This is a genomic window from Rhodococcus sp. UFZ-B548 (assembly GCF_903819475.1).
Lineage (GTDB): Bacteria > Actinomycetota > Actinomycetes > Mycobacteriales > Mycobacteriaceae > Rhodococcus_F > Rhodococcus_F erythropolis.
In genome coordinates this window covers 1-57,671 of the sequence record NZ_CAIJDS010000022.1, presented here as the reverse complement: position 1 = coordinate 57,671, position 57,671 = coordinate 1, and the positions used below count along the sequence as shown (strand labels likewise).

Annotated in this window: 45 protein-coding genes (1 of these 45 running past the window's edge); 25 read left to right on the top strand and 20 right to left on the bottom strand. The window is 63.4% G+C overall.

From position 1 onward, the window contains the following. Positions 1–675 carry the 5' portion of an ABC transporter ATP-binding protein gene (locus H7C86_RS19460; protein WP_182262100.1) on the bottom strand. 327 nt of this gene lie to the left of the window's left edge, so only the first 675 of its 1,002 coding nucleotides appear in the window; the start codon lies at positions 673–675; the stop codon falls past the left edge of the window. Positions 676–743: 68 nt separating this feature from the next. Further along, positions 744–1,493, bottom strand: a complete 750-nt coding sequence (locus H7C86_RS19455) for a hypothetical protein (protein ID WP_029538444.1) — start codon at positions 1,491–1,493, stop codon at positions 744–746. Between the two features lie 154 nt (positions 1,494–1,647). Between H7C86_RS19455 and H7C86_RS19450 the strand changes: the two genes are divergently transcribed. Next, the gene (locus H7C86_RS19450) at positions 1,648–2,058 is read left to right on the top strand and encodes a VOC family protein (RefSeq protein WP_019749325.1); all 411 of its coding nucleotides are present in this window, start codon (positions 1,648–1,650) and stop codon (positions 2,056–2,058) included. A gap of 10 nt (positions 2,059–2,068) precedes the next feature. Here the strand turns inward: H7C86_RS19450 and H7C86_RS19445 are convergent, their stop codons facing one another. Both H7C86_RS19445 and H7C86_RS19440 read right to left on the bottom strand, forming a co-directional pair. Further along, positions 2,069–3,103 carry a glutathione S-transferase family protein gene (locus H7C86_RS19445; protein WP_020970189.1) on the bottom strand — a complete coding sequence of 345 codons (1,035 nt, stop codon included), beginning with the start codon at positions 3,101–3,103 and terminating at the stop codon, positions 2,069–2,071. Positions 3,104–3,138: 35 nt separating this feature from the next. Beyond that, positions 3,139–3,828, bottom strand: coding sequence for a GNAT family N-acetyltransferase (locus tag H7C86_RS19440; RefSeq protein ID WP_182262089.1), 690 nt, complete (start codon positions 3,826–3,828; stop codon positions 3,139–3,141). Between the two features lie 144 nt (positions 3,829–3,972). Between H7C86_RS19440 and H7C86_RS19435 the strand changes: the two genes are divergently transcribed. Together H7C86_RS19435 and H7C86_RS19430 are read left to right on the top strand one after the other, a co-directional pair. Beyond that, positions 3,973–4,596, top strand: a complete 624-nt coding sequence (locus tag H7C86_RS19435; protein WP_019749322.1) for a PadR family transcriptional regulator — start codon at positions 3,973–3,975, stop codon at positions 4,594–4,596. Between the two features lie 2 nt (positions 4,597–4,598). After that, positions 4,599–6,083, top strand: coding sequence for a DHA2 family efflux MFS transporter permease subunit (locus H7C86_RS19430; RefSeq protein ID WP_019749321.1), 1,485 nt, complete (start codon positions 4,599–4,601; stop codon positions 6,081–6,083). On the opposite strand, the gene H7C86_RS19425 is transcribed toward H7C86_RS19430, so the two are convergent. Continuing rightward, positions 6,043–7,443, bottom strand: coding sequence for an FAD-binding oxidoreductase (locus tag H7C86_RS19425; RefSeq protein ID WP_182262088.1), 1,401 nt, complete (start codon positions 7,441–7,443; stop codon positions 6,043–6,045). The genes H7C86_RS19430 and H7C86_RS19425 overlap by 41 nt on opposite strands. Between H7C86_RS19425 and H7C86_RS19420 the strand changes: the two genes are divergently transcribed. The 4 genes from H7C86_RS19420 (at position 7,442) to H7C86_RS19405 (ending at position 11,299) form a co-directional block, all read left to right on the top strand. Then, positions 7,442–8,242: an enoyl-CoA hydratase/isomerase family protein gene (locus tag H7C86_RS19420; protein ID WP_182262087.1), complete on the top strand. Its 801-nt coding sequence runs from the start codon at positions 7,442–7,444 to the stop codon at positions 8,240–8,242. The two genes, H7C86_RS19425 and H7C86_RS19420, sit on opposite strands and share 2 nt — an antisense overlap. A 93-nt stretch (positions 8,243–8,335) precedes the next feature. Then, positions 8,336–9,529 (top strand): class I adenylate-forming enzyme family protein, encoded by a 1,194-nt coding sequence (locus H7C86_RS19415; protein WP_182262086.1) that lies wholly within the window; start codon positions 8,336–8,338, stop codon positions 9,527–9,529. A 35-nt stretch (positions 9,530–9,564) separates the two neighbouring features. Beyond that, entirely contained in the window at positions 9,565–10,326 is a 762-nt protein-coding gene (locus tag H7C86_RS19410; RefSeq protein WP_019749317.1) for a crotonase/enoyl-CoA hydratase family protein, read from the top strand. A gap of 7 nt (positions 10,327–10,333) precedes the next feature. Then, a complete protein-coding gene (locus H7C86_RS19405) occupies positions 10,334–11,299 on the top strand; it encodes an adenosine deaminase (RefSeq protein ID WP_019749316.1) in 966 nt (321 codons plus the stop codon). Positions 11,300–11,302: 3 nt separating this feature from the next. Here H7C86_RS19405 and H7C86_RS19400 read toward each other — a convergent pair whose 3' ends face one another. Next, complete coding sequence (locus tag H7C86_RS19400; protein ID WP_019749315.1) at positions 11,303–12,616, bottom strand: D-arabinono-1,4-lactone oxidase; 1,314 nt, start codon at positions 12,614–12,616, stop codon at positions 11,303–11,305. Positions 12,617–12,694: 78 nt separating this feature from the next. Here H7C86_RS19400 and H7C86_RS19395 point away from each other — a divergent pair, with 78 nt between their 5' ends. Next, positions 12,695–13,342 carry a TetR/AcrR family transcriptional regulator gene (locus tag H7C86_RS19395; RefSeq protein WP_020908434.1) on the top strand — a complete coding sequence of 216 codons (648 nt, stop codon included), beginning with the start codon at positions 12,695–12,697 and terminating at the stop codon, positions 13,340–13,342. A 70-nt stretch (positions 13,343–13,412) separates the two neighbouring features. Beyond that, positions 13,413–14,588: an amino acid deaminase/aldolase gene (locus tag H7C86_RS19390; protein WP_097387141.1), complete on the top strand. Its 1,176-nt coding sequence runs from the start codon at positions 13,413–13,415 to the stop codon at positions 14,586–14,588. Positions 14,589–14,668: 80 nt separating this feature from the next. Here the strand turns inward: H7C86_RS19390 and H7C86_RS19385 are convergent, their stop codons facing one another. Further along, complete coding sequence (locus H7C86_RS19385) at positions 14,669–18,112, bottom strand: bifunctional RecB family nuclease/DEAD/DEAH box helicase (RefSeq protein WP_182262085.1); 3,444 nt, start codon at positions 18,110–18,112, stop codon at positions 14,669–14,671. An 83-nt stretch (positions 18,113–18,195) separates the two neighbouring features. Here H7C86_RS19385 and H7C86_RS19380 point away from each other — a divergent pair, with 83 nt between their 5' ends. Continuing rightward, the gene (locus H7C86_RS19380) at positions 18,196–18,837 is read left to right on the top strand and encodes an alpha/beta hydrolase (protein WP_021344970.1); all 642 of its coding nucleotides are present in this window, start codon (positions 18,196–18,198) and stop codon (positions 18,835–18,837) included. A 5-nt stretch (positions 18,838–18,842) separates the two neighbouring features. Here the strand turns inward: H7C86_RS19380 and H7C86_RS19375 are convergent, their stop codons facing one another. Next, positions 18,843–19,460 carry a cysteine hydrolase family protein gene (locus H7C86_RS19375; RefSeq protein ID WP_020908430.1) on the bottom strand — a complete coding sequence of 206 codons (618 nt, stop codon included), beginning with the start codon at positions 19,458–19,460 and terminating at the stop codon, positions 18,843–18,845. A 92-nt stretch (positions 19,461–19,552) separates the two neighbouring features. Here H7C86_RS19375 and H7C86_RS19370 point away from each other — a divergent pair, with 92 nt between their 5' ends. The 3 genes from H7C86_RS19370 (at position 19,553) to H7C86_RS19360 (ending at position 22,695) form a co-directional block, all read left to right on the top strand. Beyond that, entirely contained in the window at positions 19,553–20,254 is a 702-nt protein-coding gene (locus H7C86_RS19370; protein WP_021334305.1) for a FadR/GntR family transcriptional regulator, read from the top strand. Further along, positions 20,251–21,621 (top strand): FAD-binding oxidoreductase, encoded by a 1,371-nt coding sequence (locus H7C86_RS19365; protein WP_182262084.1) that lies wholly within the window; start codon positions 20,251–20,253, stop codon positions 21,619–21,621. Before H7C86_RS19370 ends, H7C86_RS19365 begins: the two co-directional genes overlap by 4 nt. A gap of 87 nt (positions 21,622–21,708) precedes the next feature. Further along, positions 21,709–22,695 (top strand): NAD-dependent epimerase/dehydratase family protein, encoded by a 987-nt coding sequence (locus H7C86_RS19360; protein ID WP_041816081.1) that lies wholly within the window; start codon positions 21,709–21,711, stop codon positions 22,693–22,695. Positions 22,696–22,751: 56 nt separating this feature from the next. Here the strand turns inward: H7C86_RS19360 and H7C86_RS19355 are convergent, their stop codons facing one another. From H7C86_RS19355 to H7C86_RS19340, 4 genes are all read right to left on the bottom strand, one after another. Next, positions 22,752–24,539, bottom strand: a complete 1,788-nt coding sequence (locus tag H7C86_RS19355) for a long-chain fatty acid--CoA ligase (RefSeq protein WP_019749307.1) — start codon at positions 24,537–24,539, stop codon at positions 22,752–22,754. A 139-nt stretch (positions 24,540–24,678) separates the two neighbouring features. Then, positions 24,679–25,377: a hypothetical protein gene (locus H7C86_RS19350; protein ID WP_019749306.1), complete on the bottom strand. Its 699-nt coding sequence runs from the start codon at positions 25,375–25,377 to the stop codon at positions 24,679–24,681. A 126-nt stretch (positions 25,378–25,503) separates the two neighbouring features. Continuing rightward, positions 25,504–26,130 carry a phosphoribosyltransferase gene (locus H7C86_RS19345; protein WP_024487772.1) on the bottom strand — a complete coding sequence of 209 codons (627 nt, stop codon included), beginning with the start codon at positions 26,128–26,130 and terminating at the stop codon, positions 25,504–25,506. A 55-nt stretch (positions 26,131–26,185) separates the two neighbouring features. Next, a complete protein-coding gene (locus H7C86_RS19340; RefSeq protein ID WP_182262083.1) occupies positions 26,186–27,013 on the bottom strand; it encodes a carbon-nitrogen hydrolase family protein in 828 nt (275 codons plus the stop codon). Between the two features lie 102 nt (positions 27,014–27,115). Between H7C86_RS19340 and H7C86_RS19335 the strand changes: the two genes are divergently transcribed. Further along, on the top strand, positions 27,116–28,891 hold the full coding sequence (locus tag H7C86_RS19335; protein ID WP_003945121.1) for a DEAD/DEAH box helicase: 1,776 nt from the start codon (positions 27,116–27,118) through the stop codon (positions 28,889–28,891). A gap of 101 nt (positions 28,892–28,992) precedes the next feature. Here H7C86_RS19335 and H7C86_RS19330 read toward each other — a convergent pair whose 3' ends face one another. The 4 genes from H7C86_RS19330 to H7C86_RS19315 form a co-directional block, all read right to left on the bottom strand. Continuing rightward, entirely contained in the window at positions 28,993–30,891 is a 1,899-nt protein-coding gene (locus tag H7C86_RS19330) for an ABC transporter ATP-binding protein (protein WP_113683127.1), read from the bottom strand. A 92-nt stretch (positions 30,892–30,983) separates the two neighbouring features. Further along, positions 30,984–31,574 carry a hypothetical protein gene (locus tag H7C86_RS19325; RefSeq protein WP_019749302.1) on the bottom strand — a complete coding sequence of 197 codons (591 nt, stop codon included), beginning with the start codon at positions 31,572–31,574 and terminating at the stop codon, positions 30,984–30,986. 56 nt (positions 31,575–31,630) lie between these two features. Next, on the bottom strand, positions 31,631–32,041 hold the full coding sequence (locus H7C86_RS19320; protein WP_021344960.1) for a YchJ family protein: 411 nt from the start codon (positions 32,039–32,041) through the stop codon (positions 31,631–31,633). A 22-nt stretch (positions 32,042–32,063) separates the two neighbouring features. Then, complete coding sequence (locus H7C86_RS19315) at positions 32,064–33,626, bottom strand: long-chain-fatty-acid--CoA ligase (RefSeq protein ID WP_019749300.1); 1,563 nt, start codon at positions 33,624–33,626, stop codon at positions 32,064–32,066. Positions 33,627–33,886: 260 nt separating this feature from the next. On the opposite strand from H7C86_RS19315, the gene H7C86_RS19310 reads away from it, so the two are divergent. From H7C86_RS19310 to H7C86_RS19290, 5 genes are all read left to right on the top strand, one after another. Further along, positions 33,887–34,660: an ABC transporter ATP-binding protein gene (locus H7C86_RS19310; protein WP_092763254.1), complete on the top strand. Its 774-nt coding sequence runs from the start codon at positions 33,887–33,889 to the stop codon at positions 34,658–34,660. A 4-nt stretch (positions 34,661–34,664) separates the two neighbouring features. Further along, a complete protein-coding gene (locus H7C86_RS19305; protein WP_031333659.1) occupies positions 34,665–37,199 on the top strand; it encodes an ABC transporter permease in 2,535 nt (844 codons plus the stop codon). Between the two features lie 67 nt (positions 37,200–37,266). Next, positions 37,267–37,713, top strand: a complete 447-nt coding sequence (locus H7C86_RS19300; RefSeq protein WP_020970172.1) for a hypothetical protein — start codon at positions 37,267–37,269, stop codon at positions 37,711–37,713. A gap of 107 nt (positions 37,714–37,820) precedes the next feature. After that, positions 37,821–38,996 carry an acyl-CoA dehydrogenase family protein gene (locus H7C86_RS19295; protein WP_007736177.1) on the top strand — a complete coding sequence of 392 codons (1,176 nt, stop codon included), beginning with the start codon at positions 37,821–37,823 and terminating at the stop codon, positions 38,994–38,996. Between the two features lie 8 nt (positions 38,997–39,004). Continuing rightward, positions 39,005–40,135 (top strand): acyl-CoA dehydrogenase family protein, encoded by a 1,131-nt coding sequence (locus H7C86_RS19290; protein WP_182262082.1) that lies wholly within the window; start codon positions 39,005–39,007, stop codon positions 40,133–40,135. Between the two features lie 58 nt (positions 40,136–40,193). On the opposite strand, the gene H7C86_RS19285 is transcribed toward H7C86_RS19290, so the two are convergent. Further along, positions 40,194–41,540: a DUF5691 domain-containing protein gene (locus H7C86_RS19285; protein WP_080910921.1), complete on the bottom strand. Its 1,347-nt coding sequence runs from the start codon at positions 41,538–41,540 to the stop codon at positions 40,194–40,196. 104 nt (positions 41,541–41,644) lie between these two features. On the opposite strand from H7C86_RS19285, the gene H7C86_RS19280 reads away from it, so the two are divergent. Further along, complete coding sequence (locus H7C86_RS19280) at positions 41,645–42,874, top strand: hypothetical protein (protein WP_047888028.1); 1,230 nt, start codon at positions 41,645–41,647, stop codon at positions 42,872–42,874. A gap of 136 nt (positions 42,875–43,010) precedes the next feature. After that, complete coding sequence (locus H7C86_RS19275) at positions 43,011–43,781, top strand: hypothetical protein (RefSeq protein ID WP_019749294.1); 771 nt, start codon at positions 43,011–43,013, stop codon at positions 43,779–43,781. Positions 43,782–43,783: 2 nt separating this feature from the next. Here H7C86_RS19275 and H7C86_RS19270 read toward each other — a convergent pair whose 3' ends face one another. Further along, positions 43,784–44,731, bottom strand: coding sequence for an aldo/keto reductase (locus tag H7C86_RS19270; RefSeq protein ID WP_007732210.1), 948 nt, complete (start codon positions 44,729–44,731; stop codon positions 43,784–43,786). A gap of 183 nt (positions 44,732–44,914) precedes the next feature. Here H7C86_RS19270 and H7C86_RS19265 point away from each other — a divergent pair, with 183 nt between their 5' ends. Genes H7C86_RS19265 through H7C86_RS19255 form a run of 3 tightly spaced genes read left to right on the top strand, consistent with a single transcriptional unit; the run spans position 44,915 to position 49,736 of the window. Beyond that, complete coding sequence (locus tag H7C86_RS19265; protein WP_029255779.1) at positions 44,915–45,340, top strand: hypothetical protein; 426 nt, start codon at positions 44,915–44,917, stop codon at positions 45,338–45,340. Further along, positions 45,340–49,443 carry a cation-translocating P-type ATPase gene (locus tag H7C86_RS19260; RefSeq protein ID WP_182262081.1) on the top strand — a complete coding sequence of 1,368 codons (4,104 nt, stop codon included), beginning with the start codon at positions 45,340–45,342 and terminating at the stop codon, positions 49,441–49,443. The genes H7C86_RS19265 and H7C86_RS19260 overlap by 1 nt, the downstream gene beginning before the upstream one ends. Before the next feature lie 11 nt (positions 49,444–49,454). Beyond that, the gene (locus H7C86_RS19255; RefSeq protein ID WP_020970168.1) at positions 49,455–49,736 is read left to right on the top strand and encodes a hypothetical protein; all 282 of its coding nucleotides are present in this window, start codon (positions 49,455–49,457) and stop codon (positions 49,734–49,736) included. A gap of 69 nt (positions 49,737–49,805) precedes the next feature. Here H7C86_RS19255 and H7C86_RS19250 read toward each other — a convergent pair whose 3' ends face one another. Then, positions 49,806–55,289: a carboxyl transferase domain-containing protein gene (locus tag H7C86_RS19250; RefSeq protein WP_182262099.1), complete on the bottom strand. Its 5,484-nt coding sequence runs from the start codon at positions 55,287–55,289 to the stop codon at positions 49,806–49,808. A gap of 508 nt (positions 55,290–55,797) precedes the next feature. Then, positions 55,798–56,568, bottom strand: coding sequence for an HD domain-containing protein (locus H7C86_RS19245; protein WP_019749288.1), 771 nt, complete (start codon positions 56,566–56,568; stop codon positions 55,798–55,800). A gap of 216 nt (positions 56,569–56,784) precedes the next feature. Here H7C86_RS19245 and H7C86_RS19240 point away from each other — a divergent pair, with 216 nt between their 5' ends. Beyond that, on the top strand, positions 56,785–57,516 hold the full coding sequence (locus tag H7C86_RS19240) for a GNAT family N-acetyltransferase (RefSeq protein ID WP_084325852.1): 732 nt from the start codon (positions 56,785–56,787) through the stop codon (positions 57,514–57,516). Positions 57,517–57,671: the final 155 nt, after the last annotated feature.

Here is a 57,671-nt window from a genome sequence, read left to right as displayed (position 1 = left end):
GCGCTGGGAGCGACGAAGTTCGTCCATGGTCCCTTGGTAGACGAGTGAGCCGGCGCTGACGATGACCACGCTGTCGACCGTCGCTTCCACTTCACGAAGCGCGTGGCTCGAGATCAGAACCGTTCGGCCGGAACCGGCGAAGGTCTGCAGGAACTGACGTAGCCACGCCATGCCTTCGGGGTCGAGTCCGTTCGCGGGTTCGTCGAGGACGAGGATCTCGGGATCACCGAGCATCGCGGTGGCAAGGATCAGGCGTTGGCGCATCCCGAGTGAGAAGGTGCCGGTCTTGTGGGCTCCGACCGAACTCAGACCGACCATGTCCAGAACCTGCGCTGCGCGCTGAGTCGGCATGCCGATAGCGGCCGCGTAGATCTCGAGGTGTCCGAGCGCCGTTCGTTTCGGATGGAGACTGCCGACGTCGAGTACTGCGCCGACGGCCCGGGCCGGGTTGGGCAGCAAACGCATCGGAGTGCCGTTGATCGTGGCCGATCCCGACGTCGGTGACACCAGTCCGAGGAGCATCCGCAACGTGGTCGTCTTGCCCGAACCGTTCGGGCCGAGAAACCCGGTGATCGAGCCCGCCTGAACGTCGAAGCTCAGGTCATTGACCGCGCGCGCCGCCTTGAACGTCTTCGTCAACCCACGAATCTCGATGGGGGCAGAGAAGGATCCCATTGCGGTGTTCGTCAATGCTGCTCCCGGGTCGGCGGCGAATACGTGATGCGAGCCTACGGCCCGGACGGCTATCTGCGGATGGCCCGGCGTGACTCCGTCTGGGGAAGCACTGCGGCATCGTCGGCAGGCATCACGATCAGGTGATCGGTCCACCTGGCCGGTGCCGGTCCGAAGGCTTCGCGCGCATTCTTGACGACTCCCTTGCCGATGGCACGGTTACCCGCACCGCCGATGACCGCACCGATTCCGGCGGGAACGAGCTTGCCGAGGATCAGTGCGCTGCGCTTGGCGGCGTACTTGGTCACGAATTTCCGCACGAGGGTGCTGTTCATTCCCCTCATCGTGGGTCCGGGAATCTTGCTCGTGATTGCCGTTCCCCAGTTCTTGGCCGTGATCCCGGTGGCCTTCTGGACGATCTCCATGCCGGATTCGCCGAGTGCGACTGCCAGTACCAGGGCACGTCGTTGCTGATGATCCTGCACGGAGATTCCGTGGACAGACGCTATTGCCAATGTGAGCAGCGCCGACGCTTCGAGGAAGAAAGCCGATTCCGCACCGACTGCAGCGATGGACGCGACTGTTCCGACGCCCGGCACCGCGGCCGTGGCACCGACGGCGCTGCCGCTTCCGGTCACGGCGAGAATGAACATCTTTTCCATCCGCTCGACGATCTGAGCAGGTGACTCGTCGGGGTGCGCTTTACGGACGTGGTTGACGTATTTGGCCACTGCGGGCGCTTGCAGGCGGCTTCCGTTGTCGAGAACGGAAACGAGGACCTTCTCGATACGCCCGCTGTCGTTGTTCGTCGACTTGCTCATTGCTGCCCCTCCACAGTTGTCCTCCTCTGAAGCGAGGTGGACCGTATCTCGAGAATAGGTGAAGTTTTCGGTAGCGGCGGTGATCGCAGGGGCCATAGGCTCGTACGAGACTCGGTTTTCTTCGTGAGTTTTCCCAGGCAGGAGTTCGAGTGTTATGACCGCCACTTCGGAATCTCGTTCGACGACCATCTGGCCGACACTGCGCTACCTCGACGCCCGGGCTGCAATCCACTTTCTGGTGAGCACCTTCGGTTTCGTGGAGAAGGTCGTCTACGGCGAGGGAGACGTGGTGGACCACGCCCAACTCGACTGGCCGGGCGGTGGCGGCATCATGCTGGGTTCGCCGCGCACCGATTCGGCGATCGCCGGCCTGCCGCCTGGAATCGGTTCGGTATACATCGTCGTGGACGACGCGGACGCAGCTGATGCACTCCACGAACGCGCTGTCGCGGCGGGCGCCACGATCACGCAGGGATTGCGCGACGAGGACTACGGTTCGCGGGGGTTCACCTGCCGTGATCCCGAAGGTGTGTACTGGAGTTTCGGCACGTACGCAGGGGAGTAGCCGCCGCGACCTATCTGGTGGCCCAGTGCTCTGCTGGAACCACTTCCGACGGGATGGGCGGGTGAGGCGGTGTGCCGTCCCCGAACGGTCGGCCACCCAACTGTTCGCGCCCGTGCGGTTCGAGCCAGTGCGTCAATTCCGGTCCCTTGGGCACGATTCCGGAGGGATTGATCTCGGAATGCACGATGTAGTAGTGCGCTTTGATCTGTGTGAAGTCGATGGTGTCACCGAATCCGGGAGTCTGGAACAGATCGCGTGCGTAGTCCCACAGCACCGGCATCTCGCTGAGTTTGCTTCTGTTGCACTTGAAGTGGCCGTGATAGACGGGATCGAATCGCACCAGCGTGGTGAACAGGCGCACATCGGCCTCGGTGATGGTGTCTCCCACCAGGAATCGTTGCCGGGCAAGACGTTCGGTGAGCCAGTCGAGGCGGGCGAACAGCGTGTCGTATGCCTCGTCGTACGCCTGCTGTGAACCGGCGAAACCGCAGCGGTAGACGCCGTTGTTGACGTCGCGGAACACGTACTCGGCCACTTCGTCGATTTCGTTTCGCAGAGGCTCCGGGTACAGATCCGGTGCGCCTTCGCGGTGGTACTTCTTCCATTGCGTCGAGAAGTCGAGGGTGATCTGTGGGTAGTCGTTCGTGACCACCTTGCCCGTCGCGATCTCCACCATGGCGGGCACCGTGATTCCCCTGGGGTATTCGGGATCTCGGGCGAAGTACGCGTCCTGTAGTCGCGGGATCTTCAGTACGGGATCGACGCCGCCCGGGTCGAGATCGAAAGTCCAGCTTCGCTTGTCGTGAACCGGACCGCAGATGCCCATCGACAGTACGTCTTCGAGGCCGAGCAGACGGCGGACGATGATGGCGCGGTTTGCCCACGGGCAGGCACGTGCCACGATCAACCGGTATCGCCCCGGTTCGACGGGGTAACCGTCGCGACCGTCCTCGGTGATCCGGGTCGGGATGTAGTTGGTGTCGCGTTTGAATTCACGACCCTCTTCGACGAATGTCGGTTCGCTCGCGCCGTCTTCCGTACTCATCTGCGGTCCCTCTCGTTCGAGTGTCATTTCGAGTGTCAACTGGGCAGGTGCACGTGTACCCGAGCGTATGCCCCCAGAACGTCGAATTTGGCTTTACGTGGAAGCGTCGCGGCGATCGCGCTGCCGCGACTCGTGCGTAGCTGGGGGATCAACCCGGAATCGAGAGCGTCCTCCGCAGCGAGAAGCGTTACTGCGCAGCCGATTCCGTGACGGCGATGCGCAGGAGCAGTCAGGGTCGTGAGATCTGCCACGAATCCCTGAAATTCGGAGTACGCCGCGCATCCGAGCACCTCGGTGGAATCGGTGACGGCGGTGAACCACCGCGTCCGGTTCTCGAGGTCGGCCGTGGTGCTGTCGTCGGGTGGGCACAGCGCAGCGACGGCGAGGGCGTCGTCGACCTCGTGGGAAATCAGCAGTTGCTCGTCGGGTGGCGCGTCCGTGTAGTCGCCGAGGAAAGCGAGATCGACGGGACCGGTGATTCGCCCGCCGTGATCGCCGGCGATCTCGAGGAGACGCGCCGGTTGCAGTAGTGCGTCGACGGAGATGCCCTCTGTGCGCTCGATGAACCACTGTGGCCCGACGATCGCACCGGAGCCTGCCAGATCGAGAACGTGGATGTCGTCGCCGACGACCCGGGCCGTGTGCGCCGGACGCAGTGTCGAGTCGCCGAGTCCCAGCTCACGCGCCCAGGCAAGTCGGATGATGTCGAGGTGATGATCGTCCACTCGCTACAGGCTAGTCCGATTCGAACGGGTTGATCGAGACGGACAGAGGTCGTATATTCCATGTGGACTATTTCGGGTGGAATAGTCAAGAAATGGTCAATTGCGGCTCGTCAGTCAACTACGGCTTGTCAGGGAGGGGGACTCATGGGTGACGTGTCACTGACGCCTTTGGGAATCACCGTGCTGGGCCTGCTGTCCGAGCGTTCGATGCACCCGTACGAGATGTACCAACTCGCCTCGGTGCGGCGGGGCGATCAGCTGGTGAAAATCAAGCCGGGATCGCTCTATCACACGGTTTCCCGGTTGGAGAAGCAGGAACTTCTGGCTTCGATCGGGACCGATCGTGAGGGCAACCGCCCGGAGCGGACGACGTACGAGATCACTGCCCGCGGCCGTGATGCCCTCGAACATCAACTACGCGAGATGTTGGCGGTTCCGGTGCGGGAGTATCCGCGGTTGCCACTCGCGCTTGCCGAGATGCACAACCTCTCCGCATCGACTGCGTGTCAGATGCTTCGGATCCGTCTCGCGCACCTCGACAAGACGATTGCGAAATTCGAGGTCGACTACGAAGCGGTGAAGGCCGCGGAGAAACCACGAATCTTCACGGTGGGCGCGGACTACGCCCACGCACTGACCGTCGCCGAAAGAGAGTGGATCGGCGCGTTGGTGACAGACATCGAGAGCGGCGAAATGCCCTGGCTCTCACAAGAACTTCTCGACCGGCTGGCCGGCTCCGCAGGCTCGTCCGCACTACCTAAGGACTGAAGATGGAAAAGCAGGTCAATCCCTGGCACGCGCTGTGGGCGCTGTGTATCGGGTTCTTCATGATTCTGGTGGACAGCACCATCGTCGCTGTCGCCAACCCCGCGATCATGGAGGACCTCGGCACCGACATCAACAAGGTCGTCTGGGTCACCAGCGCGTACCTGCTGGCGTACGCGGTGCCGCTGCTCGTCACGGGCCGACTCGGTGACAGGTTCGGTCCGAAGAACCTGTACATGATCGGCCTCGTACTGTTTACCGGCGCATCACTGTGGTGTGGTCTGTCCGGCAGCGTCGAGATGCTCATCGTCGCAAGGGCTTTCCAGGGTCTTGGTGCTGCAATGATGACGCCTCAGACGATGGCCGTCATCACACGCACGTTCGCGCCGAACAAGCGTGGCGCCGCAATGGGTCTGTGGGGCGCCGTTGCCGGTGTTGCCACCCTGGTGGGTCCGCTTGCCGGTGGCGTCCTGGTGGACAATCTCGGCTGGGAATGGATCTTCATCGTCAACGTCCCGGTTGGTGTCATCGCCTTCCTGCTCGCCTGGAAGCTCGTTCCGTCGTTGCCGACCAGCGAGCACAAATTCGACATCCCCGGCGTGATCCTCAGCGCCGCAGGCATGTTCCTTCTGGTGTTCGGAATCCAGGAAGGCAGTTCGTACGACTGGAACGGATTCGTCTGGAGCCTGATCGGCGCCGGTGTGGTGTTGCTCGCGGTGTTCGTGTTCTACCAGTCGCGCAACAAGAACGAACCCTTGCTTCCCCTGGAACTCTTCAAGGATCGCAACTTCTCACTCGCCAATGTCGCCATCACCGCGATGGGCTTTGCGATCACGTCGATGGTCCTTCCGCTGATGTTCTACACACAGGCAGTTCGTGGCCTCTCCCCGACGCAGTCGGCGTTGCTGCTCGTTCCGATGGCAGTGCTGACCGGTATCTTCGCCCCGATCATCGGCAAGCTCGTCGACAAGACACATCCGCGCTACATCGCCGGCACCGGCTTCCTGCTGTTCGCCGTCGCCTTGGGCTGGCTGGCACTGGTGATGTCTCCCGACGTCGCGATCTGGGAACTGCTCCTGCCGATCGGCCTGATCGGCTTCGCCAACGCGTGCATCTGGTCTCCGCTCGCGGCCACCGCCACACACAACCTGCCTCCGATGCAGGCGGGCGCGGGCGCCGGCGTCTACAACACCACCCGGCAGGTGGGTGCGGTTCTCGGCAGCGCTGCGATCGGCGCTCTGATCACTGCACGATTGGCGGCTCAGGGACTGACCGGCGGCAGTTCGGAAGCCGGTGTTGGTCACCTCCCCGAGTTCGTCCGTGAACCGTTCAGCACGGCGATGTCGGAGTCGATCTGGCTACCTGCGGGTGTGCTGCTCATCGGTTTCGTCGCGTCGGTGTGCTTCGCCCGGCCTTTACGCGGGGACGCGCACGACGACGCGATGGCCGTCAGTGCCGAAGCGCGTCGGGAAACATCACTGCGCGATTGAGATAGTCGCTCGGGTCAAGGGCTCGCTTGATCGCCCACATCGTGGCTATGTCCTGCGCCGAGAGGGCCAGGTCCAGATAGTTGCGTTTGAGCGAGCCCACCCCGTGCTCGGAACTGACGTTTCCGCCGTGATCGCGAACCAGTTCGAGGACACTGCGATACACGATGTCGGCGTTCGGACAGTTCAGGACGTTGAGGTGGATGTTTCCCTCAGCGACGTGTCCGAACAGGATCGGAATTGCCTCGGGCGCTCGGCTCGCGATCACCGCCGTTGCGTCCTCGGTGAAGGTGGCAAGCGAGTCCAGCGGTAGCGCCGCGTCGAATTTCACCGGGGGACCGAACAATCCGACCACCTCGGCGAAGCATTCGCGTGCCGCCCACAAGCGCGTCGAGCCGTGGGCGTCGACCGCCACGGCCGGGGTCTGCGGTGGGCCGATGCGTTCGAGCAGCTCGGCCAGGTCTTCCAGCGGATCGTGGGCCGCGGACACCTCGGCGAGGAGGTACCACGGTCGCCCCGTCGGAACCGCGGCGTTCAAATGGCGTGCGGCCAGTTCGAGACCGCGCCCGTCCAACAATTCGAGTGCGTCGACGCCGTCGAGAGTGCGCAACACTCGCCCCGCCTCGACGACGTCTTCGAGTGTGTCGAAGCCGGTCAGCGACGTCACGCGGTAGGTCGGTATCTTCCGTAATTTCAGGTCGACGGAAGTGACCACCCCTAGAGTTCCTTCGCTACCGACCCACAGTGCGGGCAGGTTGTATCCGGAGTTGTCCGACAGCACTTTCGGTGACCGACGCACAGTAGTTCCGTCGGGGAGTACCACCTCGAGGCCGAGCACCTGTTCGGCCATGTTCCCGTATCGAACCGTGTGAAGGCCACCGGCATTGGTGGACACCATGCCGCCGATCGTCGCAGTGTCCCGCGAGGCTATGTCGACACCGAACTTCAAACCGGCGGCGGCCGCCGCGGAATGTACCTGCGCGAGTGTCACTCCCGCCCCGACGGTGATCCGCCCGGCGGCAAGATCGACGTCGCCGATCGCCGCGAGGCGTTCGGTGGAGAGCAGGACGTCGTCGTGTTCTGGCACCGTGCCGGCGACCAGGCCCGTTCGCCCGCCCTGAACGGTGACCGGTACACCGCGGGAGCGGCACACGTTCAGCAGTGCAGCGATTTCGGCTGTATCGGCCGGTCGGACCAGGGCGCAGGCACGGCCCGTGTACCGCCCTGTCTGATCGGTGGAACGGGTCGCCAACACGTCGGCGTCGGTGACGACGAACCGGTGTCCCACAACGTCCGCGAGCGCATTTCTCAGACCGTCCACCCGACGATCGTAGGCCGGTTCGATGTGGCAGTGTGGCGGCATGACTGCTCCCGAATCGCATCCCACCCGTCTCGAGCGCTTCACCACCGATGGTGGTGCCGAGGTGGCTGTCCTGACGTTCGCACACGGACCACTCAATCTGTTCGATCAGGCCATGTTCGACGCGGTCATCGCCGATGTTGCGACGCTGACCGAAAACCCACCGCGCGCGGTGCTTCTGCGCGCCGAGGGCAAGGTCAACTCGGCCGGCGTCGACGTCCATGTGTTCGACGGCCTCGACCCGGAGCAGGGCGCGGAGTTGTGGCGCCAACTGTTCGCCCAGATCTGCCATCCGCTCGAGGCTTTGCCGTGCCCGGTGATCTATGCGGCGCACGGGTTGACGCTGACTGCTGCATTCGAGATCTCCTTGGCTTGCGACATCATCCTCGCGGCGCCCAAGGCGAAGTTCGGACTGGTCGAGACAGTGGTCGGTCTGACGCCGTCCATGGGTGGACCGCAGCGTTTGGCCGAGCGTGCCGGTTCCGGACGGGCTCGGGAGTTGGTCATGACCGGCGATCTCTACGACGCCGTAACCCTGCACTCGTGGGGCGTCGTCAATGCAGTTCACGACGATGTCGATGCTGCGGCGCGTGCCCTGGCGACCAGGCTGGCGGACGGACCCACGCGAGCCCACGACGCCACCAAGCAGATCGTCGCGGCCTGGCGTTCCGGCGGGATCGCCCACGCGGATTCGGTGACCCCCGGGGTGTCCGGTGCGCTGTTCGCCACCGATGACCTACGCGGCGCTGTCCGCAGTTTCCTCGACGTCGGACCGGGCAAAGCGGTCTACTCCGGAACGTAAGTTTGCGACGATTATCGCCAGAGACCTCCACGAACTGTGATCCACGTCATATAGTCGAATGGCCGGTGGGTTGTCAGTGACGTGGAGGTATCGATGCGGTCGACGCTTGTGGAATACCCGTGTTCGAATCAGCTCCTCGCCGACGCCCGCGTCACCCGCGCCGGTGACGGGGTGCTTCGGTACAGCCAACTGGACCCGTCGTTGTCCGAACTCCTGGACATCGCCGTCCATCGGTTCTCCTCACGCGTCGCGGTCGAGGAGGTCGACGGCGAGCAGGTCACCTTCGCGGAGCTGTGGGCCGAGGCGTCGCGGGTCGCGGGAGGGTTGAAGTCGCGAGGCGTCGAGATCGGTGACCGTGTGGCCATTCGTGTCGCCGCTGGGGTGAGATGGATGGAGGCGTGCCTCGGCGTCATCCTCGCCGGCGGCGTTCCGGTCTCCGTCGGTGTGCACTTGAGTGATGACGCGGCGGACTTCGTCATCGCGGACAGTGGTTCGGTGTTGGTGCTCGACGGGGAACTCCCGCACGGTGTTCCGTTCATCGACGACGGCGCCGCCCCGGACGAGATGGCGATCCTCGCGTACACCGCGGATTCTTCGGGCGAGATGCTTGGCGTCGAGTTGAGTAACGAGAACGTGCTTTCTGCCATCGTCGGAATTCTGCACTCGCGTGACTACGGCGTCGAAGGTGTGCGGAATCTGCTGGTGGACAACGACTTCAAGTCGGTGCGGCAGTTCGTGCACGTGCTCGCGACGTTGGTGGTCGGTGGAACGGTGGTCCTCGCCGGGGACTTCTGGCGTGAGAGTGTGCATACCGTCGACATCGTGACCGGGCGGCCCGAGGACTTGCTCGAGCCACGGTTGCTCACGCTCGGACCGGCGGCGCGTTCCGGTTCGAGGTCGGTGCAGTGGATCGATTGCAGCGGGGCGCCGATCACGGCCGAACAGGAATCCAAGCTGCTGACCCTGTTCCCGGCTGCTCGGCATGTGATCGGGTGGGGTAAAACCGAAACCTGTGGGGCTGGTCTCATTCTGCCAACCGAGTCGGCGCCCACCCACCTGGGAAGCGTCGGAATCGCTTTCGGTGGAATGGAAGTGGCGTTGTACGGCCCGGATGCTCCAGGTGGTTTCGGTGAGTTGCTGTGCCGTGGACCGAGTGTCACGCGTCGGTATTGGAACTCGCCGCAAGCGACCTCGACGAGGTTCACCCAGGGGTGGTTCTGCACTCACGACACCGCGCAGATCGACCCCGATGGCTTCGTCCGTATTGTCGAACGCAACGTCGCGTAGTCACGCGAGCGTGGTCGACAAACGAGAGGGACATCATGGCGGACGAGGTTCTCACCGAGCGGCGCGGGCGGACACTGATCATCACCATCAACCGGCCCGAGGCGCGTAACGCCATCAACTCGGCGGTCAGTCACGCGTTGGCCGCCGCGGTCGAAGAGCTCGATGCGGACGACGATCTGTCCTTGGCCGTGCTGACAGGAGCCGGCGGAAACTTCTGTGCCGGTATGGATCTGAAGGCATTCGTGGCCGGCGAGAACGTCCTCGTGCCGGGACGCGGTCTCGGATTCACGGAAGGGCCACCACGTAAGCCGATCATTTCGGCGGTCGAGGGCTTCGCGTTGGCAGGCGGCACGGAACTCGTGCTTGCCACCGACCTGGTGGTGGCGTCGTCCGAAGCGAAGTTCGGTATCCCGGAGGTCAAGCGAGGACTGGTTGCAGGTGGCGGCGGATTGTTGCGCCTGCCCAAGCGGATTCCGTACCAGAAGGCTCTGGAACTGGCGCTGACCGGCGACAGTTTCACCGCCGAGGAGGCATACCGCTACGGCTTCGTGAACACGTTGACCGAACCGGGCAAGGCGCTCGACGGCGCACTGGAGCTGGCTGATCGAATCACCCGCAACGGACCGCTCGCGGTAGCGGTCACCAAGGAGATCATCGTCAAGGCCGGCGGTTGGTCCGACGACGAAGCTTTCGCGAAGCAGTTGCAGGTCATGGCGCCGGTATTCGCATCCGAAGATGCACGCGAGGGTGCGACGGCGTTCGCCGAGAAGCGCGCCCCGGTCTGGAAGGGGCGGTAACACCGACATGGCTACACCTGTCGCAGAACTGCACATGCACATAGAGGGTTCTCTGGAGCCCGAACAGATTTACCGACTTGCCGAGCGCAATCGAATGGATCTGCCGTACAAGGACATCGACGATCTGAAGTCGAGGTACGAGTTCACCGACTTGCAGTCGTTCCTCGATCTCTACTTCGCCAACATGGCCGTCCTGCGCACCGCGGAGGATTTTGCCGACCTGACACGAGCGTACTTCCGCCGGGCGGCTGCGGCCGGCGTCGCGCATGCCGAGTTCTTCTTCAATCCACAGGCGCACGTAGTCCGCGGTGTTCCGCTGACCGAGGTCCTGGACGGGATCATGGATGCGGTGGCATCGAGCGAGCGCGAGTTCGGGCTCAGCAGCGCGGCAATCGCCGCCATCCTCCGAGATCAGCCCGTCAAGGACGCCGAGGAGATCTTCTCCGAGATAATTCGCCTGCAGGCTCCGATCGTCGGGCTCGGGCTCGACTCCGCAGAGGTAGGCAACCCACCGTCACTGTTCGAGGACGTGTTCGCCCGCGCGCGTGCCGAGGGTTTGCACGTTGTCGCTCACGCCGGTGAAGAGGGACCGCCCGAGTACATCTGGCAGGCACTCGACATTCTCGGCGCCGAGCGGATCGACCACGGAGTCCGGGCACTCGAGGATCCTGCCCTGATCGAGCGTCTGGTCGACGAGGAGATTCCACTGACGGTCTGCCCGTTGTCGAACGTTCGTCTGCGGGTGTTCGATTCGCTGTCGGATCATCCGCTTCGATCGATGCTCGAGATGGGTTTGATCGTCACGGTCAACTCCGACGACCCGGCCTACTTCGGGGGATACGTCGACGACAATTTCACCGAACTGGGCCGAGCCTTGGGTCTGACCGAGGCCGAGCGAGACACCCTCGCCCGGAACTCGATCAAAGCCTCGTTTGCGAGCGATGCACGAAAAGCGGAACTGCTGCGGCGCTGACCGTCAGTCGCCGAGTACCTGACGCAAGTATTCGTTGTCGAACACACGATTCGCGTCGTACTTGTCTCTCACGGCGACAAAGTCGTCGAGTCGGTCGTACGTAGGACGCAGGTCGTCGACGGTCCGGTTGTGCATTTTTCCCCAATGCGGCCGGCCGTCGACGGCGCGCGCGATTGCTTCCACTGCGGCGAAGTATTCGGTTTCGGGTCGTCGGTGGTACTGGTGTACGGCGATGTATGCGGTGTCGCGTCCGTGAGCAGTCGAGAGCCAGAGGTCGTCGGCGGCAGCAAAACGTACTTCGACGGGGAACGCGACGTTAGTTCCGGACTTCTTCATCCAGCGGTCGATTTCGTGGAGTGTCTCGGTGACGTGTTCGCGGGGGATCGCGTATTCCATCTCCTTGAACTTCACCCGGCGCGAAGACGCGAATACTCGGTAGCTGCGATCGGTGAACTCCCGGGCGCCGAGCAATCGAGACGACACGTTGTTGATTCTCGGGATCGCGGCCGGTGCCAGGGTGGCAACGCGGTTGACACCTTCGAAGAGTGTGTTCGAGAGGAGTTCGTCGTCGACGAACGCGCGAACCTTGCCCACTGGATCGGGTTCGGTATCTCCGGGCAGTCGCGTATTGCTCTTCGTCAGGACACGGTCGGTGTGCGGAAACCAGTAGAACTCGAAGTGGTCCAAGCCCAGACGATCGCTCTCGAGGGTGTCCAGTATGTGAGACAGCGTGTCGGGTTCCTCGATTGCGCGAAGTGTGAATCGCGGGACGCAGGCGAGAGTGATCTTCGAAATGATGCCGATTGCGCCCAATCCGAGGCGGCCCGCTTCGAACAATTCGACGTTTTCGTCGGCGCTTGCGGTAACGACAGATCCGTCGGCGAGAACGATCTCGATTCCGCGAATCTGTGTGGCGATACCGCCGAATCGTGCGCCGGTGCCGTGCGTGCCGGTGGACGTCGCGCCGGCCAGTGACTGGACGTCGATGTCACCGAGATTGGCCATCGCATATCCGCGTTGCCACAAGGCGTCGTTGAGAGCATGAAGGCGAGTGCCTGCAAAAACAGTGACCAGCGCACCGTCGTCGGTCGGCGTGATCGAATCGATTCCGCTCAAGTTGTCCAGGCTGACGAGGACACCGTCGGTGACCGCGACACCGGTGAACGAATGGCCGGCGCCGACGGCCTTCACACGTTGGCCGCGCGCCGCGGCCTCGGCGACCAACGACGAAAGTTCACGGGTATTTGTCGGCGTCGCAAAGCGACGCGGCGCGGCACTTTGAGTGCCCGCCCAGTTCTGCCAAGTGTCCGAAGCCATTACGCAATAATGTACTTGGACGGTCGTCCAGGCAAGTATTGCGCGAAGATTTTGTCATTTGCGTTCTACGATCATTGGATGCTGAACAGGCTTCCGGCGGACGAACGCCGCACACAATTGGTCGAGTCCGCTTTGTCTATTGCGGAACAGCGCGGTGTCAGTTCTGTGACGGTAAGGGCGGTGGCAGAGGAGGCCGGCGTATCGCTCGGCGTCGTTCATTACTGCTTCGAGAGCAAGGAAGCGCTGATCGCGGCAATGGGTGAAACGCTCATTCTGCAGCTCAGTGCGTCGATGCAGTATGCGTTCGCGCAGGTCCGCCATGCGCCGGATCTCAGTGGTGTGCAGGGGCTCAGGGAATTGCTGCATATCGGCCTGACCGGAATGTGGCCGACCATCGAAGCAACTCCGGATCGCCAGTTGTTGACCTACGAAATCACCGCGCAGGCACTGCGTAGTCGCAATCTCGGAGCCGAACGTGCTGGGGCAGTTGCATTTGAGCAGTACCGAATCATGGATGAGCTCGCGGTGTCGTTTCTCGAAGAGTGCGCCAAGATATCGGGCACGGTGTGGACGGAGCCGTTGAGTTCGATTGCGCGACTGAGTCTTGCAATGATCGACGGCCTTGTTCTGCGATGGCTGGTCGATCGTGACTCCGACGCGACTATTGCCGAGTTCGGAGAAATGGTTCAGGTAATCGCCAATAAAGCAGTGGTCGCGCCTCAGTAGAACCGCCATCCTGGACATACGTCCAGGATTGGTGATTGACTGGTCGCACGCCGCGACGATTGGATCATCTGTGACCAGGACCCTCGATCGACTCACTGCTGCCACGCGAGAACTCGACCCGCCTCTGGCTGCTCTGGATCTGACCACACTGCGCAGTAATGCAGCCGACCTGGTGCGCCGCGCCGGTGGAACCCCGGTGCGAGTGGCGAGCAAATCGGTTCGTTGTCGTACGGTTCTGACTGAAACTCTCGGTGACACACTGACTGCATCCGGCGGGTTCCGCGGAATCATGGCGTACTCACTGCGCGAGGCTCTGTGGCTGGTCGGGCTCGGCGCACGGGACATCCTGATGGGATACCCGACCGCCGATCGTGGCGCCATCGCGGATCTCGCTGCCGATGACACCGCCCTTCAATCGATCACCTTGATGGTCGACGACGATGCGCAGTTGGATCTCATTCGTTCGGCGTCGACGGGAGATGCGCCTGTCCGGGTATGTCTCGACGTCGATGCGTCACTGCGGATCGGTCCGATCCATCTGGGTGTACGACGCTCGCCGCTGCGCGAACCTGCCGCGGTCGCCGCACTCGCGGCGCGTGCTCGCCAGCGCGGATTCTCCGTTGTCGGAGTGATGTTCTACGAAGCCCAGATCGCCGGCCTCCCGGACACCAGCGCTCCGATCGGTTGGGTCAAGAAGGCCTCTGCCCGCGAACTGGCGTCCAGAAGGGGCGCTGTGGTCGCGGCCGTCACCGATGCCGTGGGTGCACTCGAGATCGTCAACAGCGGCGGTACGGGGTCGCTGGAGGTCAGCTCGGCCGATCCTGTGGTGACCGAGGTAACAGCAGGATCCGGACTGTACGTACCGACCCTGTTCGACCGCTACCGTGCCTTCCGTCCCGATCCGGCGCTGTTCTTCGCACTGTCGGCCGTGCGCAAGCCGACGCCGTCCGTCACGACCCTTTTCGGCGGCGGATACATCGCGTCGGGACCTGCCGGAGACACCCGCGTTCCGTCACCGGTCTGGCCCGCTGGTCTCAAGCTGCTCCGCAACGAAGGAGCCGGCGAAGTCCAGACGCCGGTCACCGGGAAGGAAGCCGGAAACATCGCGATCGGCGACCGCGTATGGTTCCGTCACGCCAAAGCCGGCGAGCTGTGCGAGCGCTTCGACCGCGTGTATGTGGTCGAAGCCGACGGCACCCGAACCTCGGTTCCCACCTACCGCGGCGAAGGGCAGTGCTTCGGGTAGGGCAGTGTGTCGGGTAAGACAGTGTGTCGGGTAGGACAGTGTTTCGGGTAAGGCAGTGTTTCGGGTGTGAAAATATTCGCCTAGCTCGTCAACCTCATGAACGCGCCCAGCTCCACCAATCCTGCGGGCGTGCTCGGCATGTACTGCGTCAACGCGTGTGATCGGACGATGATCGCGCACCACTTGCCGCGGGAGACAGCAACATTGAGGCGGTTCCGCGACAGGAGGAACGACATTCCTCGCGGGACGTCCTCGACGGCAGATGCGGCCATCGACACGATTGCCACCGCGGCCTCGCGGCCCTGGAACTTGTCGACGGTCCCGACCTCGACCTCCGTGAGACCGGCTTCGGTGAGATCGCGCTCAACGGTACCGACCTGGGCGTTGTATGCCGCGACCACGAGGATGTCCGACTGCTCCAGGGGCCGGGTTCCCTCGAACTCGCTCGGATCGGTCCATGGCGTACCGAGAAGGCCCTGGATCTGGCGAACGATTTCCTGCGACTCTTCCGGGGAGTACGTGGAATTGCCGCGGTGATCGACGAACACCGTGTGCACTCCGGCAGCGAGTCCGTCGAGTTTTCTTGCCGCACTCACGGTTTCCTGGGAATGCAGCTTGCCCTCGTACGACAATGCGGACACGGGCGCACACAGATCCGGGTGCATCCGCCAAGTCTTCTCGAGGAAGTAGCCGAGTTCGGGTGGCAGTGCGCCGTGTCCCTCGGCGAGCCAACCGAGCGCCGATTCGTCGACAGGTTCGGGGTGAGTACCTTGGCTCACCTGCGGCAACTGCTGCGGATCGCCCAGCAGCAACAGGTTTCGCGCGGAAATCGCGACGGCAATGGTGTTGGCGAGCGCGAACTGGCCCGCCTCATCCACCACGAGCAGGTCCAAGCTGCCCGCTGGAACACGATCGGTGTTCGCGAAATCCCACGCAGTGCCGCCGATGACGCAGCCGACGCCTTCGGCCTCGGCGATGAATCCCGCATATTCTTCGGATGCGATGTCCTGCCATTCTGCGGTCTTGCTGCGGCTGCCCTTCTTCGCGACCAGTGCAGGGTCCACGCCGGCCTTCAGAATGCCGCCGAGCATGTTCTCGACCACCGAATGTGATTGAGCCACCACTCCGATTCGCCACTGATGTTGTTCGATCAGTGTCTTGACGACACGAGCGCCCGTGTACGTCTTGCCCGTACCAGGGGGACCTTGTACTGCCACGTAGGAATCATCGAGGTCGAGAAGTGCGGCGGTGATGGCGTCCGCGTAGTTGTTGTCGGTGCCGACGGGCGGGAGCGGTGAACCCGAGCGTGTCCTCGGGGTGCTGCGCCGGAGAATGTCGACCGCTGCTACGGGTGGCAGTTCGGGCAGGATCTTGCTGGCGCCGGATGCGGCAGCGGCGATGGACTTCTCCATGCGTCCGGTGGGAATCGGACGACCAGGTGCCAATGCGACTGGAGCATCGAGGTATTCGTCACCGCCGAGCAGTTCTTCGACGGTGACCACGTCGAGTCCTTCGGACTTGACCACGGCCGTGACCTTGACGCTGCTGGTGCCGCGTTGGGTGGGGTTCTCGCTGGCAACAGCATCGGGGGAGGGGGTTGCGTAGAGAGCGAACAGATCACTGCCCGGGCTCAAAGACGTTCCGGTGCCGAAACTTCCGGTCAGCTGAATGTGTCGACGGAACTTCTTCTGACGTGGGGTGCTCTTGTGCCAGTCCGCCTCGATTTCGGACTGTTCGACCACCATGACGTCGCGGATGTCCACCAGGTCTTCGATCGGTGTGACCAATCGGTCGAAGTGGGCCCACCAGTACGGCTTCCGCTCACGATTGTGGTACCCCACCGCAGCAGCCAGTAGAGCAGCTGCCTGCTGATCGGGGGTACGCGCCGAACCTGCCTTGTGTCCTGCGAATTCGCGGAGCGCGATCTCCGATTCGGTGAGCTCCTCGAGTGGAATCTTGATCTGCCCGGTCGGCTCACGAAGTTCGACGCCGTGTTCTGCGGCGCGCTCGGCAAGCCAATCGCGCAGGCGCAGAGTGGATTCGCAGTCGTATTCGTTGTAGTCGGAGATGCCCTGAAGAAGTTCCCTGGCCTGGTCGGCTTGTCCGCCGTCGCGCAATTGGCAGTAGTCGGCATAAGCGACAACCGAAGCGGCGGCGTTGGTCACGTCGCCGTCGCGGCCGTGCTCACCCATGTAGAGCGGCTCGAGTTTCTTGATGCTGTACGAGCGTTGTCCGATCCGCAGGCAGGCGCGGACGATCGGGTACAGGTCCACGAGCACGTTCTCGCTGAGCAGCGTGTCCACCGTCTGCTCGCCGACACCGTGACGTGCGGCCAAGCGCAACAGCGCCGATTTCTCGTACGCGGCGTAGTGATAGATGTGCATGCCGGGGTGAGCTTCTCGGCGCGCGGTGACATAGTCGAGGAAGTCGAGGAGTGCCTGGCGTTCACCGTCGCGATCGTGTGCCCAGAACGGCTTGAACACGTAGTCGTCCGCCGGTCCTTCGACCACACCGAAAAGGTATTCCAACCCCCAGTCGGTGGATCCGTCCTCGGCCCAGAGCGGATCGCCCTCGAAGTCGAAGAAGATGTCGCCGTCGTCGGGGACGGGTAGTCCGCCGAGCGCCGAGGGTTCGTAGACCTCGAATTCGGCGTCGCCGGATTGTTCCTGACGAAGTTGAACCGCGGCCTGTGCACGGAGTTTGTCGAGTGTTTCCCGTCGAATTCCCTCGACAGGGCCGGTGCTCGCGGCGAGTTCGTCAATTGTCGTGATCCCCGAGACGATCAGTTGTTCACGCTGATTGCCGCGGACGCCCGCAACCAGCAGCAGGTCCCGATGGCTTTCGACTTCGACGCTGCAGGTGTTGCATCGACCACAACGCAGGTACCGATCGTCGAGCCACTGTGTCGGTTTCCCCTCAGCACGGTGCTCGTCGAGGACTCGTTCGAGTTCAACTCTGCGTGCTGCGAATACCGGCGCGATGTCTCCGATGTCGTGCGACGACGTGCTGCCGTCGCCGAGCAGTAGATGAACCTGATCGGAGGCGGCAATTGCATTGCGCTCCAACGCATCCGCGTATGCGGCGAGTTGTAGAAGTGCCGACACCTTGGCGTGCCGGGAGAGCTTGCTGTCGTAGACCGCGTAGGTGTTGCCTTCGCGGACGAGGAAATCGCAGAACCCGAGGAATCGGCCGTCGAAAAAGGTTCCCTGATAGATGACTGGCGCGCCCGATCGTGCTGCCTCGACGGTGGCCAACGTGGCAGCGGTCAGGCCTGCGCGTGAGTGTTCCGGTCGCGGCATGACGACGACGCCGTCTCCGTGTTGATCGATGAACTTCTGAAGCTGTTCGCGCTCGTGCGAGTCGCCGAGGCTCGACGTCCGCTCGAGCATCGGATCCGCCTCGGCCGCCTCGGCTGAGATCAGACCGGTGCGGGCGTCGAGTTGCCGCAACAGTGCGAACTCGCACGAGGCCGCGGCCGAGAGGTCACTGGCGCTGTAGACGATCTGATCATCGAGTAGGAACACACGGAGATTGTGCCATCGCTCACCGACAAGGCAACCCGCCAGTAATCGCCCACCGCCCGCGGATACCCGTAGGAGAGTGCAGAATGACGACCATGCCCTTCTTCGACGGACGAACCGGTCAGGTGCACTTTCGGCATTGGCCGGCGGCAGGGGGCGCAGTGCCCACTGTGTCTTTGGTCTTTCTGCACGGCCTCGGTCAGCACAGCGGGCAGTATCACCGTTTCGCGGGCGCAATGACGGCGTCGGGGATCGACGTGTGGGCGATCGATCACACCGGGCACGGTTTGTCGGAGGGTGATCCGGGAGTCGGGGCTCCGCTCTCCGATCTTGCTGCCGATGCAGCCGCGCTGGCTGACATCGCCTTGGCGGAACTGCCCGAAGTTCCGCAGGCGGTGATGGGTCATTCGTTAGGTGCCGTGACTGCGCTGACGGTGCTGGCTCATCGCGATCACGAATTCGCGTCCGCCGTGTTGTGCGGCATTCCGCGCAGCGCGGTGGAGCAACACGGGTGGGCGGAACTCTCCGACGCGGGCATCCCAGTGCTGGTCGTTCACGGTACCGACGACCGGATCGCCCCGGTCGATCCCGTCCGGGACTGGGCGCGGACGCTGCGCAACGTCGAGATGCGCGAGTTCGAGGACGCCGGTCACGACCTGCTGCACGAGAAGGTTCACGCCAGTGTCACCAACGTCAGCCGTGAATTCCTTCTCGCGCATTCCAGGTAGTCCTCTCAGGAGAGCGCGCCGAGCACCTCTTTCGACGTGACGGGGTGCGAGAACATCGGGTAGTCGTAGGTGATCGCGTTCTCGTGTTCGGCGACCGAAGTGCCTGCCACGCAATCGGTGAGTGTGATGACCCGGTAACCGTTCTCGTATCCGGTGCGCATGGTCGATTCGACGCAGCAGTTGGTCAGGAAGCCGCCGAGAAGGATCGTGCGAATTCCTTTGCTGCGCAGAATGAAATCGAGGTTTGTGCTGGCAAAAGTGTCGAGTCCACGCTTGCCCTCGATGACGATGTCGCCGTCTTTCGGGGCGAGTTCGTCGACGATCGCAGCTCCCCAGGAACCCTTCACGAAAGCCTTGCCGTCGACGACGCCCTTGAGGATGCCGTACGGATGCGAGGTGATTTCGTTGTACCCCTCGGCGAAGGTGATCGGTGCGTGCATCACGGTGACACCTGCCGCCCGAGCCGCATCGACCAGCGCAGTGGTGTTCGCGAGGAGTCCGTTCGATTCCATGACCGGAGCGACGGCCTCGTGAAGAACACCGCCCTCGGTGGTGAAGTCGTTCTGGTACTCGATGAGCACGACGGCAGTGGTTGCTGGATCCAATTCGAGCTTGTCGGTCATGGTCGACACCTTGTCTGTTGTGGTCCGGGTCACGAATCTTCTCAATTAAACAGTTTGTCAGACAAGCAGGCAAGGGGTGGTAGCGTCGCGGCATGGATACGACTCCGTTGTCGCGCATGCCGCTCAGCCTTGCCGTGTCGGGAAGAATCCGTGCTGCCATACTCGACGGCTCGCTTCCCGTCGGCGAGGCGTTGCCGACCGAACAGGAACTCGCGCAGACCTTCTCGGTGGGTCGATCGACGGTGCGCGAGGCACTTCGTGTCCTGCAAGCACAGGGATTGTTGACCGGCGCGGACACCACCTCGACTGCCAGGCCTCGGGTGACGCACGAGCACACCGCCGATTCTGCGGCCACCGCTCTCAGTACGGCACTGCAAGTGGGCGCGGTTCCGCTCGGCGATCTTGTCGAATTGCGAGTGCTGCTCGAAGCTGCTGCGCTGCGAACCGTCGCCGCCGTGCCAGAGGACGCCCGGGCTGCGATCGAGCGAATGCGCATCGCAACACTTGCCGACGACTCGGTCGCATTCCACGACGCCGACGTCGACTTTCACGTTGCGCTCGCCGGAGCGGGCGGAAACAAGGCGTTCGGGTTGGTCATGACTGTTCTCCGCGACAGCATCGCCGGCTACCTGCTGAGCGAACTCGACTCGCGCGAGAACTCGGCGGCCACACTCGGCGCACTGCTGGCCGAGCACGAGGGTATCGCCGACGCGATCGAGCGCGGCGCAGCTGACGAGGCCGCCGATTTGGTCGAGCGCCATGTGCGCGGATTCTACGAAGGACGAACGGAATGACCACGAGTATCGATCTGTTGGGTGAACGCTTGCAGAAAGCGCTGGGGGACAGGGCGACAACCGATCCCGACCGGATGGGCGCGTACGTCCGGGATCAATCACTGCTCACTGCAGCCGGAAGACCCGCCGCGCTGGTCAAGGCGAAGACGGTCGACGACGTCGTCGCGGTTATGACGGTGGCGCACGAACTCTCCGTTCCGGTGGTGACACGCGGGGCAGGTACCGGGTTGGCCGGCGCTGCCAATGCGCTCGACGGGTGCATCGTCTTGAGCGTCGCGGGCATGGATCGCATTCTCGAGATCGATCCTGCCGCGCGCACCGCCACGGTGGAGCCCGGAGTGATCAATGGTGACCTGGCGGAAGCTGCTGCACAGCAGGGTCTTTGGTACGTACCGGATCCGGGAAGCCGGGCCATCTCGAGTATCGGCGGCAATCTGGCGACAAATGCAGGCGGCATCTGTTGCGCCAAGTACGGCGTCACCGGTGATCACGTCGCGGCCCTGACGGCGGTACTCGCCGACGGGCGTGTGATCCGTACCGGTGCACGGACGCGCAAAAATGTTGCGGGGCTGGACCTGACACATCTGCTCGTGGGCTCGGAGGGAACGCTCGCGGTCATCGTCGAAGCCACGATGCGGTTGCGTACGGCGCCCACTGCGGCGACCACCGTCGTCGCCTTCTTCGATTCCGCGGAGTCCGCGATCGATGCCGTCCTCGCCGTGTCGGCAGTGGCCGAACCGTGTCAGATGGAGTTGATGGACGACGTCACCATCGGCGCGGTCAATCGGCTGACGAAGATGGGGTTGGACGAATCGGCCGGGGCGATGCTGCTCATCCAGTGCGACGGTAGGTCGGCGGCCGCCGAGGCAGCGGACTGCGCCGCGGCGTGCGAAAGTGCCGGGGCTCGAGAGGTTTTCCACACCGACGATCCCGTGGAAGGTGAAGAGTTCACTGCCGCCCGCCGGATGGCGTTGCCAGCTCTCGAGGCGTTGGGCACGGTACTTCTCGACGACGTCGCGGTGCCGGTGCCGGCGTTGCCGTCCATGTTGGAATGCATTCGTGAAGCGGCCGATCGCCACGGTGTCACGATCGGAACCTTCGGCCACGCCGCCGACGGCAATCTCCACCCGACCATCGTGTTCGACGCTGCCGAAACGGGAGCGCAGGATCGTGCGCGCGGAGCTTTCGACGACATCGTTGCCGGCGCACTGGCGTTGGGCGGAACGATCAGCGGTGAACACGGTATCGGGGTTCTCAAAGCGCCGTACATGGCAGATATGGTCGGCCAGACCGAACGCCAGTTGATGCTTGCGGTGAAGGCCGCATTCGATCCGAAGAGCATTCTCAATCCCGGACGGGGTATCTGAGCGCTTCTTCCGACCCTCACTCGTCGGAAATTGCGCTACCAGACGAACTTGTTGCTGCACGACGCTTTTCGAGTGACGATGGCCGTCATGAAGCTGCTGATGCTCGGAGGAACACGGTTCCTCGGCCGTGCCCTCGTCGACGACGCCCTGGCACGGGGCTGGGAAGTGACAGTGCTCCATCGGGGGCTCACCGGAGCGCCACCACCTACCGCGGAGGTTCTGTTCGCGGATCGCACCGATCAGCGAGCGATGGTTGAGGCGCTCGGTGATCGTCGATGGGATTTTGTCGTCGACACCTGGTCGGGTAGCCCCCGAGTTGTCGGTGAGAATGCACGCGTCTTGCACGGTCACGTCGACCGGTACGCATACATCTCCAGTGGATCCGTCTACCAATGGGGCTTGCATGTGGACGAGGGCTCGCCGGTGGTTGCCGCATCTGCGACGTCCGATGACTACAGCGATTACGCGTCCGCCAAACGCGGGGCCGAACTCGCTGTCCTGGAATCCTTCCCGGACGCGCTGCTCGCGAGGGCAGGGTTGATCCTCGGTCCGCACGAGGACATCGGGCGGTTGCCGTGGTGGTTGCAGCGCATCGCTGCGGGTGGACGCGTCGTTGCTCCCGGAGCGCCGACCAGACCGTTGCAGTACGTCGATGCCCGCGACATCGCATCGTTTGTCCTGTCCGGACTGGCGGCCGAAATCAGCGGGACGTACGACGTCATCAGTGCGTCCGGGCACACCACTACCTCCGGGCTCCTCGAGGCGTGCGTGGACGCCACCGGTTCGGGTGCGGAGTTGGTGTGGATCGACGAGGACCGACTTGCAGCAGCGGGAGCGCAACCGTGGACACAACTGCCGTGTTGGGTCCCGCAAGAGGGCGAGTTCGCGGGTTTCCTCGAAGCCGACACTGCCAAGGCGGCGCGGGGAGGGTTGCGGTGCCGTCCCGTCGAAGACACCGTGCGCGATACCTGGGAATGGATGCAACGGGAAACTCTGCCGACCCAGCGGGAGGATCGTGCGGTGCACGGCCTTCCATCCGAGATCGAAAAGGAACTACTCTCCGCCGGAGAGTGAAACGAGTCTGGCCCGGTTCGCATTCGAACCGGGCCAGACTCGTGAAAGACGATCGATCAGGCGTACAGGTCGCTGATCTTGGTCTTGTGAGCTTCGTGAATGATGTTGCGCTTGAGCTTGAGCGTCGGCGTCAATTCACCGGTCTCCTGGGTGAAGTCGACCTCGAGGATCGTGTACTTCTTGATCTGCTCGGGGTTGGAGACCTTCTTGTTCGCGTCGGCAACGGCCGAGTCGATCTCGGCGATCAGGTCGGCGTTCTTCACCAGATCCGCGATCGCGGTGCCGGCGGGCAGGCCGTTGCGCTCGACCCAACCGGGCAGAGTCTCCGGATCGAGGGTGATCAGTGCACCGATGAACGGCTGACCGTCGCCGACGACGAGGCACTGGCTGATCAGAGCGTGCGCACGCAGGGAATCCTCGAGGCCTGCCGGTGCGACGTTCTTACCTCCGGCCGTGACGATGATTTCCTTCTTGCGCCCGGTGATGGAGACGTAGCCCTCGTTGTCGATCGATCCGAGGTCGCCGGTGTGGAACCAGCCGTCGACGATCGATTCGGCCGTCGCCTTGTCGTTGTGCCAGTAGCCGGCGAACACGACCGGGCCCTGCAGGAGGAGTTCGCCGTCCTCGGCGATCCGTGCTGCATGGCCGTTGATCGGCTTGCCGACGGTCCCGACGCGCTGCGCGCTCGAGGTGTTGACGGTGATTGCGGCGCTGGTCTCGGTGAGTCCGTAGCCCTCGTAGATCGGGATGCCGACGCCGCGGAAGTAGTGGCCGAGACGCGCGCCGAGGGCTGCGCCACCGGAGACTGCACGCTCGCACTCGCCGCCCAGAGCTGCGCGCAACTTCGAGTAGACGAGCTTGTCGAATACCGCATGCTTGAGCTTGAGTGCCAGCCCGGGTCCACCCTTTTCGAGGGACTCGCTGTATTCGATGGCAGTGGCGGCAGCCTTGTCGAAGATGCTGCCCTTACCGCCGTCGACTGCCTTCTGGCGAGCCGAGTTGTACACCTTCTCGAACACGCGCGGTACCGAGAGGATGAAGTTGGGCTTGAAACCGGCGAACTGCTCGAGGAGCGTCGTCAGATCCGACGTGTGGGCGACGGTGACCTTGGCGTCGAAAGCGCCGAAGGAGATCGCTCGCGCGAATACGTGGGCGAGCGGCAGGAACATCAGCGTCTTCTTGCCGGGGACCATCGACTCCGGCATCGCCAGGCGGCAGGCGTTGGACTCGGCGTAGAAGTTGGAGTGCGTCAGCTGGACACCCTTGGGGCGTCCGGTGGTTCCGGAGGTGTAGATCAGGGTCGCGGGCGAGGCAGCGGTGACCTGGTGACGACGAGTGTGCAGTTCTTCGTCGGTGATTGCCGAACCGCGACTGGACAGCTCGTCGATAGCACCTGACTCGATGACCAGAACCTCGCGGAGGGCTTCTGCACCGTCGGTGACTTCCTTGTGAGTCTCCGCGTGCTTGGCCGTTTCGACGACCAGAAGTGTTGTCGCGGAATCCTCGAGGATCCACTGCGCCTGATCAGGGGAGGAGGTCTCGTAGATCGCGACGGTGCATCCGCCGGCAGTCCAGATGGCGTAGTCGAGAACGACCCACTCGTAGCGAGTTGCTGACAGGATAGCGACGCGGTCGCCGAGCTCGACGCCCGAAGCGATCAGGCCCTTGGCAACTGCGGAGACCTGCTTCGCGAATTCAGCTGCAGTGACGTCGACCCATCCACCGTTCGACGGCCTCTTGAACGGCACGAATGTGGGGTCTTCTTCGGCGTGACGGAACACGGAGTCGGCCATGGATACGTTCTCCGGAATTGAGAACGACTGTGGAACTGAGAACTCGCGCACTATTGACCCCTCCAGTGACTACTGACATTTCTGATGTGCATTGCATCACATTAGTCGTCATTTTGCACTGTCGTTACTATTCGGTAGAACTGGTCGGGCGCTGACCTGCAGTTTAGTGTGACCGCCTGTTTACAGGTACTCAGGCGACGTGTTGGAGCATGCGGCCGTGCACGGACAACCACCGGCGAATTGCGTAGTCCAATCGGTCCGGATCCACTCCGAGTTGCTCTGCAGTAGCTGCAAGGATCTCCGAGGTGTCTCCTGGCAACTCGGTGGTGCCGAGTGTTGCGCTGATGAACGTGTCGGCAGCGGTACCCAGATCGGTGTGTGGAATTCCGGCCAACATCAACAGGTGTGCCCAGGTCACTTCGGAACCGTCTCCGCAGGCGTCCACCCAGGCAAGGTGAACCGCATCGAGAGCGTTGTCGGAATCGGCAGCAGAGAGCAGGTCCTCGACGCTGTTGATCCGCAAGTGATGGAGTTTCTCGGCGACCTGTTGGATGTGACGTGCCTCGATCGGGACACCCGTCGCCGTATAGCGACGCTTGTACGAGCCGATCTTGCCTGCCCATTGGTCCGAACTCCCGGCTTCCTCGAAGGTGCGGAGTAGTTCGCGTGCGCCGTCCGTGACGGGTTTGTCTTCGCGGGCTTTTCGGTAGGCCAGGTAGCGATCTACGACGGTCACTTCGCTGTGACCCGACGTGGACTGAACGGATTCGATGATGCACAGGGCGAGGCTCTGTCGATAAGCGTCTGACGCAACCCAGGCGGAAGGGTCGCCCAGGCGGTCACGGCACGCAGCTGCGACGGCGTCGACGGTATCGGTCGAGATGGTCACGGTTCCTCCAGAAAGCCGAATTCTTTTTGTTCCATTTGGGCTATCGGCACCGAGGAGCGAAATGTTGCACACATCACAAATTCTCAGAGATCTCTTGGACTGCGCTCAGGCTGGAGGGGTGTCCTCTCAGGCGAGGAAGGTCAGCACTTCGTCGTCGCTGAGTTGATGAAAGTCCTCGAATGCAGCACCGACGCCGCCCAGCAGGGCAGGAACGAAGGGGCAGACGACCCGATCGGCTGAGCACGCGATCACTCTCATTGCTTCAGGGGAGGCAACTGGGACAGCGACGATGACGGAGGCAGCACCCGCGGTGCGCGCGCAGCGGCAGGCAACGGCGGCACTCGCACCCGTGGCCATTCCGTCGTCGACGATCACTGCGGTGCGTCCGTGGAGGGAAACCGGGGTCCGTCCCTCGCGCAGGAGCCGCGCTCGCCGTTCCAATTCGGTTCGTTCGTCGCGTTCGACGGCGACGAGTTCACTTTTCGAGACGCGAACCGCTGCGATGACGTCGTGATTGAGGACCCGCACGCCACCCTCACCGATGGCGCCCATCGCCAGTTCCGGGTTGTACGGACTGCCGAGCTTGCGCACCACCACGATGTCCAGCGGAGCGTTCAGTGCCGCAGCCACCTCGGCTGCGACCGGTACTCCGCCGCGTGGGAGTCCGAGAACGACAGGCTTGTCGAGACGCAAAGACTCGAGCCGCCCGGCCAGAAATTTGCCGGCGGAAGATCGATCCCGATACTGGGTCACTGCGTTGTCCTCGAGAAGCTCGAACCCCGACCTGTTCGACGCTACCCGCTGCTGGTCACCGCGACGAGACCGTGAACCTCCGCAGCGCGAGAGCGGGATTCTTCTCGCGTACTTCGGCGATGCGAGCGGCCGAAACAGTCGCGGCGGCAACCCCGACCTGCTCGCCCAGTGAACACATCACGACGCCCATCGGGTCGACGATCATGCTGGCACCCGCGCCGCCGCGCGCGCTCTGGTCAGCCGCTGCGATGTACATCGTGTTCTCGATGGCCCGGGCGCGTACGAGAGTGGTCCAGTGGTCTTCCTTGAGTGGCCCGGGCACCCACTGGGCGGGCAGGAGCAGGATGTCCGCGCCGACGTCGACGATGCGCCGGGTGACTTCCGGGAAGCGCAGGTCGTAGCAGGTCTGGAGGCCGAAGATCAGGCCGTCGCACCCGAAAGTCTGCGGTTCCGTGATGTCGCCGGCACGGATCACGGCCGACTCCTGGTAACCGAATGCGTCGTAGAGATGCAGCTTCCGGTAGGTCGCCACCAGTTCGCCGTTCGGGTCCATCGCGACGAGGGTGTTGGAGATTCTGCTCACGTCGTCGATCCGCTCGTTCATTCCCGCTACGAGGAAGATTCCGAACTCCGCGGCGACCGCCGCCAGTGCCGAACCGAATTCGCCGTCCAGGTCCTCCGCGGACTCGATCAGTCGTTCATCCGTCTTCGGTGCGGTGAACATCGAGTATTCCGGCGCCACGACAACTTTCGCGCCCCGTGCTGCTGCATCGGAAGCCAGTGATCGCAGTGATTCGAGGTTGGCTTTCTTGTCCGTCCCCGGGGCGAATTGGGCAATCGCGACAACGGTCTGGGCGGGGGTGGCAACGGTGGCTTCGGTCATGCTCCATACGCTAGGCGAAACCCGCTGGGAGGGTGGATCTGTCGTAAATGCACCCCCGGTATGTCGTCGTGTCTATACTCTATCCGCTAAACTGCTGGTCAAATGAGTGATATTGAGCGTGACCCCGAACCCCCAACATTTGCCGACCTCGACATCGATGATCGGGTACTGAAGGCACTGTCAGACGTGGGCTACGAGTCGCCCTCGCCCATTCAGGCTGCCACCATTCCGCCGCTGCTCGAAGGCAAGGACGTCGTCGGTCTCGCACAGACCGGTACCGGCAAGACCGCAGCCTTCGCAGTTCCAGTCCTGTCGCGGATCGACACGTCGATCAAGCAGACCCAGGCGCTGGTGCTTGCTCCCACGCGTGAGCTGGCGCTTCAGGTTGCCGAGGCATTCGGCAAGTACTCCGCGCACATCCCCGGACTCAACGTGCTGCCGATCTACGGTGGCCAGAGCTACGGCGTCCAGCTGTCGGGCCTGCGCCGCGGCGCACACGTCGTCGTCGGTACCCCGGGTCGTGTCATCGACCATCTCGAAAAGGGCACCCTGGATCTGACCAATCTCAAGTACCTCGTTCTCGACGAGGCCGACGAGATGCTCAAGATGGGGTTCCAGGAGGACGTCGAGCGCATCCTCCGCGACACCCCCGGCGACAAGCAGGTCGCCCTGTTCTCCGCAACGATGCCCGGCTCGATTCGCCGGATCTCGAAGCAGTACCTGAACAATCCGGTCGAGATCACCGTCAAGTCCAAGACGTCGACCGCCTCGAACATCACGCAGCGCTACATTCAGGTTGCTCATCAGCGCAAGCTCGATGCACTGACCCGAGTCCTCGAGGTCGAGGCATTCGAGGCGATGATCATCTTCGTCCGTACCAAGCAGGCCACCGAAGACCTGGCGGAGAAGCTGCGGGCCCGCGGGCACTCGGCTGCCGCGATCAACGGCGACATCGTCCAGGCACAGCGTGAGCGGACCATCGGTCAGCTCAAGAACGGCGCCCTCGACATCCTTGTCGCGACCGACGTTGCCGCTCGAGGCCTCGACGTCGATCGAATCTCCCACGTCGTCAACTACGACATCCCGCATGACACGGAGTCGTACGTTCACCGCATCGGTCGTACCGGCCGCGCCGGTCGTCAGGGTGACGCGTTGCTGTTCGTCGCTCCGCGTGAGCGTCATCTGCTCAAGTCCATCGAGAAGGCGACGCGTCAGCCGCTTGCGGAGATGCAGCTTCCCAGTGTCGACGACGTCAACGCCCAGCGCGTGGCCAAGTTCGGTGACTCCATCACGGAGAGCCTGGCCTCGGAGAATCTCGCGATGTTCCGCAAGATGATCGAGGACTACGACCAGGAACACGATGTTCCGCTCATCGACATCGCTGCCGCTCTGGCATTGCAGTCGCGCGACGGCGAAGCATTCTTGCTTTCTCCCGAGCCGCCGGCACCGCCGCGCCGTGAGCGCGAGCCGCGTGAACCGCGTCCCCCTCGTCGTTTCGACGACGGCCCGGCTCCTCGCTCGCGTGGACCCGAGGGCCAGGAGTTGGCTGCATACCGCATTGCAGTCGGCAAGCGTCACCGCGTCGTTCCGGGTGCCATCGTCGGTGCCATCGCCAACGAGGGTGGACTTCGTCGAAGCGACTTCGGGCACATCAGCATTCGCCCGGATCACAGCATCGTCGAGCTGCCGGCCGACCTCTCCAACGAGACTCTCGAAGCTTTGCGTCGCACACGCATCTCCGGCGTCCTGATCCAGTTGCAGCCTGATTTCGGCCCGCCGCAGGGACGTCCGAGTGGCCGTGGCGACCGTGGTGGCCGGGACGATCGCGGTGGACGTGACGACCGCCGCGGTGGCGGACGCGATCGCTACAACGACTGACCTACAGCTTCAACGACTGACATAAAGACTGAAACAGGCGCTGCCCTCCGCGAGGAGGACAGCGCCTGTTTTCTGTGTGGAGGGCAAGGCGCTGCGCGGTATCAGATCGGCGTCGGTGCGAGGGCGCCGTTCTTCCGGGCGTTGGTGTCGAACTGCGTGCGGTACAACTCGGCGTAGCGGCCACCGCGCGCGAGCAGTTCCTCATGGTTGCCGCGCTCGACGATCTGGCCTGCTTCGACGACAAGGATCAGGTCGGCGGAACGGATCGTCGACAACCGGTGAGCGATCACCACCGCAGTCCGTCCGGCGAGTGCTTCGCCGAGTGCTTCCTGAACCGCGGCTTCCGACGTCGAGTCGAGATGCGCGGTGGCCTCGTCCAGGATGACGACGCGAGGCTGGGCCAGGAGCAGTCGTGCGATGGTCAGGCGTTGACGCTCGCCGCCCGAGAGGCGGTAGCCGCGTTCACCCACCACGGTCTCCAGTCCGTCGGGCAGCGACGCAACCAGGTCGGTGAGCCGTGCTCGCTCCAGAACCTCGCGCAGATCTTCTTCGGTGGCATCCGGTCGCGCAAGGAGCAGGTTGGATCGAAGGCTCTCGTGGAACAGGTGCCCGTCCTGCGTGACCATGCCGACGGTCTCGCGGATGGAATCGGCACTGAGGTCGCGGACGTCGACGCCGCCCAACTCGACCGAACCGGAGTCGATGTCGTAGAGGCGCGGAATCATCTGGGCCACGGTCGACTTTCCGGCGCCGGACGTGCCGACCAGGGCGACCATCTGTCCTGCTTCGGTGCGGAAAGACAGGTTGTGCAACACGTCCTCGCCGCCGCGGGTGTCGAGGATCGCGACTTCCTCCAGAGAAGCTAGTGACACCTTGTCGGCAGACGGGTAAGCAAAAGTGACGTTCTTGAACTCGACGGACACCGGGCCCTGCGGCACCGTGCGTGCATCGGGCTTCTCGGTGATGAGCGGCGCCAGATCGAGAATCTCGAATACCCGCTCGAAGCTGACCAGGGCGCTCATGACATCGACCCGGGCGCTGGCCAGTGCGGTCAACGGCGAGTACAGCCGCGTCAACAACAATGCCATCGCCACGACGGCGCCTGCGTCCAACTGTCCGCGCAGCGCGTAGAAGCCGCCGAGTCCGTAGACGAGGGCAAGAGCAAGGGCCGAGACCAGCGTCAGTGCTGTGACGAAGACGGACTGCAGCATTGCGGTCCGGACTCCGATGTTGCGCACACGCCTGGCGCGAACCGCGAACTCCGCCGACTCTTGCGACGGGCGGCCGAACAGCTTGACCAGAGTCGCGCCGGGAGCGGAGAACCGCTCCGTCATCTGGGTACTCATGAGCGAATTATGGTTGGCTGCTTCACGATTGAGTGCTGCAAGTTTTGCGCCCATGCGCCGTGCGGGGATGACGAAGATCGGGAGAAGTAGCAGCGCGAGGACGGTGATCTGCCAGGAGATCCCGAGCATGACGATCAGCGTGATCACCAGGGTGACCAGGTTGCTGACCACTCCGGACAAGGTGTCGCTGAAGGCGCGCTGAGCGCCGATGACGTCGTTGTTGAGACGGCTGACCAGTGCTCCGGTTCGAGTTCTAGTGAAGAACGCGATGGGCATTTTCTGGACGTGATCGAAGACGGTGGTGCGCAGATGCAGGATCAGGTCTTCGCCGATGCTGGCCGAGAGCCACCGGGTCAACAGGCCCAGAGCGGCTTCGAGAAGTGCTACCAGTGCGATCAGGGCGGCAAGTTTGACGACCACGTCGACGGCGTCGCCGCCGACTATCGCGTTGACCACACGCCCGGCCAGGACGGGTGTTGCCACGGCAAGCGCAGCGGTGACGACACTCAGTACGAGGTACCAGCTGAGGTTGCGTTTCTGTGGAACTGCGAACGTCGCGATCCGCTTCAGTGTCGCCTTCGAGAACGGGCGCCGATCTTCTTGCGCGTGCATCGCGTTGTACATCGCGTTCCACGCGGTGACTTCCATACTCATGACTTCGCCCCTCCGGTCGCCGGCCACGAAGATTACGTGGCCGGTACGACACGAAGGTAGAACCTCAACCAAACTTCAGGTCAAGTGCGGCCTCAGCGGGCCACGTCGACCACCACTCGCGGAGGGTCGCTGAGCGTCGTGACCGTGAACGGCTGCTTCTCGGTCACGCCGATGAACGACTGGGTGACTCCCTCGAAGACGTTGGACCCGTTGACCTCGGTCACGACTCCGCCGACGCCGGGGACCGGGTTGGGGCCGGAGTACTGCTCGACTCCGCTGTCGAAGGGATAGGCGGAACCGTCGATCAGGACCTGGATCACTGCGGCACCCTTGATGTCCACGGGCTTACCGCTGCCTTCCTGTGTCGCCGCGTCGACGTACTTGACGCGCCATCCGGGTGTGCCGGTTCCGCCCATTTCGTAGACGACACGATCGAATCCGTCGTGCTCGCCCACTCGGATGTCGACGACGGTGAGCTTGGATTCGGTGCCCGCAGCCGACGTCTTGTCGGAGCTGTCCGTCGGGACTGGTTCTGTGGTCGACGCTGCTGCACTCGAGGTCGAGGTGACGGCCGAGGTGGCTGCCGTGGGAGTGGTCTCCGCGTCCTGCGAACAGGCAGTCAGGCTCACGCCCACTGCGATGGCAGCGACAGCGGCAAATGATCTCGTCCGGTTCGTTGTCATGACTCGATCGTAGGGCTCGCGTTATCGGGATCCGCGGCGGCGGTGCCCGGAGTTACCTAACCGATATCGCCGTCGACGTAGAGCCACTTACCCTCTGTTCGCGCAAATCGACTGCGTTCGTGGAGCATTCCCCGCTCGCGCCCGAATGTGTAGTGAGCGCGAAATTCCACGACGCCGTCGGAATCGAACAGCCCGCCCCGTTCGGTGTCCAGGATCTCCAACCGGAGCCATGTCTGGTCGGGGTCGAGATCGAGTTCGGTGGGGCGATGGGCGGGATGCCAAGTCTGCGTGAGATATTCGTCGTCCATCACAGCGAAGGCCGTGTAACGCGAACGCATCAGGGTTTCGGCAGTCGGTGCGTGCGCTTCACCGCTGATGTACTTTCCGCAGCATTCGGCCAACGCGTTGCCGCTGCCGCACGGGCACGGATCGGTCGGATTGGGTGTGGTGGGGCGGCGCGAAGTCACCGCCCCATTACAGCACGCGAACTCAGACCAGTTTGTGTTCGCGGTTGTCCCAGTACGGTTTGCGGAGGTCGCGCTTGAGGATCTTTCCGGTGGGATTGCGGGGAAGGATCTCGACGACGTCGATACTGGTCGGGCACTTGAACTTTGCGAGGCGTTCCTGTGTATAGGTGATCAGTTCGGCTTCGTCGATCTGCGCTTCGGCAGTGAGAACCACGACAGCCTTGACGGTTTCACCCCAACGGTCGTCGGGAACACCGATGACCGCGACCTCGGCGATTGCCGGATGCTCCACCAGTACTCGTTCGATCTCGGGGGAGTAGACGTTCTCGCCGCCGGTGATGATCATGTCCTTGAGGCGGTCCTCGATGAAGACGAAGCCGTCGGAGTCGGCGCGGCCCATGTCGCCGCTACGCAGCCACCCATCTGCGGTAATCGTTTCGGCTGTCGCCTCGGGCTTGCCCAGGTATCCGGGGGTGCACTGTTCGGATCGCCACCACAGTTCACCGGTCGTTCCGGTGGGCACGTCCTCGAGCGTGACGGGGTCCACCACACGCATCTCGACGCCGGGGATCGCCGTGCCTGCTGATGCCATGCGCTCGACCTGCGACTCGTCGCGGTGAACGTCCGGCATCAACGCGGTAATGACACCTGCCATTTCGGTCATGCCGTAGACCTGGACGAATTCGGTGTCCGGCCAAGCCGCGAGTGCTGCTCGCAACAACGGAAGGGGCATGGGGGCGGCGCCGTAGGTAATGCGTTTGAATGCCTTGAAGGCGGCGACCGCCTGCTCGCCTGCGGCCAGGACTCCGGCAATGACCGGTGGGACGAGAAAGGCGATGTTGGCTCCGGCGGCGAGACCGGCGAAGATCGACGGTCCGTCGGCTTCTCTCGTGAAGTAACAGCGCCCACCCGTGTGAATTGCCATGATGGCGTAGCACGTTCCGCCGACGTGAAACATCGGCATCGCGATCAAGAATCGGTGATCCTCGTGGGCCGGCAGGATTTCGAGTACATTGTTGCTGTGCGCGAACAGGTTTCGATGCGTGAGCTGTACGCCTTTGGGCCGACCGGTCGTCCCGGAACTGTAGAGAACCAGAGCGGTGGCATCGGGGCTCACCTCGGGGCGGGAGTGCAGCGGTGCGACCTCGTCGATCCACGGTTCGAACTCGTCGTGTTCCCCGCCGACGGCGAAGATCGATTCGACGGCCGTCAAGCGGTCGCGCATGGCGACGATCTGGGGGAGTAGTTCGCTGCCGACAAACAGAATGCGAGCGCCACAGTCCGCGAGGACGTAATCCAGCTCTTCGCCCGAAAGTCGCCAGTTGGGAATGACATTCGCGGCGCCGAGCAGTGAGGCGGCGTAGGTGACTTCGAGGCAGGACAGATGATTCTTGTCGACGAACGCGACAGTGTCGCCGGCGCCGATGCCGGATTCGGCGAGGGCGGCGGCGATACGCAAGATGCGGTCTCGCCACTGGGCCCACGTGTATTCGGTCCCTTGGAAGGTCATCGCTGCTTGATCAGGCTTGACCGTCGCCCAGTGCTCTAGCCGATCGAAAATGATTCCAGCGGTGGCGTCGGACATTCGGCCGCCTCTCTCGTGTGATTGGTGTCACAAGGTTAATGTGCGCCCGGTCTTCGTATCGCTGTTTCTCGTCAATGCGCACAAGCAGAGAGAGCACATTCCCGCGACCCTGACCGGCTCGGCTGCAGATATCAGGGTGGTCCCCGATGGCGAGCGCGCCCGACACCCGACAGGATGGAACCAACCATTGCGGGCGTCCGTGTTTTCACGGGCGCCCGTCACGCCCACAAGTAGTACCGAAGTGAACAGGAAAGGCGATCATGAGTTCGCACGCCCAGGATGTCGCGGCCCGCGCAGTCGGCCTGTCCAAGACCTACGGCACCGGAGATACCCAGGTGCACGCACTCAGTTCGGTGTCCGCAGATTTCGCCCGCGGTGAGTTCACGGCGATCATGGGGCCGTCCGGTTCCGGTAAGTCGACGCTGATGCATTGCCTCGCCGGTCTGGATTCCGCAAGTTCGGGTTCCGTTCTCATCGGCGACACGGAACTCACGACGCTTTCCGACAAACAGATGACCCAATTGCGACGCGATCGCATCGGTTTCGTTTTCCAGGCGTTCAACCTGGTGCCGACGCTGACGGCGCTCGAGAACATCACGTTGCCGCTCGACATCGCGGGACGCAAAGCGGACCAGACCTGGCTGAACAGCGTCCTGACCAAGCTGGGTCTCGGGGATCGCCTCGATCACCGGCCGGGAGAGCTCTCGGGTGGTCAGCAGCAGCGTGTGGCGTGTGCGCGTGCGCTGGCGGGTCAGCCGGAGATCATCTTCGGCGACGAGCCGACCGGAAACCTCGATTCGAAGTCCTCCGGTGAGGTGCTCTCGATCCTGCGGGCGGCCGTCGACGAGTTCAACCAGACCGTGGTGATCGTGACGCACGATCCGCGGGCAGCGGCGTATGCCGACCGGGTGGTGTTCCTCGCGGACGGTAAGATCGTCGACGAATTGCGCGAGCCTACGGCGGATTCGGTCCTCGACCGGATGAAGCGTCTGGACGCTCCGCAGGCGGTCGTGAACGTGGAAGCCGGGGCTTGAGCACATGGCTTCGGTAAGCAACTCGCCGATGCGCAAGGTTTCCCTGCGCAACTTGGCGGCACACAAGGTGCGACTTGCGCTGACGGTTCTCTCCGTGGTGCTTGGCACGGCTTTTGTCGCGGGGTCGTTCGTTTTCACCGACACCCTCCAGAAGACTTTCGATTCGATCTTCGAGAACACCGCCCAGGGCGTCGACGTCCGGGTATCGATGGAAGAACGCAACACCAGTGGTGTTCCGGTGGAGGATGTCGACAAACTTGCGGCGGTCGACGGCGTCCGAGCGGTAGCCCCGGCCGTCAGTGGACAGATCGTCCTGATCAACGCAGACGGCGGCGCTGTTCAGACCGGCGGCGCGCCGAGTATCGGTCAGTCCTACCTACCGCCGGGCCAGGCGATTGCCGAACCCGACACCTTCGTCGAGGGCGCGCCTCCGACGCAGACCGGTCAGGTCGCGCTGAACACCAGCGCCGCCGAGCGAGCCGGACTGAAGGTGGGGGACTCCGCCAAGGTTCTGGCACCGGCCCGCGGAATCGTGGACGTGACGTTGTCCGGCATCTACGAGGGGGCGGGCAGTGACACCGGCGGGTTCATCGGCGCGCTCTTCACCGACGAGCAGGCCCGTGGACTCTTCACCGACGGCCAACACGTCGAGTACATCGACGTCGCGGGCGACGGGGTGTCGCAGACGGAACTGCAGCAACGCGTCGAGCAGGTTTTCCCCGATCTCAAGGTGCAGACCGGCGACCAGGTTCGTGAGGAGACCAAGGCCGAGGTCGACTCGGCGCTGAGCTTCATCAACTACTTCCTGTTGGCGTTCGGCGCGATTGCTCTGCTCGTCGGAACGTTCATCATCTACAACACCTTCTCGATGATCGTGGCGCAGCGTCTTCGTGAGCTGGCGCTGCTGCGTGCGATCGGTGCGAGCCGAGCACAGGTCGGCCGTTCGGTGGTCACCGAGGCGCTCGTGGTCGGACTCATCGGCAGCATCATCGGTCTGCTCGGCGGTATCGGTCTCGCCTACGGATTGCGCAGTCTGCTCAACACATTCGACGTCGGTCTGCCGGAAGGCCCGCTCCAGGTGGGTGCCCGCACGATCATCGTCGCGTTGGTGGTCGGCGTCGTCGTCACGACGCTCAGCGCTTACGCCCCGGCTCGTCGTGCGTCGAAGATCCCGCCGGTAGCGGCCATGCGTGAGGAGTTCGCCTCTACCGGTGACTCACTGCGAGTGCGGACGTTGATCGGTGCGATTCTGGGCGTGATCGGTGTGGCACTGCTCGTGTTCGGCTCTCGCGGTACCGGTGGTGGGGCTGCGTTGATAGTCGGACTCGGTGCGTTCTCGTTGATCATCGCGGTTCTTCTCGGGGCTCCGGCGCTGTCGCGACCGATCGTCGGTGCGCTAGGTGCCGTGTTCGCCAAGCCGTTCGGCGCCATCGGGCGATTGGCCCGTACCAATGCGGTGCGTAATCCTCGCCGTACGGCCGCAACGGCATTCGCGCTGACTCTCGGTCTGATGCTGGTGACGGTCATCGGAGTGTTCGGTTCCTCGGCCAAGGCGAGCATCAATGCTCTTGTGGACGTGGGTGTCTCGGCCGACTACATCCTGACCGGTCCCAACGCGATCGGTGTGCCGCGAGGTGCGGCCGACGCGGTCCGGCAGGTACCCGACGTACAGAGCGCGACGTCCTTGCACGGGGTGCGCGCGAAGGTCGACGGTGAGGACGAGCAAGGCGCTTCGTTCGACGGACCGATCGAAGGCGTGCTCGAGTACAAGATCCTCGAGGGCACGGTCGATCTGACCGGCAACAACATGCTCGTCTCGAAGTCGACTGCGGATGACAAGGGCTGGACTGTCGGCTCGACCCAGACGTTGACCGGTCCTGGCGGCGTCGAGTACCAGACCGTTGTCGCGGGAGTGTTCGAGGACAACCAGCTGATCGGCTCGTGGATCGTCTCGGACGAGGCGTACCGGAAACTGATGCCGGCCGAGAGTCTCCCGGACTTCGTGGTGCTGGTGAAGGCGAAGCCGGGTGCGGAGCTGACCACGCTGCGATCCGAGCTGGAAACGGCCACGGAGAAGTACGTCGTCGTCCAGGTGCAGGATCGTGAGGAGTTCAAGGGAACTCAGGGCCAGCAGATCAACACCTTGTTGGCGATCCTCTACGGACTGCTTGCACTCGCGGTCGTGATCGCAATCCTGGGCATCATCAACACCTTGGCACTGTCGGTGGTCGAGCGGCGACGAGAAATCGGAATGCTGCGAGCTGTCGGCATGCAGCGCGGACAGATGCGACGCACGATCTACCTCGAGTCCGTGCTCATCGCGGTGTACGGCGCGGCGGTCGGAGTTGTTCTCGGCATCGCGTTCGGTTGGGCCTTCGTGAGCACTCTCGCGGATCAGGGCCTCGACAAGATCACGATCCCGTGGGGTCAGGTGGTCGGAATGCTGATCGGCTCGGGTGTGGTCGGTGTCTTGGCGGCGCTGTGGCCGGCCAACCGAGCGGCCAAGACGAAGCCGCTGGAGGCGATTGCAGACATGTAGGGCCTTCGGCCCCGTGCGCACTTTTGGTAGCGGAAGCAGCCGAAAGTGCGCACGGTACCGTTGCCACATGAGCACCCTTCAAGAAGTCGGCGAACGTGAATCCTGGCGCTGCTGGCTGTGTGACGAACCGGTCGATCCCGACATGTCCGTCAATGATCCGCGCGGCCCGAGCATCGACAGCATCAACACCGCAAAAAAGGGTGGCAAGACAAAAGGTGGCGTCGAACGCTTGGCGCACCGCGCATGCAACACCAAGAAGGGTGCGGTCAAACCTGTTGTGGAATGGCCGGATCGGCTGTTCGTCGTGGATCCCGCTCCGATCATCGGGGTCGTCGAGCAACTCGAGCGCAAGGGTGGCCGCGTCGCCGTCGCTCGCTGTCCCGGCAAGGACGACGCCCAGGAAGCGTCGGATTGGTTGATCGATCGGTTGTCACGTTTGGCTCCGTCGTTGAACGTGGAAACGAGCATCGACGCCGCGGGCGGGGGCTACCTGTTGGTCCTCAAAACCGTGTAGAAGGTCGGCCCTGAGTGCCGTCTTTCGCGGTACCTGTTCCGCCTCCATGGTCGTCGGGGTACGGTCGAACCGAACATGAATCCGGTTTCGAGTGCGAAGGAATCCCGATGAACCTGGCATTGACCGACGAGGAACTAGCGTTCCGCGACGAGATGCGGACGTTCTTCCGTACGCAAATCCCCGCGGACATCAGGGAGGCGTACGCCCACGGCGAGGAGTTGGGGCGCGACCGTATGGTCGAGGCGCAGCAGATCCTCAATGCTCACGGTCTGGCGGTACCGCACTGGCCGGTCGAGTGGGGCGGCAAGGACTGGACCCCGGTCCAGCACAACATCTGGCTCGACGAACTTCAGCTTGCGTCGGTCCCCGAACCGTTGGCGTTCAACGCCAACATGGTCGGTCCGGTCATCGCAGCCTTCGGCTCGCAGGAGCAGAAGGAGAAGTTCCTTCCCGCGACCGCGAACCTCGACATCTGGTGGTGCCAGGGATTCTCCGAACCCGAGGCCGGCTCCGACCTTGCTTCGCTCAAGACTCGCGCGGTCCGCGACGGCGACGACTGGGTCATCAACGGTCAGAAGACCTGGACGACGCTGGGACAGTACGCCGACTGGATCTTCTGCCTCGTGCGTACCAATCCCGATGCGCCCAAGCGCCAGGCAGGTATCTCGTTCATCCTCGTAGACCTGAAGACGCCTGGAGTCACGGTCCGCCCGATCAAGCTGATCGACGGCGGCTACGAGGTCAACGAAGTGTTCTTCGAGGACGTCCGCGTTCCGGGAGAGAACCTGGTCGGTGAAGAGAACCAGGGCTGGGGCTACGCCAAGTTCCTGCTCGGCAACGAGCGCACCGGTGTCACCCGTGTCGGTTTCTCGAAGGTTCGTCTGGCCCAGGCCAAGGCCCGCGCTGCCGAGGTCAAGGTCGGTAACGGGACCCTGCTCGAAGATCCGCTCTTCGCTGCTCGCCTCGCCGAACTCGAAAACGAATTGCTTGCCCTCGAGCTCACTCAGCTCCGGGTGGTCGCCAGTTCCGCTGACGGCCAGCCGAACCCGGCGTCGTCGCTGCTCAAGCTTCGTGGCTCCGAATTGCAGCAGGCGAGCGTCGAATTGCTGATGGACGTGGCCGGCCCTGATTCACTGCCGTACGACGCGGGCAGCGACATCGCCTCCGCGAGCTGGGCGCAGCACACCGCCCCGACGTACCTGAACTACCGCAAGGTATCCATCTACAGCGGATCGAGCGAAGTGCAGCGCAGCATCATCGCCTCCTCGATCCTCGGATTGTGAGGCGTGGCATGGACTTCGAACTGAACGACGAGCAGAAGCTTCTCCGCGACACCACCAAGGACCTCCTCTCGCGTAGCTACGACGCCGAAAAGCGCAACGCGATCATCGACTCCGATCCAGGGTGGAGTCCGCAGGTCTGGAAGCAGTTGGCCGAGGTCGGCTTGCTCGGCCTGACGTTCTCCGAGGACGACGGCGGCATGGACGCGGGCCCGGTGGAAATCGGTGCGGTCATGACCGAGATCGGTCGACGCTTGGCCCCCGAACCGTTACTCGACGCGGTCGTGACGCCGGGCGGGCTCATCTCCGAAGGCGGCAGCGCAGAGCAGCGCTCGTCGATTCTTCCCGGAGTGGCCGAGGGCACCACGTTCCTCGCGTTCGCCGATCAGGAACCCGGAATCCGTTGGCCGGCAACCAAACGGGCCACCGCGGCGGCGCAGGTCGAGGGCGGCTGGACCACCACCGGTATCAAGAATCCCGTTGGCCACGGCGCGACTGCAGACATCTTGGTCGTGAGCGCTGCGCTCCCCGGCGGTGGCGTCGGACTGTTCCTCGTCAAGAGCGATGCCTCCGGCCTGGTACGCAAGTCCTACGCCACTCACGACGGGTTGCGCGGTGCGCAGATCGAGTTCACCGATACTCCGGCCGAAGCACTCGGTGACGGCGGTGACGCTTCTGCTCTGATCCAGGCCGCGCAGATCCGTGAGCAGGCCGCGCTGTGTGCCGAGGCTGTCGGAGCGATGGAAGAGGCGCTACGCCTGACCACCGAATACCTCAAGACGCGTAAGCAATTCGGAGTTCCGCTCGCGAAGTTCCAGACGCTGACGCACCGCGCCGCCGACCTGTACGTCTCGCTCGAGTTGGCACGCAGCATGAGTCTGTACGCAACGATGTCCCTTGCCGACGGCGTCGTCGATCCGGTGATCGCTTCGCGGGTGAAGTTGCAGATCGGGCGTTCGGCTCGGCTCATCGGCCAGGAAGCGATCCAGATGCACGGTGGCATCGGTATGACCGCGGAGTACCCGGTGGGTCACTACGTGAGCCGTCTCGTCGCCATCGAGCACACCCTCGGCAGCACCGAAGATCACCTCCGGGTGTTGGCCGCCGGTGTGGCTGATCACGAGATGGTCAGCGTGGTCTGATCTTTCACGATCGACACAGGGGCCGCATTCTGTTCGAGGGATGCGGCCCCTTTGTCGTTCAGTGGTGATTACGTAGAACGTCCAAGCGGAGTTGGCGCTGCTCGATGTTGACGGCGCTGTCGGTGAATGCTTGTTGCCACCCGGGGTCACTCGTTCGTGCCGCCGCGTCCTGCAGAAGCGGTACGGCGTCGAAAGGGAAGCGCGCCTGCACGCTTCGCAGAGTGGAAAAGTGACTGTGTCGCGAGTGAATGCCCAAGTCCTCACCCGTTGCAGCATGCTCCATCGCTTCGTTCTCCAATGCATTCAACAACTTCTCGGCGACGGCCAGGGGCCATGGACGGTCGATGCCGTCGAGTAGTGCGCTGCCGTCGACGCCCAGAAGGTATTCGTCCGCGTGGCCGGCAACGATGTATTCGACGCGCTCGCGTGGGTCCGCGATGGCGACGATTCTCCGGTCGGTCGTGCGCCCATCCCGCTCCAGAAATGCCGACGCCCACGCTGTGTTCTTCTGAAGAACTGTTGCAGCAGTCCATGATTCGATCATCACGGTGCGCCATTGCTTCTCGATGGGGATGGTGAGGGCCTCGCGTGGCGAACCGGCCATCGATTCCCACAGCGTCAGTGGAGTGGCGGTCACGACTTGCCGTAACCACCAGCGCCGGATGCCTTTGTTCTTGTAGTGGACGTCTTCGATGCCGTCACGAAATGCGAGGTCGTCGAGCGAGCCCGGCAATCGGACGGCAAGGCGCGGTCGCAACGGCTTCGTCTCGAGCCGGACCCACGACTTAGCCCGAGTGACCATGCGAGAGGCAAAAGGAGATCGGGGGAGTTGCCGTAGTAGTTGAATTGCACGCTCACGAACCCGCACGGCTGGATCGTCGAGTGCACGCTCGAGGAGGGTGTGATCGTGTTCACCCAGTCCGACCTCGAGGTGATCGAGGAAGTGCAGGCGGTTTGCGGTGGGCTCGTCGTCCCAGGCGATCTCGAGCTCCTCGCTCGCCAGTTCCGGGTCGACCGTACGTATGTAATCGAACCAGGCCGTACGGTCGTTCGGATCGGGCGATAGCCACAGTTCGTCCCGGCGTGACCCGATCCGCCGCAATTGGGCCCAATCGGGATTCTGCTCCGCCAGGTACTGCCCGCGTCGACCGGCGAGGCGAAGGAGCGCCTCGCGGTGCTCGGGATACTTCAGCGCGGCTTCCATGAAGAGCGGAACACTGGCCGCGGGCGCGAGGAATCCGCGTTGGTCGGCCATCGCGAACCATTCCGCGAGCGTCCAGGAACGTACCTGCAACAACGACTGGAGTTGTTCGATCGCGAGATCGGGAAGTAGTGGTTGAACCGCTGGAGGAGTCCGCGGTGCGCGCGAGTGACCTGCTTGCGCGTCTGATCGCAGGGAGGTCACCCGCCTACGGTATGGCAGAGGTGCGTCGGCTTCGGGAGCAGGGGTCGGGCGCGTGTCGGCAGATTCTGGAACAGTGGTAACCGGCACCCAGCAGGAGGCGTGAGATGACGGATGGCCGTGAGATGGCAGACGGAAATGGCGACGTCTTTGTCGTGGCGTCGGTGACCGAACGGCGAACGCTCATCTCCACCAGAGTCAGGGAGTGGTGTGCGGCGGGGACCGTCGAGTCGAACCGGCCGGAGTTGTCCGATGATGTCGCATTGCTGATCGCCGGCGGCTATGCGGACGAGTCGACGCGGTCGATCCTGGCGAACCGGCGCGGTGTCGGACGTTCGTTCCCGGAGATCGGCGGCTTTTCGGAGTTGAGGTATCTCACCGACGAGCTGGCCCGCACCAGGCGTCGACTGCTCGCGACACGCATCGGTCCCGTTCAGGTTGTCCTCGAACGGCGGGTGCAGACGCTGGACAAGCGCGTTCAGTCGATGCGATCGGCGATCGTGCATTCCAATCGTCACTTCGCGAGCAGTGTCCGTGCCATCCGCAAGGACCGCCGCGACGGTCTCCATCTCGACGTCGAGCAGCGCGAGGCTCTCTTTGCCGGGCTCACCTGTACGCCGGTTCCAGCCAAGCTGCCGGTGGGTCTCGGTGTCGTGGCCAGCAGTGGAAACGCAGCACTCGACAAACTCGCCGCCCAGTTCGGGAAGGTCCAGGGAACCGGTGTCATCGCCGATGCCGGAAGACGTATCGCGGAAGTCCTCGACGGACTGGTCGATTCCGAACCCGAAGGACGCGCCGGTGAGTACGACGCACTGCTTTACCTCGCCGGGAATCTTTTCGACCGGATCGAGAGTTCCAGCGCGTGGCATTCCGATCACTTCGTCATTCAACGTAATCAACTGGACTTGGCAGACGAGATCACGCAGATCGCGGTCGATACCGTAGCGCTGCGTTCGATACTCGCAGAGCTGGACGACGCGGCTGCGCTGGCACGCGACGAGGGAACGCGAGCCGGAATCGCTTCGCGAAGGGAAGCGCTCGGCACGGTCTGGGACCAGCTGGTCGAGCGCGTCGCGGCGCTCGCGCGGATCGGTGACCTGGTCGCACGGGCCGAGGATCAGTTGAGTTCGCAGCGTGCGGTTGCGCATGCAGCGAGCCTCGACAGCCGGATCGACGACCTCCTCGCGCGCTCTGGTTCACGTGAACTTTCGGCTGCCAACACGCACTACGTCGGGGATCAATTCGACGGTGTGGAAGAACTGATGTTCGCTCACCGGGCGGCTCTTTACGGGGACATTGCACTGCTGACCTCCGGGAACGAGCGTCGGGCGCCGTAGTCAGGCTGTCGCCGGAGCTGTAAGGTCGAAGGTACTGACCGGCCGCACGATCGAAGAACAGGCCGAGAATTCGCTCTTTGCTCGACCCCGATGCCGATCCGGTGATGCGGGCGTACCCGCTCGAGACAGGTCGATCATGGAAGACACCGCAAGCCGCGGCATCAATGCGTTCATTTCCGAAGCTACGCAGCGTGGGGGCAAGGCTGTCCGCCTCACGCACTCACGTCGTAATCCCGTCGAGGTGACGGGCGCAGACGGCATCAGCCGAATCGTCCGAGTGCGTTCCAAGCTCGACGGTGACTGGCAGGCCAGGCGTCAGGACGAGTCGCTCGAGAGCGACGACACGCGCTCCGAGTTCTGGGTATTCGTCGACCTGGCTGCAGACCCGCACGAGTTCTTCATGCTGCCCTCCAACGAGGTCGCGGACGACATCCGTGCCGAGGTCGACCTGTGGATCATGGACAGCCCCGGACGCAATCGCACCGGACATCACGCGATTCCGCGCGGACGCGTCGTACACGGTCACGATCGTTGGGATGCGCTGGGCCTGGCCGCGGTCAAGGATCCGAGCATTTACGTGGAGGCCCCGGTTGCGACCAAGCGCAAGACGTCGCCGGTCGCCGCGAAGAAGCGTCGCGCCAGCGGTGTCGAGGAGATCGAAGTTGTCGACAATCGCCTCGAGATGACGGCTGATTGCCATGGATACCGCTGGGTCGGACGCTTCGACGAAAGCACCGAGGTCGTCGAGATCATGCGCGGACCGATGGAAGGCCGCCGATTCCCTGATCCGACCGCGGCCGCCAATGCCGTGACCGGTCACATTTCAGGCGACACCGAGAGCCATGACGGCTGGTCGTTCTGGACGATCAACAACACGGCCCTCGGCGCTCATCTCAAAACTGCCTGATTTCAGGCGCCGACTGCCGCCGACACCCGTTCGAGAGTGTCCAGTTCATTCGACGACAGCACCAGATTCGGGGCGTCCAGTAGCGCCGGGAGCTGCTCCGGCCGGCTGACGCTCGCGATCGGTGCGGTGATGCCAGGTCGAGTCAGCAGCCAGGCCAGCGCGACGGTCGAGATCTCGCTGTCGTGTGCCTGCGCGATTGTTGCCAGTTCCGCGACGACGTCGAGTCCGGCGTCGCTGAAGTATCCGGCGGTCAGTCGTTCGCGGGAGCTGCCTTCGATGTCCGCGCGGGTCTTGTACTTTCCGGTCAGGAAGCCGGAAGCGAGAGCGAAGTACGGGAAGACGCTGATGTTGTTGTCGGTGGCGATCTGCGCGAGTTCGGGTTCGTACGACTTGCGGTGCACCAGGTTGTAGTGCGGTTGCAGCGCGATGGGCGCGGCGTACCCGTTCTCCTCGGTGATCCGCAGCCACTCCCGGACGCGGTCGGGGCTGTAGTTGGAGATTCCGAGATAGCGAACCTTGCCCGCGACGACCAACGCATTGAAGGCTTCGAGAGTTTCCTCGAGCGGAGTCTGCGGGTCGTCGAAATGTGCGTAGTACAGATCGATGCAGTCCGTCTGCAGGCGCTGCAGCGACGCCTCAGCTGCGGCCGCGATGTTGTCGGCCTTCAGTCCCTTGAAATCGGGATGGCTACCCACCTTGGTGGCGACGACGATGTCGTTCTGCAGTCCCCGATCGGTGATCCATTTCCCGATGATCGTTTCGGATTCCCCGCCGGAATTGCCGGGAGCCGACGCCGTGTACGAGTCGGAGGTGTCGATGAAGTTTGCACCGGCTTCGGCGAACGAGTCGAGGATCTCGAAGGACGTCTTCTCGTCTGCTGTCCATCCGAAAGGGTTGCCGCCCAAGCTAAGTCGGAAGATGTCGAGGTCCGAATTTCCGATGATCGCCACTGTGTGGAACTCCCGTCGATGAAGGTGGTCGCTGCATCCCGCACCGTACCCTCTCACGGCGCTGACGATGGCGCGCCCTCGCCAGGTTCGCCGAAAAATGTATCGGATCGTGATTGCCGCCGTCGGTGTTGGGTATGGCCTCAAATACTGAATTCTTCGATGGACTGCTGATAGGAGCGTCCGATGATGATTGTCGACGAAGCCACCCGCGTCGTTCGTGGTGTGGCAGACGCAACGACGACGGTGGCTGGAGCCGTCGGTGGTGGAGTGATCGGTGGAGTGACGGGCGGGATACGCGGAACGGCGGAGGGCGTCCGAGACGGAATTCGTGCGGGTAGTTCCTCGACGCCGACCGCGGTTCTCACGATGGCCGCCGTCGGCGCGGCGGGATTGGTGGAGTGGCCGGTGCTCTTGGCGGTCGGCGGCACGGCCCTGGTACTTCACGAATGGGATCGCAAGAGCGCGCGGCCCGATCGTGCGGTCAAGGCGGTTGGGCGCGCGACCAAGACGGAACCGGCAAAGAAGGAATCGAGCGGAAACTCCCACAAGGCGGCCAGTCGGTCGCAGGATCGAACTCACAGTTCTTCGCACACTCGATCCACTCACTGATGTTCTCAGCGATGGCCCGGCGTGCGGTGTCGGTGGCAACTTTGCCGCCGCGCCTGGCGTTGTCGGGTCTGGCGTTGGTCGGTGGTTCGACGATTCCGCGAACCGCTGTCAGTGACGTGGCGCTGCGGACCGGCACTCTTGCGCTGGCGGGCGTCGGGATGATTCCTGCAGCAGCGGGATCGATTCTTCGTGCGCCGCGAATGCCGGGTTCCGCCTATGTCTCGGCGGCGGCGTCGGCGATCAATTATCAACCCCGGGTGCGTCGGCGAATCGAACAGCGCCTTGGCCGTTCGCTCACCGACTTCGCATTGGAGTCGGCGACGTCGTTCGCGGATGTTCTGACCTATGCGCCTGCGTCATTGGGTGTGGATTTCGGGCTGCGGACGATGCTGCTGCGCGAAACTCTGGCGGCGCGAAACTCTCGGCTGGTGTGGCCACTCGAACCTGGCGCTCGCGGTTCTTCCACGAGGCGTGACCCGAGTGGTCCGGGGGAGCGTTATGCCGACAGGATCGCTGGGGTTCAGCTGGCGGCTGGGGCTGCACTGGCTACTGTGTCTGCCGGCGGTGACACCGTTGCGACGAGCATCAAGGTTTCGGCGCCGCGGCCGCTTCGGATGTCGCGCGAATCGTTCGCTGCTGGTTTGTCATACGGTCTGTGCCGGACGCACCACGTCGCCGTTTCGGACCCCGCGGCTCTACGCATGCTCGATCGTGTCGATACCGTCCTCGTCGATCCGAGTGTCCTTTTCGAAGACGCGCTCCGGGTTTCCGACATACGAGAGGTGTCCGAGTCGGACCGCGTCGTGGTGTGGGCACATGCCAGGGAAGCGCTTGACGCCGGCTCGCTCGGGGTCGGAAGACACCGCATCGACGGCGCCGAAGTTGTCGTAAGACCGGTGCGAAAAGGGTTGGCGGAATCACTGATAGGTGAGATACGCGCGAGCGGAGTCGCAGCGGCCACGATCGACGACGACGGGCTCGGATCACTGCGAAGCGGATTCGACGAGCTCTATCCGGCGCCATCGACTCCCGAAGCCGGCCTGCGCGAAGCTCTCTCGGCACTGGTGGCCGAGGGTCGGACAGTTGCGATCGTGTCGAGTAGGGCGATAGCGGGGCAGGCAGTGCTACGCATCGGGATTTCACCACCGAGTGGCGAGCACGTGAGTGCCGACATCCACACCGACTTGGCCGGGGCGTGGCGGGTCGTCCATGCGCTCTCGGCTGCCCGAACAGCGACGAGGCGCGGCGTCGAACTCTCCTCGGGTTCTTCGGCATTGGGTGCCTTGATTATGCTTCCGGGAATTCGAGGGGCTGGGCCGGGGCCGGTCACGGCTGGTTCGGCCGCGGGACTGTGGACCGGATACACCCTGTCCCGATCTGTGATTCAGGCTCCCGCCCCTGTCGGTGCTCCGAGCGATAGCTGGCATGAGATGGACGGTGATTCTGTCGTTCGCGAACTCGCCGAATCCGTCCGGCATACGCCGCAGCGCGCCGACGCTCGTGTGCGAGCGCCCGCACGCTTCAGGTTGATCCGTGACGGATTGTCGGCGTTGCGAACAGAATTGGCGGATCCACTCACGCCGGTGTTGGCAACCGGCTCGGCGGCCAGTGCAGTCCTCGGTTCACCGGTAGACGCCGTCCTGGTCGGTTCGGTTTTGGTCGGCAATGCCGCGATGTCCGCTGTTCAACGACTTCATTCGGAACGGGCAGTGCAGCGACTTTTGCGGACTCAGGAACCGGTAGCTCGGCGAGTAACCAACATTGGCGAGGTCGAGACTGCGGCAGACGCGCTCGAACTCGGTGACGTCGTGGCCCTCGAGTCCGGGGACATCGTGCCCGCCGATTGTCGACTGTTGATCGCCGAATCGCTGGAAGTCGACGAGTCGTCGTTGACGGGGGAGTCCATGCCCGTCGACAAGCAGACCGACCCGACCCCTGGGATGCCCCTGGCCGAGCGAAGGTGCATGGCCTATGCCGGGACAACAGTGCTTGCCGGCTCCGGTCGTGGCGTGGTCACGGCCACCGGAGCTCGAACGGTGACCAGGCGCGCCGATGTCGGTGTATCCCGATCCGGACCTGCTGTGGGCCTGACCAACAGACTGCGCGAACTCACCAGGGCGACTCTGCCGGCCAGTATCGGCGGCGGAGCGTTGGTGACAGTCGCGGGTCTGATTCGTGGTACCGGTCTGCGCCGCGCCGTCACCGGAGGCGTGGCCGTTGCCGTGGCCGCCGTGCCGGAGGGATTGCCTCTGGTTGCGACCCTTGCTCAGCAGGCGGCAGCTCGAAGGCTCACTGCAGCAGGAGTGTTGGTGCGTGCTCCACGTTCGATCGAAGCGCTCGGGCGTGTCGACGTGGTCTGCTTCGACAAGACCGGAACCCTCAGTGAGAACAAGCTACGGGTGGCCGCGGTCGAACGCGTCGACGGTTGGGGCGAAAGTGAGATTTTGGAAGTTGCGGCGCGCAGTGCTCTGGGAAGTCGCGACGATCGCGTGTTTCATTCGACGGACGCCGCCGTCGTCGATGCAGCCGAACAAGCTCTGGACGAGGCTCGGGTTTTCGGTGATGCCGACGCGCTCAACCTCGTTCCGTTCAGGTCTGGGCGGCCGTACTCGGCAGCCCTACTGGGCAGACGGATCGCACTGAAGGGTTCACCGGAATTCGTGGCGGAGGCAGGGCGGGATCCGAATGCTGTGTCGGCGAGCCACGTTCAGAGCATGGCCGGACGCGGACTGCGGGTGGTTGCCGTCGCACAGCGCGAGTTGTCGGAACACGATGCGCGACGCGCTGCGGAGGACTCGGAATTTCTCGAACAGTGTTGCTCCGAGGGGTTGGAAGCGGTCGGCCTTCTCGGACTCTCGGACACGCTGAGACCCGAAGCAACGCAACTTGTTCGAGAACTTCAAGGCAACGGACAGCAAGTGCGCGTGCTGACCGGGGATCATCCGACAACAGCGGCGGCGGTCGCCACCGAACTGGGGATGGATGTGGCGCGTGAGGACGTGGTCACCGGTCCGGACTGGGAGAACTTCTCTCGCGCAGAACGACGGAACGCCGTCCGCGGCAGCAGCGTCTTTGCGCGCGTGACACCCGAGCAGAAGGTCGAGATCGTGCAAGCGTTGGAGACTGACGGGCGCGTGTGCGCCATGGTCGGTGACGGCGCGAACGATGCTGCGGCGATCCGAGTTTCCAGCGTGGGAATCGGGGTGGCGTCGACTGACAGCGATCCGGCGCGCGGCGCCGCAGACATCGTGCTCCTCGACGGCCGTGTCGGCGGATTGACCGACGCATTGGACGAGGGCAGTCAATTGTGGCGGCGGGTCAGATCAGCGGTGGGGGTTTTGCTCGGAGGCAACGCGGGTGAAGTCGCATTCGCTCTGATCGGTTCTGCGCTGTCCGGCGAATCACCGCTCAACGCAAGGCAGTTGCTACTGGTCAATCTGATGACGGACGCCTTGCCCGCTGCTGCGCTTGCGGTGAGCACCCCGTCCGAGAACGGATCCGAGAAGTCCGAACAGATGGACACTCATGCGTTGTGGCAGACGATCGCTGTCCGCGGCACTGCCACGGCAATCGGTGCGCTGGCAGCGTGGCTTATGGCCCGGACGAGCGGCAGGCGGCGGCGAGCGTCGACGGTGGCGTTGGTTGCCCTGGTGGGCACCCAACTGGGGCAGACGCTGCTCGAATCGCGCAGTCCGCTGGTGGTCGCAACCGTTGCCGGGTCCGCTGCGGCGCTGGCGACGCTCGTCAGCACACCGGTGGTGAGCCAATTTCTCGGTTGCACGCCGCTCGGTCCGATTGGGTGGGGCCAAGCAGTGGGCTGTGCGTCGGCGGCGACGCTGCTGGCGGCGCTGGCTCCGCGGGTGTTGGAGCGGATCGCCGCAACTGAGGAGACTGGAACTGAGGAGAGCGCGGAAGGTCAGTCGACGATTCGCAAGATCCCGACGCGGACGAGCACCGCGTACACCTCCCGAACCGGGGGAGTCAGCGCTCGCGACAGCGTGGAAATCAAAGAAGCGGAAACCGGTGAATCGGACACGCTTGTGAGCGTCGCTGCTGGAAGTGGCACGTCGCCGAACTCCCGGGCGACCCGAGATGAATCCTGAGGAATCGTGACATGTCCCAGAACACCGTCGACCACACGAACCCCGTCGACCACCGCGCGGTAGTCGAATCCGTCCGTTCGGCCCGGACCTTCGAATTGGAGTTGCCGATCGTCGGTGCCATTCCGGTTCCGAGACCCGAGCAGATCGCCTATTTTGCGGTGATGGGACTGATGGTTGCGTTCGAGATCATCGAGTGGCCCGTGGCAGTCACCATCGCGGCGGGGCATCTGCTCGCAACAGAGCAGCACAATCACGTCCTCGAAGAGATCGGAGAGGCGCTCGAGGGCGTCTGAAGCCGGCGCGGTCCGGACACAAATCGAGCGGCCCCGCATTTCGCGGGACCGCTCGACGTGCGGAGAAACTTACTGCGCGAGTGCGCGCTTCATGCCGCGTTCGACTGCTGCGATGATCTGCGGACGCAGTTCTGCGGCAGGGACGATCTCATCCACCGAGCCGACCTCTCGGGCCCGCTGGATGTTGTGGATCGCTTCGAATTCGGATGCCACTTCGCCGAGCTTGTCGGAGCGGACGGCGATGCGCTGAGCGTTCAGTTCGACGCGCAGGTGTGCTTTCTCCGTGTCGTCCTTGGCTGCTGCCAAGTCTGCTTCCAGTTGCTGCACCTTCGGGTCGTTGTTGGTGCGGGTGTTCACCTCACGGGTGAAGACCACTGCGGCGGCGGGGGCGCCGCCGAGTACCGAGGCGAACGAACCTTCGACAGCAAGAACTTCCATGTTGTCGTTGAGCGCACCGGAGAATACGACGAACGCGCCGCCGTGGTAGCGGGAAACGACGCAGAACACGATCGGTCCGTCGAAGTTGACGATGGCGCGGCCGATCTCGGCGCCGTACTCGAGCTGGATGTTGCGCAGCGACTCCGGTGAACCGTCGAAGCCGGACAGGTTGGCCAGCACCACGATCGGACGGTTGCCGCTCGCAGCATTGATCGCGCGGGCCGTCTTCTTCGACGAGTTCGGGAACAGCGTTCCCGACGTCCAGGTGTCGGGACCGTCGGCGGGGAAGTGACCCTTACGCGGGATCGCGCGGGATTCGATGCCCACCACTGTGACCGGATGTCCGGCGAGGTGCGCGTCCAGAACGACCGAGGTGTCGGCGCCGGCCATGTCGGCCCAACGCTCGAGAACCGAGTGGTCCTGGTCGACCACCGACCGCATCACGGTGCGAATGTCGAAGGGCTTCTTGCGATCCGGGTTCTTCGCCGAGGAGAAGATGTCGCCGACCGTCTCGAAGTCGCTCGACGGGTGGGTGTGCGGGAAGCTACGTACGTCGCGATCGACGGGGTCCGTCGTCGCTGCGCGACGCGGGAACCTTTCGCCGGGAGCGAGGTACGAGTGTGCGTAGTGACGGAACAGGATCTCGCACGCCGCAGTGAGGTCGGGGGCCCAGTACTGCGCCTGGCCGTTGGGGCCCATGACGCGGTCGTAACCACCGATACCGAAGTTGTCTTCGGCCGACACGCCACCGGAGTAGTCGAGTGACTGCTTGCCGGTCAGCACCATCGCGCTGTCCGGGGTCATCACCAGAATGCCCTTGGTGTGCATCAACATGGTGGCTTCGGCGTTCCAGTAGGGCTGAGCGCCGACGTTGATTCCCGTGACGACGATGTTGATCTCGCCGCCGTTCTGGGTGAAGGTGATGATCCGGCGCAGGCCACGGGAGACCCAGTCCATGTTCTCGGTGCCGCTCTCCATCGAGATGGTGGCACCCGAGGACAGCGCAAACCACTCGACCGGAGCGTTCAACTTCTCGGCCAGGTCGATGGCAGCGACCACGCGTGAGCATTCGGCCTCGGCCACGGTACCGAGCGCCTTGGTGGGGTCACCGAAGAGCGCGACACGGGTCATTCCCTCGGGATAGCGCGGCGTCGGAGTGTTCACGAGGCCGACGACGATGCCGGCCTTGTTGAGCCCGTACGGACGCTCGACAGGTGAGAGGACGCCCGCTTCGTCGAAGTCGTGCTCGACGAAGGTGCCCTTGGTGCCGGTCAGGAGCGGAATCAACTCGTACGGGTACACCGTGCCGCGTGCCCGCGAACTCTGGACCTTCTGGGCGTACGCGTCGAGGGGGAGCAGCGGTTCAGTGGGAGGCGTGGTCTTGTTGATGACCACACCGGCACCTGCGCGGTAGGAGAATCGCAGCGCAACTTCCTTGGGCGCGCCACCCTTTCGGTCCTTCAGGCGGGTGATGAGTGTGATCTCCTCTAGCCCGGCGCCGACGGTCAGTCGGGCTGCGTTCTGGGCGATCACGGAGAAGCGTTCGCTGGGAACGTCGGCGACCGGCCACACGTAGAGCACGACGCGGTTGGCTGCGAGTCGACGCTTGTCCCCGCGCTGGGACTGCGCACGGCGGATGCCGTCGAGGCAGGCGGCAAGAGTGCGCTCGATGGCCGGCAGCGCAACCATCTGACCTTCGTCGTCGAGCTGCGGTGTCACGTCACGGATTTCCGCGAGAGCGATCAGGCGCTCGTCCTTCGGGTTCTCCTTGGCGGAGAGGTGGAACAGGTAGGTGTTCTCCGGAGCCGGCAGACGCTTGCCGTTGAAGTTCTTCAGGCGCCACATGTCCAGACGCTGACCCGTGAGCGGATGCATGTCGCGGATGATGTTGTCCTCGACCAGTTCACCGTCGATCGGGCGGAAGGTGACCCAGCGGACCGGCTCCCCATTCGGATTGCAGATGATCACAGTCGCGCGGCGGGACCGGGTGATCGTCTCGTTGCGCGAGAGTTCGGTGCGCAGCGTCTCGACGAGCGTGTCGCCGTCGGCGGGCTGATTCGGCCAGTCGAGGTAGATGTCGACTACCAGGCCGCGACCGGATGGAGCATCCTGCGCGATCGTAGCGACATCGTCGAGAGCCGTTCCGAGAGCGTCGAATTCGGCCACCGTCGAGACGAGATGCAGCCCGTCGCCCTTGAGGTCGAAGTTACCGGTCACGAAACGGCGGTCGACGTGCTCGAAAACGCGGACGTCTTCGAAGGAGTGAATCTTGTAGTAGCGACGCGTGATGACCTCGAGTAGAGGGCCGCCATCGCGGTTGCCAAGGCCGATCTTTCGACCCAACAGGTCCAGGAGCGGTTCGGGAGTGGCGACGAGGTTGGCGATTCGCTCGTCGAAATCGGCAGCGTCCGGCTGCTCTTCGAGGTAGGCGAGGTTGCCGCGTACTCCGTCGTAAACGTCTTCGCGAACCTTGCGGATGCGCGGCTCGTCGAAGAACCGGAAGCGAAGGTTGCGGGCGACGTCGCCGATGACGGGGTAGCGGACCTGCGTCGCGACGATGAGTCGATCGAGAACCTCGTTGAGCTCCTGAGCCGAGCAACCGGGAGCCTTGTCGCCGACGAGCCAGCCTTCGAGAAGTGCTGCAATGACCGGGATCTGGGCTTCCATGCGCTGCAGAGCCAGGAAGAGTCGGTACACCGCTTCCTCTACGGCCTGGCGATCTTCCAGATCGGTGACGTCGTAGTGGCGAAGTGCCCGTTCGAGTCTCGTGCGGAACGACGCCGGCAAACCTTCGCGCTCGGAGTCGAGTGAGTGCAGGAAGGTGTGGAAGTGCTCGCGGGGGCTGTGGACGGATTCGTCCTTCGCGGACTCACCCGAGGTGGGCTTGTTGCGCGAGAGTTCGCAGATGTCGGCGAAGGTGGTCAGCACAGCCAGTTCGGCCTGTACCAGTTCGCGGTCCTCGGATTCGAGTGCGCTGCGAAGTGCGTCGTACTCGGCCAGAACAGCGTTTGCGTGCTTACCGCTGACGTCGTAGCCACTGATCATCGCGGTCAGTGCTTCGAGCTGTGCCAACGCGTCGTCACGGGCGTCGGAACCGGAAGTTGCTGCCGGAAGATCGAATTGGACTCGCGGAGCCTTCTCCGTGACAGCTTCCTCGCTGACCTGGTCGACGCGCAGGAGCGGCGCGCCGGCATCGACCTGAGAGTTGACGGTAGCGAGAACTTCACGCACCTTGCCCGCGTACGGTGCGCGAACTGCGGTCTCCATCTTCATGGATTCGAGTACGACCAGGGTGGAGCCGGCTTCGACGTCGTCGCCGACCGCGACCGGTACAGCCACCACGACGGCGGGAGCCGGCGCGCGGACCACTCCGGCGTCGTCCTGGCTGATCTGGTGGCTGATGCCGTCGACCTCGACGAGATAGCGAGCCGGGCTCACGACGGAAACGACGTGGAAGCGCCGATCACCGATCACCAGCCGTGACTCGAAGTCGCCGAGACGATCGACGTCGACCTCGATGTCGCCGGCGTCTCCGTCGACGCGGTAGCGGTGCGGGCCGATACGCCCGACGGTCAGTTTGTATGCCTGACCTTGGTAGTTGAGCTCGACGGTACGGCCGATCGCGTGATTGGCGCGGGGACGGCCGCCACGTGCCGAGGCGAGGAAGGCCGCACGCTCGAGGGACTCCTCGGCGTCGTAAGCATCGATGGCGGTGGCGATCAGTGCGACGTCCGCGCGGCGCGTGGTTCCGGTGAGGGCGCCCGTGCGGTCGAGCCAGCCGGTATCCGCGGATGCCGAGATGACCTCGTCGCGATCGAGTAGATCGAGGAGGAACGACTTGGTGGTGGTGCCGCCGTCGAGTACGACTGTGGTTTCACGAAGGGCGGTACGCAGGCGCGCAAGTGCCTCGGAGCGGTTGCGGCCCCAGGCGATGACCTTCGCGACCATCGAGTCGTAGTCGGGCGGAATGACGTCCCCGGCAGCGATGCCGGTGTCGACCCGGATGCCGGAGCCGAGCGGGAACTTGAGGAGCTGAACCGTGCCGGGTGCCGGCGCGAAATCGTTGTCCGCGTCCTCGGCGTTGAGACGGGCTTCGACGGCGTGGCCGAATGCGGGCGGGCAGTCACCGACCAATTCGTCACCACTGGCGACCAGAATCTGCAGTTTGACGAGGTCGATTCCGGTGGTGACCTCGGTGATCGGGTGCTCGACCTGCAGGCGGGTGTTGACCTCGAGGAACGTGAAGAGCTTGTTCTCGGGCTGGTAGAGGTATTCGACCGTGCCTGCGCCCTGGTATCCGGCTGCCTTGACCAGTTCGGCGGACACCTTCTTGAGGTGGTCGGACTGTTCTTCGGTCAGGACGGGGGAGGAGGATTCTTCGATGACCTTCTGGTTGCGACGCTGAATCGAGCAGTCGCGAACGCCCGGAGCCCAGACATTGCCGTGGTTGTCGGCGATGACCTGTACCTCGACGTGGCGTGCATCGGTGACAAGGCGTTCGAGGAAGACGACGGGGTCGCCGAAGGACCGCTCTGCTTCGCCCTGCGTGCGCTCGAGTGCAACTTCGAGTTCGTCTTCGGCCCAGACTTTGCGGATACCGCGTCCACCGCCGCCGCTTCGGGCCTTGATGATCAGGGGGTATCCGATGGACTGAGCATGACGACGAGCGTCGGCGCGCGTTTCGACCGGTCCGCCGCTCCACGGGGCGACAGGTACGCCGACCTTCTCGGCCAGGATCTTGGCGGCAACCTTGTCGCCGAGCAGGCGCATCGCGTCGGCGCTCGGGCCGATGAATGTGATGCCCAGTTTCGCGACGATCTCGGCGAAGGCGGGATCCTCGGCCACGAAGCCCCAGCCGACCCAGACTGCGTCGGCCTTGGCTGCGAGGAGTGCTCGCTCGAGTTCGGCGTAGTCGAGATACGGGCTGCCGGTGCCGGTGCCGCGCAGGGTCACACCCTCGTCGGCCTGGCGGACGAACATGGCGCGGCGCTCGGCCTCGGTGTGCAGTGCAATGACGCGAATGCCGTAGTCGTGTTCGGCGTTCAGTTCGCGTACAGCCCTGATCAGCCGGACCGCGGCCTCACCTCGATTGACCACTGCGATTCGTTTGAACATTGTCACTGCCACCGTCCTTGATGAGATTCTTCGTCACGTACGTTGCGATATGAGCCGACCGTGTCCCACATACCCGGATTACCTGGTTCGTGAACTACGCCGCGATGCGCTGTGTTTCCCCCGGTTGCGCGTCGGCAAGTGATTGCCCTTCCGGTTCGTAGAGTCCCCTGCGCTCAGGCACGGCGTGCCTTGTACGCCACCCTGCAGGCGTGGACTCAGAACCGCTCCAATCACGAATCAGCAACATATTGTGTCTGCTTCCAGGGAATCCCTGGTTTATCTAAGAATGCAGTATGTCGACGCTCATGTCACCTGGGCGAATTGAAGAATATTAGTCAACGTGAACCACGGTTACACTTATAGCGTTAAATCATTGCAGTGCAATCGAATTCGACCCTGTGACACGGATCACGATGGTAATGAAATTGGCAAGAAAGTGAATACTCACTGGTAACAAAATCACGCATTCGGAGAATTCTCCCGATTGCTCGATTATTACTGATCGGTACTACTGGCGAGTATTTTCTATGTCCCCTCGGACCGTATTCGAGAAATCGCCTTCGATGGTTGCAATGTGCTGTGCGATCGCGTCGAGTCCTGCGGGAGGGAGCTGCAATGCGTTGGCGAGAGCAAGCGAAGCCCGCTTGAAGTGCTCCACGAGTGGTTCGTACTTCGTGACCAGCCTCAGCCTGTCGGTCTCGCTCAGGTACTTCACGCTTCCCGCGTTGTCGACGAAGTCGCTGAACTTCACGAGGAACACTGCTGGATCCGCGATCGCGCGGATGACGTGATCCTGGTAGCCGGTGGTGTTGTCGTGCGGGTAGTCGATTGGATTGGTCACTGCCTCAACAAGTTCGGAGATTCTGTGGCCGAAGTGCGAGGCGATGAGTGTTGACGCACGTTCTTGCGCTTCGGATGCAGACATGTCGTCCGCAGTCCGGCCACCGAGGAGTGCGATGACGGCGTGTGGTCGGTCCTCGACCGTGTCGTGAAGCGCGGTTGCGCTCAGGATCTCGACATCAGAGCACCCGTACCGAAGCAGCCGCAACACATTTCGTAGGGGATGAACGATGTAGGGATCCTCGTTTGACTTGATTCCGTTCTTTCTGAACTGATCGAGGTGCGCGAGGGTCGCGACCTCCATGGCGAGCCGCAAGGTTTCACCCGGGAGAGCCATCTCGTCGACGGCGCTCTCGATCGCGAAGACCAGCGTCGCTGCGTCCATTTCCTTCAGAGGTAGCTGGTCGAATGCAGATCTGATCGGGTCGGAGTGGCTCATGGCGAACAGCCTTTCGTTTGGTGTAGATGTCGCGACGAAAGTCTTTGTGAGAATCTGCCCTCGAACCGTGGTCGTCACCGGGCGTGGGGCGGAAGTCAGAATCATCTTGATTCTATCCGGCGACTACGACAGCAAGTGTTCCTAGCGTTGTGATCGAGGTGGGCGGGGAGTTTCGGTCGCCTCCATCACTGGAAGACTTGGATAGGAAGAGGTTCGATGACCACGGAGGCGACCCTGGCGTCGTTTGTCGAGACTGTTGACACGGATGTCGACATCCATCCACTGGACGATCCTGTGCGACAAGGTCTTCGCGGACATCATGCGCAATTCGCTCGCTGGGCAGGGAGAGTTGCGCGATACGACCCGACAGTCGCTCCGTTTGTCGGTCATCCGCCCGAGTTGGACGCCGAAGACTGGGAGAACCTACGCACACTCGTAGGTCCAGGCGGCACAGTAGGTTTACGAGGATTTGATCATCAGCCGCCGGAAGGGTGGCGCGTTGTGGATCAGTTCGGCTCGGTGCAGATGGACGGTTCAGCACTCGATGTCTCCGTTGATCCATCGGTCGAACTTCTCGGAAGGGGCGACGTCCCCGAAATTCTGGCGTTGATCGAGCGCACCAAGCCCGGACCGTTTCTTCCTCGTACCGTCGAGATGGGGAGCTACTACGGCATTCGCGTCGACGGAAGACTTGTTGCCATGGCAGGGGAGCGGTTGCACCCTCCGGGATGGACGGAAATCAGTGCGGTGTGCACCGACAGCGACTTCCGAGGTCGAGGCCTGGGTACGACGCTGATCCGTGCCGTAGCCGCCGGGATTCGCGAACGCGGCGAGCTGCCGTTTCTCCATGCAGTGCAATCGAATACGAATGCGATCAGACTCTACGAATCGCTGGGGTTCGTTCTGCGGAAGCGATCCCGGTTGACCGCGGTTCAGGCGCCTGCCTGATCGAATTCTCGCCGACGCCTGTGTTTCGGGCGCTCGGCCACTAGTCTGAACAAATGACAGTCGATCAGGCGTTGGACAGTGATTTCCTCACTCTTGCCGAGGTTGAGTCCAGCAGAGTGGTGTACGACCACTCGTCCTGAAACTGTGGGCGTGTC

Coding starts and splice junctions, on each gene's coding strand:
- H7C86_RS19250 (WP_182262099.1), bottom strand. CDS start 55,289: ATGTTCAAACGAATCGCAGTGGTCAATCGAGGTGAGGCCGCGGTCCGG.
- H7C86_RS19310 (WP_092763254.1), top strand. CDS start 33,887: ATGAGTTCGCACGCCCAGGATGTCGCGGCCCGCGCAGTCGGCCTGTCC.
- H7C86_RS19340 (WP_182262083.1), bottom strand. CDS start 27,013: ATGACCGAAGCCACCGTTGCCACCCCCGCCCAGACCGTTGTCGCGATT.
- H7C86_RS19290 (WP_182262082.1), top strand. CDS start 39,005: ATGGACTTCGAACTGAACGACGAGCAGAAGCTTCTCCGCGACACCACC.
- H7C86_RS19300 (WP_020970172.1), top strand. CDS start 37,267: ATGAGCACCCTTCAAGAAGTCGGCGAACGTGAATCCTGGCGCTGCTGG.
- H7C86_RS19420 (WP_182262087.1), top strand. CDS start 7,442: ATGACTGCTCCCGAATCGCATCCCACCCGTCTCGAGCGCTTCACCACC.
- H7C86_RS19435 (WP_019749322.1), top strand. CDS start 3,973: ATGGGTGACGTGTCACTGACGCCTTTGGGAATCACCGTGCTGGGCCTG.
- H7C86_RS19400 (WP_019749315.1), bottom strand. CDS start 12,616: ATGGCTTCGGACACTTGGCAGAACTGGGCGGGCACTCAAAGTGCCGCG.
- H7C86_RS19260 (WP_182262081.1), top strand. CDS start 45,340: ATGTTCTCAGCGATGGCCCGGCGTGCGGTGTCGGTGGCAACTTTGCCG.
- H7C86_RS19360 (WP_041816081.1), top strand. CDS start 21,709: ATGAAGCTGCTGATGCTCGGAGGAACACGGTTCCTCGGCCGTGCCCTC.
- H7C86_RS19455 (WP_029538444.1), bottom strand. CDS start 1,493: ATGAGCAAGTCGACGAACAACGACAGCGGGCGTATCGAGAAGGTCCTC.
- H7C86_RS19315 (WP_019749300.1), bottom strand. CDS start 33,626: ATGTCCGACGCCACCGCTGGAATCATTTTCGATCGGCTAGAGCACTGG.
- H7C86_RS19405 (WP_019749316.1), top strand. CDS start 10,334: ATGGCTACACCTGTCGCAGAACTGCACATGCACATAGAGGGTTCTCTG.
- H7C86_RS19450 (WP_019749325.1), top strand. CDS start 1,648: ATGACCGCCACTTCGGAATCTCGTTCGACGACCATCTGGCCGACACTG.
- H7C86_RS19280 (WP_047888028.1), top strand. CDS start 41,645: ATGACGGATGGCCGTGAGATGGCAGACGGAAATGGCGACGTCTTTGTC.
- H7C86_RS19445 (WP_020970189.1), bottom strand. CDS start 3,103: ATGAGTACGGAAGACGGCGCGAGCGAACCGACATTCGTCGAAGAGGGT.
- H7C86_RS19395 (WP_020908434.1), top strand. CDS start 12,695: ATGCTGAACAGGCTTCCGGCGGACGAACGCCGCACACAATTGGTCGAG.
- H7C86_RS19330 (WP_113683127.1), bottom strand. CDS start 30,891: ATGAGTATGGAAGTCACCGCGTGGAACGCGATGTACAACGCGATGCAC.
- H7C86_RS19255 (WP_020970168.1), top strand. CDS start 49,455: ATGTCCCAGAACACCGTCGACCACACGAACCCCGTCGACCACCGCGCG.
- H7C86_RS19265 (WP_029255779.1), top strand. CDS start 44,915: ATGATGATTGTCGACGAAGCCACCCGCGTCGTTCGTGGTGTGGCAGAC.
- H7C86_RS19245 (WP_019749288.1), bottom strand. CDS start 56,568: ATGAGCCACTCCGACCCGATCAGATCTGCATTCGACCAGCTACCTCTG.
- H7C86_RS19295 (WP_007736177.1), top strand. CDS start 37,821: ATGAACCTGGCATTGACCGACGAGGAACTAGCGTTCCGCGACGAGATG.
- H7C86_RS19415 (WP_182262086.1), top strand. CDS start 8,336: ATGCGGTCGACGCTTGTGGAATACCCGTGTTCGAATCAGCTCCTCGCC.
- H7C86_RS19325 (WP_019749302.1), bottom strand. CDS start 31,574: ATGACAACGAACCGGACGAGATCATTTGCCGCTGTCGCTGCCATCGCA.
- H7C86_RS19370 (WP_021334305.1), top strand. CDS start 19,553: ATGGATACGACTCCGTTGTCGCGCATGCCGCTCAGCCTTGCCGTGTCG.
- H7C86_RS19425 (WP_182262088.1), bottom strand. CDS start 7,443: ATGCCGCCACACTGCCACATCGAACCGGCCTACGATCGTCGGGTGGAC.
- H7C86_RS19365 (WP_182262084.1), top strand. CDS start 20,251: ATGACCACGAGTATCGATCTGTTGGGTGAACGCTTGCAGAAAGCGCTG.
- H7C86_RS19240 (WP_084325852.1), top strand. CDS start 56,785: ATGACCACGGAGGCGACCCTGGCGTCGTTTGTCGAGACTGTTGACACG.
- H7C86_RS19305 (WP_031333659.1), top strand. CDS start 34,665: ATGGCTTCGGTAAGCAACTCGCCGATGCGCAAGGTTTCCCTGCGCAAC.
- H7C86_RS19335 (WP_003945121.1), top strand. CDS start 27,116: ATGAGTGATATTGAGCGTGACCCCGAACCCCCAACATTTGCCGACCTC.
- H7C86_RS19430 (WP_019749321.1), top strand. CDS start 4,599: ATGGAAAAGCAGGTCAATCCCTGGCACGCGCTGTGGGCGCTGTGTATC.
- H7C86_RS19275 (WP_019749294.1), top strand. CDS start 43,011: ATGGAAGACACCGCAAGCCGCGGCATCAATGCGTTCATTTCCGAAGCT.
- H7C86_RS19410 (WP_019749317.1), top strand. CDS start 9,565: ATGGCGGACGAGGTTCTCACCGAGCGGCGCGGGCGGACACTGATCATC.
- H7C86_RS19380 (WP_021344970.1), top strand. CDS start 18,196: ATGACGACCATGCCCTTCTTCGACGGACGAACCGGTCAGGTGCACTTT.
- H7C86_RS19375 (WP_020908430.1), bottom strand. CDS start 19,460: ATGACCGACAAGCTCGAATTGGATCCAGCAACCACTGCCGTCGTGCTC.